A 53,783-nucleotide genomic window follows, 5' to 3' on the forward strand; every position below is an offset into this window, starting at 1 on the left:
CCTGAACCTGCTCGTCGTAGGCCCGTTCCCGTGCGTCGGCCACGACCGCCTGCCCGTCGAGGTCGGTCTCGCCGTCGAGGAACGTCGCCGTCCGATCGAGAACGTTGTCCGTCGAGAACGCCGACTGGGTCTCGAAGTAGTGAGCCAGCAGCGACCAGAACGCGTCGGCGTCACGGGCGAACGTCGCCTCCAGGGCCTGTGTCGCCGGCGCTCCCCACGGGTAGATGACGGGGTAGGTCCGGACGACGTAGGCGCCCTTGCCCGGTTCGACGATCTCCGACTGGATCTGTGGGACCGTCCCTTCGTGGAAGTCACGACAGGTCGGACAGGAAGGGTCCTCGAAGGTCAACACGACGTGGCCGTCGAGCGAGCCCAGGTGTGGCTGGGCATCGAGGTCGGCAGCAGCGGGGTGATCCCTGATCGACTCACCGCTCGCTTCGCTACCACCACAGCCCGCAACTCCGGTGACGACACTCGCTGTCGCGAGTCCGAGAAAGCGTCGTCGGTTCATATCGGCGCTGACGCCTCCCGGGTGTTTATCAGTTTGCTACTGTGCGCGCCGATGGAGAACGGTCTTGGCTCCCGAGGCTGTAGGCCCGTCTGGCCGATGACGATATCGTACGGGTCCGAGTCCGGGTGACTCCCCGACGACGACGATCCCTATGAGTGCTGAGGCCGCTATTTTTGACGGTAGAAACCTTCTCTGAGGGGAATCTGTTGTGGCCACGGTAGACATAGGCCCCGGTCAGATTCTCGCCGAGTAGGCAGACACGGATTTAAGAACGTTGCCGAGCAATCATACGGTATGGCCGCCGAAATCTCCGACCGGGTTCGAGAAATCGCTGAAGCCCGTGGCCTTCCGGAGTCCGAAGTATTTGAGCGGGCACTCGAACGCGGTCTTGAAGACCTTTGGGAGAACCTCGTTCTCGCTCGGTACCTCGACGGCGAACTCGACCGCGAGGAAGCAATCGAACGTGTCGGTCGGACGAAAGTCGAGCGAGCGGAGCGAGAGCGGGAGGTCGTCGAGGAAGACGTCGACTGGGGTTTGAACGCGTGACGCTTGCGGCTGTCTCGGACGCAGGACCGCTCATTCACCTCGCCGAAATCGACTCGCTTGAACTGCTCGCGACGTTTGACACACTCTTCGTTCCAGAGACGGTTTACAAGGAGGTCGATGCCGGAGGTGTTCCGGACGGGCTGGCCGACCTCTCGTACGAACTCGTCGAAGCCGATGAAAGCCGAGTCGGAACTGAAGAACTGGATGCCGGAGAACGCGCCGCGATTGCGGTAGCTGAAGAGCGGGGAGTCGTTCTCCTAACCGATGACCTCGCTGCCCGAGAGACAGCATCCGACGCTGGCGTCGAAGTGCACGGCTCTATCGGCGTAATTGCGCTCGGTCACGCTCGGAGATTACTCGAGAGGGACGAGGCGGCATCACTCATGCGTGCACTCCAACGTGAGACGAGTCTCTTCGTGACCGAGGCGGTCGTGGAGCATGGCATCCAGATGCTGGACGAACAGTAACGGAACGAGCGGACACTATAGGCGCGCTAAAACAGTCACTATGGATAGATTGTGAGTCGTGAGTGCCGAGGCCAGCCTTCTCTCCCCACATGTGCGAAGAGAAGTGAACGGATTACGAATCGAGCGCCGTCTATAGGTGCGTTAGGTACATCGATTCGGCGGCGACGGACTCCAGAAACGGTGTCGTTTCGCGCCGGTAGCCGTACAGCGACCAGTTGCGTGCTCGGACGGAGTCGATCACCACGAGCAGGACGTTCGGGGCCGCCTGGACGCCAGCCATACCGTCGTCTGTGTACTGTCCCAGTTAGTCGTCGCTAATTGGGACCTGTGTGTGGACGGTCTATTGACTGCTCGTGAGCACTTCTGAACGCCGGGTCGAAGTCAGCCCGAACCCGTCGAGGACCCGCACCTCTCCGATCTCTGGAGAGTGTGCCAACAGCGTCAGAAACCCGGGTCCATCCCCAGAGTCGACGCGGACAGTTGCTCTGCTCTGTTCTATCGGCAACGGGAGTACCGACCGATAGTACCGCTCACCAACCTCGCGGCGTCACTCGATGTGGCCTTCCGCCCGGAGCTGGTCGGCGTCCTTACTGTCGTAGCGCCACTCGATGTTGGCCTTCTCGTCCTGCCAGTCCCACGGTTCGGCCAGGACCACGTCGCCCTCGTTGATCCACGTTCGGTACTTCATCCGGCCGGGAATCCGGCCCATCCGGTTCTTTCCGTCCTCACACTGAAGACGGACGTGGTTCCCGCCGTTGTGTTCCGTGACGACCGCGAACAGTTCGTCGTCGGTTGGCATCCGGAGATTCCGGCGCCCTGTATCATCGCTCACACGGAGTCTCCGCCCCCGCCACGGGAAAGCGATTCGATGGTCGTGTGAACGTTCGGCATGAGACAACCTCACGCCCGCAAGGGGTCACAGAGTATCCAACAGTTAAGACAGTGACGCTCGAACGATCCGACTATGTCGAGCAGCCCAGACGATACCGTAGAGGGCCGGTTGGCCCAGGTGGGCGAACAGTTGCAGATCCCCAACAACACACTCCAGATCACCCAGGTCCGGCTGAACCAGTTGAGCAACGAGCCCGATGTCGACGCGGACAGCCTCGACAACGTCGCAGCGGCGGCGCTTGCCCTCTCCTCGCGCGAAGACGGGCTGCCGGTCAGCGAACACGACATCGCAAAGGCCTGGTCCGAGTTGCTCGAATCGGACGGCGATATCGCGATCTCACACCAGCAACTCGAAGCCGTCGGCTCCTATCTCGATATCGACGACGTCCCACCCCACCCGGACGCACTCGTCCAGGGGTTCAGTGAGGCCGTCGACATGCCCGAGGAACTCGTCAACGTCGGGCACCGGATCCTCCACGACGCGTTCGAAGCCGACCCGACAGTCGTCTCGGGTGGTCCCTCGCCCGCGGCGACGGCAGGTGCGGTCCTCTCGCTGGCGGCGATCGTCAACGGCGAGGGCGAGAACTACGACCAGGACACGCTCGGACAGGCGTCCGGAACGAACGAAGTGACCGTGCGGAACCGCGCCCACGAACTCAAAGACCTCCTGGGCGAGGACCGACTCCAGAGAGACCGGTACCGGGTCGCTCCGGAGACCGACGCCCCAGACGAGGCGGCCGCTACGGAAGCAAGCGCCGACGAACCGGACCCAACCGACAGCGAGAGCGACGAGCAGTCGACAGCCGCCGACGGTGCCGGTACTGCCGAAGGCGGGACGGAGGCCTCGCCCGACACGGAGACGGCAGCAGACGATGACGGTGGAGCCGTCGCTGACACGGAGAAGTACGTCGAGACGGTCACGTCGATGTACCCGGACGAACTACCGACCACTACCGGTGTCGCCGACGCCCACGAGGAGAGCGAGGAGACCGTCGGGGACGCGCTCGAACACCTAGCCGACAACGGAACGCTCCAGCGCAAGCGAGCCGGCTCCGTCGTCGTCTGGATCCCCGCCGAACAGGACGGTGTCGGAACGGATCTGACCGTCGACGCCGTCGAGACCGAAGTCGACGCGCTCGTCGAGGAACTCGGAATCGGAGCCTCGACGCGACTGCTGGCCCGTGGGATGGTCAGCGACGCGGTCGACGACGTCGACGTCGAGGACGCCGCCCAGTTGGCCGGCGCGACGGTCGTCGCCGCCTCCCGGATGGAGGACGGCGACGTCGACGCCGTCGAGGTCGCCGACCGCCGGGAGTTCCCGCCGCGAGTCCTCGCACAGTGGCTCGACACGCTCGACGAGGCGGTCGACGTCGAGATCCCGCGACGGGAGCCCGGCGAGATCGTCGACGATCTCGCCAGCGAACTGGGGATCTCCGAGGAGATCCGCGAGGAGAGTCGCCGCTCGCTGGAGCGATACGATCCCACCGAAAGCGGGACGGGGTACACGGCGGCCGAGTTAGGTGCCGGCGCGGTCGTCTTCGCCGCGACCGTCAACGGAACACAGTTGGACATCGCCTCGTTGGGAGAGGTCAGCGGCGCCGACCCGAACTACATCACCGACGCGATGAACAGTATCGTCGTCTCGTTGTGTCTCGGACTCGTCCGCGGTGACATCGACTACGCGGACTGTGCGTGGACGACGGACCTCCTGGAGTCGGAGCTGTCGCCGGACATCGGCGACTCCTACACGGGCCGTGTCATCGCACTCGCCAAGACCTACACCGCGGGCCGGGAAGGGCGTCACATCGACGACTCGACCCTCGACGTCGTGCTCGGCGAGGAGTGAAACGACCACTCAGGTGAGCAACAAGCTACTTGTGTCGTGGTGTCGACATTCCACCCAGAACGGACATGAGCGACGACAACGACCCACAGGACGATCTCCCGTTCGATGCCGGCGGCGGGACCGAAGAGACCGACCAGCTGGCCGACGATCCCGATACAGGTGGCGGCCAGAGCATCGAGCGGGAGGAACGCCTCAACGAGTGGGAACAGCGCCTCGAACAGCGTGAACGCGAACTCGACCAGCGGGCACAGGAACTCGATCAGCGCGAGCGCGAACTCGACCAGCAAGAAGAGGAGACGCTCAAGCGACGCGAGCAGACCGTCGATCTCCGCGAAGAACTCGAAGACAAGGAAGCCGAACTCGCCGAGTTCGAGTCGAACCTCGAAGACCGGCGGACGGCCCTCAACGAGCGCGAGCGCGAACTCGACGAGCGGGCAGCGGAACTCGACCGGGAGGCCCAGACACTCGAAGCGTACGTCGGCGATCAGCTCGGCGAACTCGAAGAACAGTTGGGGGAACAGGTCGAATCGTCGGTTACGGCCGCACTCGAAGCACAGGAGTTCGGTTCCAGTGGTGGCCGCCTGGGCGCGCTTCGTGGCGTGTCGCTGGGCCTGATCGGTCTCGTACTCGTCGTGGGTGCCGTCGCCAACGTCATCGCGATGCAGACCGGGGCGCTTCCGACGTTGTTCGCCCCGGCGGCCGCGACCCTGAACTACGCCGCCATCACGGTGTTGCTCCTGTTTGGCCTCTCGGTGAACCTCGCCGCCGCTGCCGGACGGGTGTAACTCAGGGCTGTCGTTCTTCGAAGGGCTGGACGACGACGAACCCGTCCGTTCCCTCGAAGGCCAGTTGATAGGTCTCGCCGGAGGACTGCCCGACCATATCCGAGAGGCTCCGGTTGACGCTACTGCTGGGAGCGGCCGTCCCGCTCCAGGCGACGGTCGCCGCCGGGTCCGTCGTCACCGGCGGTTCCAGGACGATCGGGTCACCGTGGGTGGTGATCGCGATCTGGCCCGGCCCCTCCAGGAAGACGTTCGTGAGCCCGCCCGTCGAGGAGCCGGCGAGGCTGTCGATGGTACTGATCTCGTAGTCGACGCGGTCCTCGAAGGCGAGGACGTCGTCGCCGTTGACCGAGATCGTCTCGCCCTCGTCGAGATCGAGTACCTGGATCTCCTTCGCACCGTCGGCCACGTAGAGCGTCCCGCTCCCCTCGGCCTGCATCACGTCGGTCCCTTCGCTCGTCGCCGCGTCCTTCAGGAAGCCGGTTATCCCGCCTTCGGCCGACGACTTCCCGGTAAACGATAGTTCTCCAGTGTAGGCGACCATCGCGCCGACCTTCGCGAACACCGGCTCGTCGACCTCGATGGCGAGGAGTTTGCTGTTTTCGAGACTGAACCGGTCGGTACCTGCTGCGGGGTCGTTCGCGTCGATGAAGTCCTCGGATTCCATGGTACACACAGAGCCGATCGGCTCCGGACGGTCGGTACACCCCGGCAGGACATACCAGTGACGATATGTTACGTTACTGATAGTATCGCGACGGTCCCACCTGTCGAAGAGGAACTACTTTACTCCGGTCGCGCGTACGGACAGGTATGGGACTCGAAGCGTATTTCGACGACATCGGTCCGGCGACGATGGGACTCATCGGCGCCGTCCTGTTCGTGATTCCGGAGCCGGCGACCTCGGCGCTCGGTGCCGGACTCCTGTTGCTCGGAGGATCGTGGTGGTTCTACGAGTGGAAACGGTGAGCTACCAGTCGTAGCGCTCGTGGATCTCCCGCCCGGCGGCGTTGCTGTGTGGGCCGACGACCTCGGTGACACCGTCGAGGATGGCCGCCGAGCGGACGGGCGCATCCTGGTCGGTGAACTCGCCGATCTCGTCGCCACCCACGCTGTAGACGACCCGGCCGAGCCCCGCGTGTCTGATACCGCCGGCACACATCGGACACGGCTCCGTGCTCGTGTACATCACCGTCTCGGCGCGTTCCTCAACGGTCAACTCCTGGAGCGCACGTTTTGCGAGATCTAACTCGGGATGACGCCGAACGTCGTCCTCGGTGACGACACGGTTCGACGCCTCCATGACGATCTCGTCGTCCCGGACGAGGACCGACCCGAAGGGCCGATCACCGCGTTCGGCTGCGACGCGGGCACGGACGAACGCTTTGGCCATGTGTGCGTCGTGGTCGAACGCATCGAAGTCGACGGGCATACCGGGACCTCGGGCGGGACGGGCAAACGTCTCACGGTCCCCACGCCCGCAGACACGACAGCGTCCCCGGCCGTCCTGGAGTCGACACAGCGTTTTTGCACGTTCACACCCTGGCACAGACGATGACGGGTCCCCCATCGGACGACAGCGGGTCGCTGTTCACGCTCCGGCGGGAACGGCGGATGACCCGAACCCACACGGTTCTGTGGGGAGTGATCCTCGCCGCGACGACTGCGGATATCCTATTGACGATGATCGGGCTGGCCAGTGGGTTCGAGGAAGGGAACCTCGTCGTGGCGACGCTGCTCGCGGAGTTCGGGCTCGCCGGCCTGTGGCTCGTGAAGTTCGGGGCGATGGTGTGGCTCGTCGGCGGGTGGGCGCTGCTCTCAGACCGGAACGCGGCCGTCTTCCTGGGGTTGTTCGCGCTCGTCACGGTCACCGTCGTCGTCCACAACGCCGCACTACTGTTGGGCGTCTGATCGGCGAACAGCAAGACGGTAGACGCATCGCGTGGCGAACTGCCGCCGTCGCTACGGGACTCCCGGCGGTCCGCCCGAAGTTACTATGGCGACCGTCGGTCGAAATCGGGGACGGCTTCGGGATACTGCGCGCGGTTCTGCTCGTAGTAGCGCGCCACCGACGCGACGAAAGCGAACTTCAGCACCATCGAGAGGACCGTCGCGAGGGCCGTCCGTAGCGGCTGTCGTCGAAAGGCAGCGTACACCGCGTAGGCACTGACCGGCCCGTTCACGTAGTTGAGGAGGTCGACGGGTCGACGGCCCTCGCGGTGGCGGTAGTACATCCGTTCGCCGAGGACGACCCGCGTCATCCAGGCGTCGGCGTCTTCCGGCGGCGGGAACAGGACCGGATTGACGACGGTAAAGGTCAACGCGGCGACGACCAGCCGTGGCCGGCGAGTGTAGATACCGTACAGCAGGACCGGGAGGATGACAACCCGGGACCACCCACTCAGCGGGTTCGCGTGTCGCCGCCAGAGCGCGTCGGCGAATCGTCGGCGAACGCCGTGCTCCGACCGGATGCTGTCGGACATACGCGTCATTTCTCTCTGTAGTGACAATACTGTTGTCCCGTAGTCATTGGCAGGGGAACGCGGGAGCTAAGTACCACTGGGTGTGACCACCGGGTGATGGGAGAACCGGGGCTCCGGCAGGCGATCCGGCGACAGTTCGACCGACGGGCGCTGCCTGCGCTGGCCGCCGGAACCCTGCTCGTCCTCGTCGTCCTGTTCTACTACCCGATCTCGACGGTCTTCGTCGACAGTATCTTCGTGGATGGCCGGCTGACGCTGTCGGTGTTCTGGACGATGCTGTCGGACCCGTTTTACTTCGGCGAGCCCGCGCGGTTGCTGACCGGGGACTCGCCGGCGGCGGTCGCCCGCGCCACGCTCTCGCCGGACCGGCGGCTCGGCATCGTCGGCTTCACCGCCTACCAGGCCGCGGTCTCGTCGGTCGCGAGCGTGGCGCTCGGTCTGCCGGCGGCCTATCTGCTCGCTCGCTACGAGTTCCCCGGCCGGCGGACGCTGCGGTCGCTGACGATCCTCCCGTTCGTCCTGCCGTCGATGATGGTCGCGGTCGGCTTCGTCGCCACCTTCGGCCGGAACGGAACGCTGAACGGCGTCCTGACGGCGGCGGGATTCCAGCGGGTCGAGTTGCTGTTCACCCTGGAGGCGGTGATCATCGCCCACGCGTTCTACAACGCGCCGCTCGTGGCCCGCGTGACAACGGCCGCCTGGGAATCGGTCGACGCCAGCGCCGTCGAGACGGCCCGCAGCCTCGGTGCGAGCCCGCTGCGAGCGTTCCGGGACGTCGTCGCGCCACAACTGTATCCGGCGGTCCTGATGGGGGCCGCGCTGACGTTCGTGTTCACCTTCAGTACGTTCCCGATCGTGCTCGCGCTCGGCGGCTACCAACTGGCGACCGTCGAGGTGTTCGTCTATCGGCTCGTCGGCGAGTTCGACTACGCGGAGGCGGCGGCGCTCGCGCTGATCGAACTGGGCATCTCGCTGGGGCTGTTGTACGCCTATCTCCGGTACGAAGCGCGAAACACCGTCCAGCGCAGCGGCGGCGACCCGCTCCCGCGGAAGCCGCTGCTCCCCGACCGCTGGTCCCTCCGGGAGTCGGTTCCCCGGCTGGGACTCGCCGTCTACGCCGTGCTCGCGCTGGCGGTGTTCGTCGGCCCCATCGCGAGCATGCTGCTGGCGAGTGTCACCGGGCCGGACGGGCTGACGCTGGCTCACTATCAGTTCCTCCTGCGCCGGCAGGCGACCGGAGCGGCGTTCCAGGTCAAGCCCTGGGATGCCGTGCGCAACTCCGTGCTGTTCGCCGCCGCGGCGCTCCTGATCGCGCTGCCGATGGGCGTGGTCGTGGCCGTGCTGACGACCAGAGACTACCGGGGCCGGAAACTCGTCGACGCGCTGGCGATGGCCCCGCTGTCGGTCTCGGGGATCGTCGTCGGCCTCGGCCTGCTCCGTGGGCTGGTCTTCGGCGTCGAGGTCGGCGACACGCGCCTGGCGGTCGGCGGGGCGCTGGCCATCGTCGGCGCACACGCCGTCGGCGGCTACCCCTTCGTCGTCCGGACCGTCGGGCCGGAACTGGACAGCGTAGACCAGTCCCTCGTCGAGTCCGCACGCGCACTGGGGGCACCCCGAGCACGGACGCTGGTCGACATCGAACTACCGCTGGTCTGGCCGGCCGTCGTCGCCGGGGCGGCCTTCGCCGTCGCGCTCTCGATCGGCGAGTTCTCCGCGACGGTCGTATTGGCGACCGGGACGAGCCAGTTCACGATGCCCATCGCCATCGAGCGGTTCATCGGCCGGCGGCTGGGGCCGGCGACGGCGATGGGCGTGGTCTTGCTCGTGGTCACGAGCGTGAGTTTCTTCGTCATCGACCGCCTGGGAGGTGAAGACGTTGGCTTCTGACCCGGCCGTGGAACTCGACAGCGTGACGAAGCGGTACGGCGAGACGACTGCGGTCTCGGGGCTCTCGCTGTCGGTCCGGGAGGGGGAGTTCTTCACGCTCGTCGGCCCCTCGGGCTGTGGGAAGACGACGACGCTTCGCCTGCTGGCGGGGTTCGAGCGGCCGACCGACGGCGTCGTCCGCTTCGACGGGACGTCGGTGACCGGCGTCCCGCCCGAGGAGCGCAACGTCGGCGTCGTCTTCCAGAGCTACGCGCTGTTTCCACACATGAGCGTCGGCGAGAACGTCGCCTACGGGCTCAACTTCGCCGAGCCGCCGGGCGGGGTCAGCGACGACGAGCGCGTCCGGCAGCTCCTGGAGTTGGTCGACCTGCCGGGGATGGCCGATCGGAACCCCGACACGCTCTCGGGCGGGCAACAACAGCGTGTCGCTATCGCCCGTGCGCTGGCACCGGGTCCGGAGGTCCTGCTGTTGGACGAGCCGATGAGCGCACTGGACGCGAAACTCCGCGAACGGCTCCGGGTCCAGGTCCGGGAGATCCAACAGGAGCTGGGGATCACGACCGTCTACGTCACCCACGACCAGGAGGAGGCGCTAGCGATCTCCGATCGGGTCGCGGTGATGCGGGACGGAACCCCCGAGCAGGTCGGCCCGCCCCGCGAGATCTATCGGCGCCCCACGACGCCGTTCGTCGCGGACTTTATCGGCGACAACAACGTCTTCGAAGGAACGGTCACCGATATCCGCGAGACCACCGACGGGCGGGTCGCGGACGTGTCGGTCGGCGAGGAGACGCTGACGGTCGGAATGGAGGCGGCGGCTACTCGCGGTGACGAGATCACGTTCTGTGTCCGGCCGGAGCGACTCGCCGTCGGCGACGGACCGAACACGCTGTCGACGACGGTGACCAGCGCGGAGTTCCTCGGCGAGACGACCCGCGTCCACCTCGACTGGGGCGGCCGCCCGCTCAGAATCCGGACTCGATCACCGCCCACGGGGACGGCGACCGTCACGTTCGCACCCGAGGACGCACACGTCATCACAGTCAGGTAGGCACGGCTCCGCCGGACGGTCAGTATCCCTCGCCGAACCCACCACGGTCCGGTTGGCTGACGACATCACCGTCGAGGGCGATCGTTCCGTCACCGTCGAGCGTGACCTCGTGGCCGGGGACCGAGAACGTCAGTTCCCATTCGTGGTTGTCCATCTGTGCCAACCGCTCGATGGCGTCGGTGTCGACGTAGTTCGCCAGTGAGTAGCCCAGTCGGTGTGGCGCTCGTCCCTCGCTCTCGGCGATCGCGTGTGCGATCGCGACGGTCACGTGCTGTTCGAGGCTCATCGAGCGGCAGTTCCTCCCGGCCGGCGACTGACAGCCCTCGACCAGTCCTGGCGGACCGTGTTCGATACACCCTTCGAACGGATGGATAGCAGTGTTCCATCGCTCGATCGCCCCCAATCCGTGCTGCCCCCGTGTTGTTTCACACGTGGAGACGTGCTGGGAGAACCATAACAGTTTGTACCGAATCATCGCCCGAAAGCGGCGTCGGGGTTGTCCACTGGGTTCAAGACCGACGGCGGCAAAAGACGCCTGTGCAGCCGACCCGTCGTGCGTTCCTGGCGTCGGTGCTGTCCGGAACCGGGATCGCTGGCTGTCTCGGCCGCGTTCCCGAGCCCGCGTGCCCGCCGTCCGTCGAGAGCGACGGCCCGGTCCGGATCGGGTTCGCCGGGGACGTGATGCTCGGCCGGAACGTAACCGAGACGTGGCGCGACGGCGATCCGGCCGGCGTCTGGGGACCGACGATCGACCGCCTGCGCGCGCTCGACGGCCTCGTCCTGAACCTGGAGTGTTGTGTCTCCGACCGAGGGCAGCGCACGCCCGGCCGAGGGTTCTACTTCCGTGCTGAGCCGGAGTGGGCCGTCCCGGCACTCGACGCGGCGGGGACAACTGTCGCGGGCGTGGCGAACAACCACCTGCTCGATTTCGGGCCGCAAGCGCTCCGCGATACCGTCACGCACCTCGAAGCCGCCGGGATCGCGACGGCCGGCGCGGGCAGCGACCGGACCGCCGCGTTCGCACCGGCGACGGTGACCGTCGGTGGAATCGAGATCGCGGTCGTCGCGTTGACCGACCAGGCGCCGCTGTACGCCGCTCGCGGGAACAGTCCCGGAACGGCGTTCACGACGCTGTCGACGGACGACCCGCTGTCGAAACGGCGGGTCGACGCCGCGCTCGCCCGAGCCAGGGATCGGGACCCGGACCTGCTCGTGGCGACGCTTCACTGGGGGCCGAACTGGGAGGTCAGGCCCTCGGAGGGACAACAGCGGGTCGCCCGCTGGCTGATCGACCGCGGCGTGGACGTGGTCCACGGTCACAGCGCCCACGTGATCCAGGGGATCGAGACCTACCGCGGTCGGCCGATCATCTACGACGCCGGGGACTACGTCGACGACTACCTCGTCAAGGAGGGACTCCACAACGACCGGAGCTTCCTGTTCGAACTGGTCGTCGCCGACGGAACCCTCCGGGCGCTGCGCCTGGTACCGGTCGAGATCGACGACTCGGCGGTCGGTACGGCGAGTGAGACGGCCGCCGAGTGGCTCCGCGAGCGGATGCGGACGCTCTCGGAACCGTTCGGTACGACCCTCGAGCGGGCCGGCGACGGCCTCCGGGTTCCGCTGGGGGAGTGTTGAAACCCGGACAGCGTTGCTCGCCGTTCAGAAGGGTTGAGGGGCATGGGGACGGTTCGATAGACCATGGACGCTATCGAAGTGACCGAGTTCGGCGGCCGCGAGGGACTGTCGGTGACAGAGCGGGCCGTTCCCGAGCCGGGGCCGGGCCAGCTCCGGATCGAGGTCGAAGCGGCGGGCATCAACTTCGCGGACATCATGCAGCGGCGGGGCCACTACGAGGGCGGACCGGAACCGCCCTACGTCCCCGGGATGGAGGTCGCCGGTCGGATCGACGCCGTCGGCGAGGACGTGGGGCTCGACGAGGGGGACCGCGTCGTCGCGCTGGTCGACGAGGGCGGTTACGCCGAGTACGCGCTGGCCGATCCACAGCTCACGTTCCCCATCCCCGGCGAGATGAGTCTGACCGAGGCCGCGGGCTTTCCCGTCCAGTTCCTGACCGCCCACAACTGCCTGTTCGAGTGGGGCGAGCTAGAGGCGGAGGAGTCGGTGCTAATCCACGCAGCCGCCGGCGGCGTCGGGACGGCCGCGGTCCAACTGGCCAGTCGAGCGGGCGCAGAGGTGTTCGGGACCGCCAGCACGGCCGAGAAACTCGGGCTCGCGGAGCGGTTGGGCTGTGACCACCCGATCAACTACACCGAGGACGACTTCGTCGAGGCGGTTCACGCCGAGACCGACCAGGGCGTCGATCTGGTGTTAGACGGCGTCGGCGGCGACACGTCGAGCGAGTCGCTGGACGCACTGCGGCAGTTCGGCCGGATGGTCGTCTACGGAGCAGCGAGCGGTCGCCCGGGATCGCTCTCGACCAGCGACCTCCTGTTCGCCAACCAGCGAGCCATCGGCTACCACCTCGGTCGCGGCCTCGTCCACGAGCCACAACGGGTGATGGCGGCGGTTCCGGACCTCCAGGAGGGGCTGGCAAGCGGCGATCTGGAAGTGATCGTCGGCGAGACGTTCGCGTTGACCGACGCCGCCGCGGCCCACGAGCACATCGAGAGCCGCGCCTCCAGCGGGAAGGTCGTCCTAGAACCGTAACGCCAGGCGTCTGTCACCACTCCTCACAGAGACGCTTTACGTCTGTGGCCACAGGATTCCGTATGAACTACGAGCAGGCACTCGACCGAGCGTACGACGTACTGCCGGACCAGCCCAGAGAGGCCGGCGAACGGCTCTCGGTCCCCGACCCCGAGGGACAGACAGACGGGGCGTTCACACGACTGACGAACCTCGGCGCCATCGCCGACGCCCTCTCCCGGGAGTCCCGGCATCTCCACCGCGCGATCCAGCGGGAGTTCGGGACCAACGGCCAGTTCGACGGCAACGAGGCCCGCTACAACGGCTCGTTCGATATCGCTGACTTCCAGGCCGCCATCGACGCCTACGTCGCCGAGTACGTCACCTGTTCGGAGTGTGGCCTTCCCGACACCGTCCTCAAGACCGAGGACGGCGTCGACATGCTCCGCTGTCAGGCCTGTGGTGCCTTCCGCCCGGTCGCGAAAGGCGGGAGTTCCACCCAACAACACGACCGTCCGACCCTCGAAGAGGGCGAAACCTACGAGGTCAAGATCACCGGTACCGGCCGCGAGGGCGACGGCGTCGCCGAGAAGGGCAAGTACACCATCTTCGTCTCCGGTGCCCGTGAGGGCCAGGTCGTCACCGCCTACATCGAGTCCATCAGCGGGACGCTCGCGTTCGGCCGCGTCCAGTAACCCCGCTCGTTTTCCCGGTCGTTCGTGACAAGACACTTACCGACCGGTGTGTGAGACGGGCGTATGGCACGTCCAGGTACCGATCCAGGGCTGTACGTCGTGGGCGCACTCGCCGTCGGTCTCGGGTTCCTCCAGGCCGTATCCGGCGTGACAGCGCTCCTCTTTGCCCTGGGATCGCTCCCGGCAGTGGTGTTCGCCGCCGTCCAGACTGTCGCGGGTGTCGTCCTCCTCCCGGCGGGCGTCGGGATCGTGCTCCGGAAAGGATGGGGTCGGACTCTCGGTATCGTCGCGTTCGCCGGCGTTGCCGTCCTCCAAATTACGCCGCTTCTGGGCGGGACTGCCGTCGGCGTCCCGCTGGTGGGGCTGGCCGTCTCCGTCGGCAGTACGATCTATCTCCTGTTGGCGGGCGAGGCCTTCGCCGACGGCGACGACACCCGACCCCTCTCGAAGGACGAGAGCGCACACGACTTCGTCCGCTGAGGGGGTCTCAGGCCCACAGCCCCGTCGAGAGGTACCGTTCGCCGGTATCCGGCAGGACGGCGACGACCGTCTCTCCGGGGTTGTCCTCGGCGTAGGCCGTCGCGGCGTGTAGCGCCGCCCCGGCGGAGATACCGACCATCAGCCCTTCCTCGCTGGCCAGTCGCCGGGCCGCCGTCCGGGACTGCTCGGCACTCGCGGTCCTGACCTCGTCTAGTAGCTCCGTCCGGAGGATATCCGGGACGAAGCCGGGGCCGATCCCCTGGATGTCGTGGCTGTCGGGGTCGTCGTTCGAGAGCAACTGCGAGGACTCGGGTTCGACGGCGACCGACGTGAGAGCGGCGCCCTGTTGCTCTTTGATATACTCCGAGATGCCGGTGATCGTCCCGCCGGTACCGACGCCGGCGACGACGGCGTCGACCTCGCCGTCGGTATCACGCCAGATCTCCGGGCCGGTCGTCTCCCGATGGGCGTGCGGGTTCGCCGCGTTCTCGAACTGACGGGCGCGGACGGCGTCGTCGGCTCGGGCCAGTTCGTCGGCCCGGTCGATCGCGCCGCCCATCCCGTCGTCGGCGGGAGTGAGTTCGAGGTCGGTCCCCAGCCCCGACAGCAGGCGCCGGCGCTCCTCGCTCATCGACTCGGGCATCGTCAACACGCAGTCGTAGCCCCGCGCGGCCGCGACCATCGCCAGCCCGATCCCGGTGTTGCCGCTCGTCGCCTCGACGACGGTGCCGTCCGGCGGGAGCGCGCCCGACTCGGCGGCGGCCTCGATCATGTACAGCGCGATCCGGTCTTTGACCGAGTAGGGGTTTGCCGCCTCGTACTTCCCGTAGAGGTTCTCCGAGAATGCGTCGAGACGGACCAACGGCGTCCCGCCGACGAGATCTGTCACGCTTGCGGCGACTGGCCGCTCTGGCTCTGGCTCGACCGATGTCTGCATACACTGCCGTAGCCCGGTCGGACCGGTAAGCAGCCCACCAGAATACTGTGGGTCCCTACGCTTCGACTTCCTCGATCAGTCCCGGGTGGTCGTTGCCGGGACTGTTGACCGCCGTCGAGACCGGGTAGCTCCGCATCGGGCCGTCGTAGGGGTCGAGCACGGCCGCGCGGTCGTCGGCATCGCCCGCGAGCCACGTCGACTCCTCCTCGGGTGCCAGGACGACGGCCATCCGGTGGTGGAGCCGTGCGACCACGTCGTTTGGCTCGGTCGTCAGGATCGTGAACGTCTCGACGACATCGTCCTCGCCGCCCTCGCCGCTCGCACCGAACTCGCCGAGCCCGGTCTGTCGCTGTGGCGGGCGCCAGCGCTCGTAGAGGCCGGCCATCGCGAAGAGTTCGTCCGCCGGCAGTGTGACCCGGTACGGTTGTTTGCCGCCCTCGCGGTCGACCCACTCGTAGAAGCCGTCTGCGGGGACCAGACACCGGCGCGCCTCGTAGGCGTCCGCGAACGACGCCCGATCCTCGACTGTCTCGGCGCGGGCGTTGATGTAGCCGTGTTCGGAGCGGTCCTCGGCCCACGAGGGGATCAGTCCCCACTCCATCCGCTGGATGGTCTCGGGGGCCTCGCTGGTGACGACCGGGAGCGACTGGCTCGGCGCGGCGTTGTAGGTCGACTCGAACGGTGCCTCGAAGGTCGCTCCGAACCGACGCTCGATCTCGTCGGGCGGCGTGAACAGGCTGTACCGGCCACACATACCCGGTTCCAGGGGCTGATCGGACAAAAACACGGCCCATCGCCGAGCCAGGAAAAATATATCCGTGGCGCTCGCAGTCGAGAGCGAGACAATGGTCCCTCCAACGCGACGGCGTTTCCTCCACGGAGCCGCAGGCATCGCAGCCGCCCTGGCCGGGTGTAGCGGGCTGACGGGCGGTTCGGCGAGTAGCACAGCGACGGCCGGCGAGCGCGACGACACCCCGCCCGATAGCGGCCGCGCGACCGACCCCGACAGCGTGGTCCTCCGGACCAACAGCGAACGGCCGCCGATCTGGCTCACCGACCCGAACGGAGACGGCGAACGGCCCGACCCCGACGACCGACGGCTCCACATCGCGTCGACGCTGGTCGATTCGCCCGGACGCGCGGACCGCGTCGCGGTGGCCGACATCGACGGGAAGGAGCGAGTCACTGCGTTTCTCGACGCCACCGACTTCGCGAGCGAGACGCTGTACTTAGAGACCAACCGCGTCGAGGAGTGTTTCGAGCTGACGCTGTGTAGCGTCTCCTGGTCGCCCGACGACATCGAAACCGACTACGCCCGGACGATCCGCCCGTACAACGAGGCCTGTGCGGTCGAGAACCGAGTCTTCGAGGCACGACTCATCCGCATCCCGGCCGCCCTCGACGAGGGCGAGGTCCACAGCCACGGCTCGTCGATCGGGTCGGGGACGTGCAACAGGGGACCGGGGATGGCCGCGGAGCGCAGCGGGGACGAGTCGGACGCTGGGACCGCCGAAAGCGGTGACGGCGAGGCGACGACCGTCGCCGAATCCGGCTCCGGAGCTACCGAGAGCACGTCGGGAGGTGACGCCTGATGCGGGACGGCGCGACCCGCCGCGGGTTCCTCTCGCTCGTCGGCGCCGGCGCGCTCGCCGGCTGTTCGGCACTCGACAGCGTCACCGACAGCGAGGAGCCACGGATCAGTACCTACGGGTTCCCCGACGTCGAGGACGACGAGTATCCCGACCGGCCCGTCCCGCCGTCGGTGCCGGTCGACATCGGGACGGCACACCTCGAAGCGGAACGGTCCAGAACGACGTCACTGCTGGCGGAACTCCCGACACCGCTCGGTCCCGACGACATCCCAAACGGGCACATCCGGAGCCACATTACGACCGCCGCCGCCGACGCGCGAGCCAACCTGGACGAGGCCCTGCAGGCACCGACGGAGCTCACCGCGCTCACGTCCCTCCGACAGGCCCGCGAACGAGCCCGGTACGCGGCCGAGGGATGGGCGTTCGTCACTGATGGGCGGACCGTCCCGGAGCTACGCCAAGAGCGCAGTGAGGCCGCCTCGTCGGCCCGGTCGTTCCGCGAGCAGTACGAGTACGTCGGCGACGATCCGGTCAGGGCGGCGGTCGTCCACGGTGAGATCGAGGAGACACTGGAGCAGGCGACGGACGAAGACCGCGTCCACGTCTCCCACGGCGGGACGCTCCTGACGGTGGCCGAGTGGGGCGAAGAGACCGAGTCAACACAGGCCCGTCTCGACGGCGCCCGGCACCTCGCCGAACGGTTTACCGCGTCGCTCCCGGCTGACGTAGGAACGGTCGAGGCGGTGCTCCGGAGCGCACAGGAGACCCTGGCCGCCACCCTCGAAGAACGCCGATCCGACCTCCCGCCCGAGCAGACGGCCGACGAATGGGGGCCACGGGAGGAACTGCTCGATAGCCTCCGCTGGCGGGCCGAAGACAGCGCGGAGACCGTCAGAACCCGGCCCGGACCGGCAAGCGGCGTCGTCGACGGCGCACGCCTCCTGGCAGTCCACGGCGCAAGCGACCGCGTCCAGCAGCGCCTCGACGAGGGCGAGAGTTTCCAGGTCGAGAGTCGAGAGGCGGTCCAACACTACCGACAGACGGCCTACGAGGCGCTCCAGACGGCGCTGGAAGACAGTCAGTCGACACCCCTGGCCCGGGCAGTCGTCAGCGACGCCAGCAGGTCGGTCGCTTCTGCCGACTGGGAACTGGGCCGACTGGACGGCGACGTCAGAGCGTCACGCGTCGAGGACGCCGTCGTCGGCTACGTCATCGCGACGGCGATGGCGCGGGCCACACCCACAGCCGTCGACCGGGCCGTCGAGACGCTCGAATCGGCCTGAGACGGGGCATATTTTTAATCCCACAGGCGCCCAAGCCCGGTACAGAGCCGATGAGCACCGATCCGTCCTTCGACATCCCCGCTCGGCCACAGCGGCGCTTCCCCCACGACAGCGGGGTCGAGTACGAGGGCGGGACGGAGTTCCGGTTGCTCCCCGACCGGTCGTTCGACGACGGCGCGCTCGCGACGGTCGTCCTCGATATCCTCACGGCAGGCCCGTACCGCTACGGTGATTTCCACGACCTGCCGATGCCGCTATGGCTGGTCCGCGACGAGGGGACAGCCGACGTGTTCCGTGTCGCCGTCCGTGACGGCAGCGTCCGGCTTCACATCCTCCCGACGACCGAGTCCGAAGGACTGCGACGGTTCTACGATCGGCTTCGGGACAGCGACGACACGGCCTGGACCGTCGAACGGCGCGTCGACGGGCACTGACGCGGCTGGTGTGGTCGGGGTGGACGGGAGAGTCGGAGGCCGGGACCCGGCAGATCACGCTGGCCAGCCGTCACGCGTGAACGCGACAGTCCCGTCGACGATCGTCGCACCGGCGGGAGAGCTATTCGCCGACCGGAACCGCGTCGGTCCACAGCGCCTGAAACTGGCGGTCGAACTCCTCGACAATATCGCTGTCCTGGATCGCGAGGACACCGATCCGATCGGCACCGTCCTGTGGATGTGGGAGATCGATCGTCGTCACCGTCTGGTCGACGACATCGAACGACACCGGTAGTTCCGGAACTGCCCTGATATCGATCTCGGTCGGTTGGGCATCGACAGTGTCGAAGAACGCTGCCGGGAGTGTTTCCAGAACCGTCTCGCTGACCACCAGCGAGACGACGACATCCGATCCGACCCCGTCGAGAAACGCCGCCACTTCCCGATGGAGTGTCTCCCACGGAGCCGACTCGTACGGTGGGCCGACCACAGCCTGGACAGACGAAGTGGCCGTCCGTCCGTGCTCCCCCAGCGCCGTCTGCATCTCGTCGCCGCCGAGCCTGCCGAGCCAGACATCCGCGTCCGCCGGGACGGTCGGGAGCAGGTTCGATCGTACCGTCTCCGCAACGTCCCGGTACCGGAGCCATTCGGTACGGAGTTCGGCTGCTCGCTCGGCGAGGAGTTGCTCGACGGCGTCGTCAGGCGCCACTGCGAGGTACTCGGTCGGTTCCGTGGGCCGCGTCCGGACCAGTTGCCTGGATTCGAGGCTGTTGAGGACATCGTAGATTCGGCCTCGCGGCACGTCACTCGCTTCGGAGATCGCCGCTGCCGTCCCGGTACCCGTGACCAGCAGCGTCCGATAGACCTGCTCTTCGTAACTCGAAAGGCCGAGTTCGCCGAGGTCGGTCATCGCTAGCCGGTAGCGACCGCCCGGGAGTAGAATCTACGGGGTCCAGTCCACGCCTGCCAGGTCACCGGGCGCGGCCGGCCGGGAAACCGATCGCAAGTGGCAGCGTATTCCACAACCACCAACGTCGACTGCCGACCACAACCGGGCGTGAATCCGTACGTACTACTCGGCGGCGCGATCGTCTCCGAACTCGTCGGGACGACCGCGCTCAAACTCTCGGATGGCTTTACGAACCCGGTCCCGACGCTCGGGGTGGTGATCGGCTACGGGCTTGCCTTCTACCTCGTCTCGCTTACCCTGGAGGAACTCCCGGTCGGCGTCGTCTATGGAACCTGGGCCGCACTCGGTGTCGTCGGCGTCGCAGCGATCGGTGTGGTCGTCTTCGAGGAGTCCGTCGACGCGGCCGGCCTCGTCGGGATCGGTCTCATCGTCGCGGGCGTGTACTGTCTGAACGTCCTCTCCGGGATGTCTGCCCACTGATCGTTTCGGGGGAACGACGCGTCTCCGACCCACCCAAACCGACTTACTCGCTTGCCCTCTCAGTTCCCCCATGACCGTCTCCCGCGTCGTCGAACTGGAGGGACACATCATCGACTCCGGAACGATGCAGTCCTGTTTCGGCCTCATCATGGACCTGGGTGGCTCCTTTACCGTCGAGGCGTTCGACATCGGCCGGCGGAAAGAGGAGGAGTCCTACGCCCGCCTGCTGGTCGAGGCCGACGACGAGGACGCCCTTCAGACGATCGTCCACGAACTCCATCAGATCGGCGCGAACCCCGCCGACCCCAAGGACGCGACGTTCGAACCCGCGCCCGCTGACAGAGTGGTGCCACACGGCTTCTACTCGACGACGAACCACCCGACGGATATCCGCTACGAGGGCGAGTGGCTCACGGTCGACCACATCGAGATGGACTGTGCCGTGGTCGTCGAGGACGGGGATCGGAGCCCGACAGGCGAACCCCGAGCGTACACGAAGGTCCTCAACGCCGTCGAAGCGGGCGACCTGATCGTCACCGGCGACACCGGCATCCGAGTCCGGCCCCCGGACCGGCCGCGGGACACCGGCGGCGCCTTCGGCTTCATGAAAGGCGGCGTCTCCTCGGAACGGCCCTCGGAGTCGACGATCCGGAAGGTCGCGACGGCGATCGAGGAGACGAAAAACGAGGGCGGAACCGTACTCGCGGTCTGTGGCCCCGCGCTCATCCACTCGGGCGCCCGCGAGGACCTCGCTCGCCTGGTCCGGGAGGGGTACGTCGACATGCTCTCGGCCGGCAACGGCTTCGCCGTCCACGACATCGAGCGGGACCTCTACGGGACCTCGCTGGGAATGAACACCGAAACGCTCGACCACCCCCGCCACGGCCACAAACACCACATTTACACGATCAGCGAGGTGATCCGCGAGGGTTCTATCGAGGCAGCCGTCGAATCCGGAACCATCGAGTCCGGCGTCATGTACGAGTGTGTCGAGCACGACCGGCCGTTCGTGCTTGCCGGGTCGATCCGCGACGACGGCCCGCTGCCCGATACGATCACCGACGCCATCGAGGCACAGAACGCCATCCGCGAGCAGGCCCACGAGGCCGACATGGTGTTGCTGCTCTCGACGCTGTTGCACTCCGTCGCCGTCGGGAACTGTCTGCCCTCGACGACGCGGGTGGTCTGTGTCGATATCAACCCCGCGACGGTCACGCAGTTGCTCGATCGTGGCTCGGCCCAGGCCGTCGGGATGGTCACCGACATCGGGACCTTCGTGCCGATTCTGGCCGACGAGTTGATCGGCGGGGAGTAGCGCCGCGAACGGAGTGAGCGGCTTTTTCGCCCACGTTTTTGCGCGAGTGGTGGCCGAGCATAGCGAGGCCACCCGACTCGGAAAAAGGTGGATCGCGGACCTTCGTGCCGATTCTGGCCGACGAGTTGATCGGCGGGGAGTAGCGCCGCGAACGGAGTGAGCGGCTTTTTCGCCCACGTTTTTGCGCGAGTGGTGGCCGAGCATAGCGAGGCCACCCGACTCGGAAAAAGGTGGATCGCGGACCTTCGTGCCGATTCTGGCCGACGAGTTGATCGGCGGGGAGTAGGACCGCGAACGGAGTGGACAATGGAGACAAGCTTATGTCGCCAGTTAGAAAAATCGAGGGTGTGTTCCGACGAACGTTCGTCACCGCGGCCGCGACCGCCCTGGCCGGCTGTGGCCTCGCCCCCTCGGAGCCCTCCACGGAGGGGTATCCGCAGTCCCCACCCAACGCCCTGTTCTCCTTCGAGTGGCGGCCCGAGGAGTCCGGCTACGAGGTGCGATTCGACCGCGGGAACGCCCTGACAGCAACGAACACGAGCGCCCTCTACGTCGTTTCCGACGACACCGAGACGCTCTGGGCCGCAAGCGAGGACGCGGGGTACGACGAGATGGGACCGCCGGTCGACTCGTTCCCCGTCGAACCCGGCGCGTCACTGCTCCATCCCTGTGACCGGCCCACGGACGTGCGTATCATCTGGGAGGGGGCCGACGAGGACACCTCGGTCGCACTCGACGAGCACCAGTCCCGACCGACAGCGACCGAGGAGGGAGCGGGATGAACCGACGGAGCTACCTCGCGGCCGCGGGGACCGCGGCGGCGGGGCTGTTCGGCTACGCCGGCGTCCGCGTCGCCGACCTCCGGCCGTACGACCCCGGCCTCCCCGGCGGCGAGACGCCAAACGAGCGGATCGTCGACGCGGCCCGGCACCGCTACGCGGCCGACCACCGGGCGATCACGACGGTGACCGTGACACGCGACAGTGCCGGCGAGAGCGGCTACCGGGTCGGCCGCGTCCGCGAGCACCACGAGCACTCCCGCCGGAAACACTGCTACGTTCTCACGACCGAGCGGGCACCACCACAGCCGAGCCCACAGCCGTATCAGGGGCTGCTCGGCCTGTTCCACTGGACGAACGTGACAGCGGGGTCGCTCCCGACGAGTTCGGTCGTCTACATGACCGACAGCGAGAGCCTCCAGAGCTGGACCGCACCGGCACCCGAAAGCGTCACAGCACGGCCGGAGTTGGGTGCCGAGCCACGCCACTCCCAGCAGGCCATCGAGGATTCGGGGATGTTCAGGAACGTTCTCCGTCCCCACGACGCGGCGTGGACCACCGTCAACAGCGGGACCTACGAACTCACCGACCTCGACGCCTACGCCAAGGCGGTAGTGCTACCCCGACAGATCGAACGGCTGGGCGAGGGCTGTGGGGTCCGTGTCACGCTCGACGAGGACGGGCGCCTCAGTCGGATCGTCGACGACTGTGCCGTGATCTTCGATCCGAGAGCACTGGCAGACGACGACGAGCGGGGCGACCTGGCCACCTCCCGGACGATCACCTTCCGCCGGGTGACCGCGTTCGATCGGTACGGGACCGCGACCGCGCCGCGTCCGACCGGCAGCGTCGACGTCGATCCGAGCGACCGCCTTCGGACGCTGCTCACCGACCTCACGATCTACTGACCGCGAACGGGCCGGTATCGGCGGCCCCGGCGGACGAGAAACAGTATCGGGACGGTCCGCCTCAGACGCCGTCGAGGTCCGAGCGGTAGTCGTTGATGTAGTCGTCGGCCTCCGAGAGCGCCGCTGCCACGTCGCTGCCGTCGCCGCTACCGAGGTCGTCGAGCGCCGACTGAATCCGGGCGAGTCGCCCGTGGTCGGGACCACGGTCCGCCGTCGAGAGCCGGTCTAGCTGTGCAGCCAGCTCCGAGAGGCGTTCGCGGGCGTCATCGCTGTCTGTCGATTCGGCGGCCGATTCGAGTGCTTCGCTCGCTGCACCGAGTTCCTCGCGAGTCATACTCGGCCGTTCGACCAAGGGGGGTAAAACCGTTCCGACGGCGCGGAGCTATTTACCGCCCCGGGAAGATGTCACGGTATGGATACCCGGAACTTCCTCTTCTGTTCGCTGGACGCCGCGCTGATCACGGATCTCGCCTGGCAGGTCCATCGTGAGGGCCACGACGTGAAATACTACATCGAAGCCGAGAGCGACGGGGAGATCGGCGACGGGTTCGTCCCGAAGACCGACGACTGGCGCACAGAAGTCGAATGGGCCGACGTGATCGTCTTCGACGACATCTGGGTCGGCTCGGAGATCGGGACCGGCGAACTCGCACAGGAGTTACGCGAGCAGGGGAAGGCCGTCGTCGGCGGGACACCGAACACCGACCACCTCGAAGAGGACCGCGGATACGCGATGGAGATTCTCGAAGAGCACGGCGTGAATACCGTCGAACACCACGTCTTCGACGACTTCGATGCCGGCATCCAGCACGTCCAAGAGCACCCTGCCCCGTACGTCATCAAACCGCTGGGCGAAGTCCAGAACGTCAAGCGCTTGCTGTACGTCGGCAACGAAGACGACGGGAGTGACGTCGTGGACGTGCTGAAGGCGTACAAGAAGGCGTGGGGCCACCGGATGAAAGGGTTCCAACTACAGCGGAAAGTCGACGGCGTCGAAGTCGCGATCTGTGGGTTCTTCGACGGTGAGGAGTTCATCGACCAGGTCAACTTCAACTTCGAACACAAGAAGCTGTTTCCGGGAAACATCGGTCCCTCGACCGGCGAGATGGGAACGTCGATGTTCTGGGCCGGACAGAACAGATTGTTCGAAGAGACCTTCGGCAAACTCGAAGGTTGGCTCGCCGAGGAGGGGTACGTCGGGAGCATCGACCTGAACTGTATCGTGAACGACAACGGGATCTATCCCCTGGAGTTCACGCCGCGGTTCGGCTACCCGACGATCGCACTCCAGGAGGAATCGATCGAGTCCTCGACCGCCGAGTTCTTCTACGACCTCGCACACGGCAACGACCCCGAGCTGGCGGTCCACAGCGGCTACCAGGTCGCGGTGCGGGTCGTCCTGCCGCCGTTCCCGTTCGACGACGGGAAGACCTACGACGAGAACTCCCGGAACGCCGCGGTCGTCTTCGAGACCGATCACCGCGACGGCGTCCACATCGAGGACGCGAAACGGGTCGACGGCCAGTGGCGGGTCGCGGGCGACAACGGCATGCCGATCGTCGTCACGGGGATGGGGGAGACGATGCAACAGGCCCGCGAGCAGTGTTACGACCGGCTCGACGACATCGTGATGCCGAACATGTACTACCGGGACGACATCGGCGAGCGCTGGATCGACGGTGACGGCGACCGGCTCCAGGCGTGGGGGTATCTGGGGCCGTAAGGTGACAGCGTGTCTCTCGGGACGAACCGTGAGGCGACACCCCGGAGTCGGGACTTCACAAGAGACTTCACCACCATCGGAGAAATGACCGGCAATGACGACCGTGCCCGAGGAGGTGCCGACGCTGCGTAGTTCGGTGCCGTCGGCCCGCGAGTGGCTCCGGACCTTCGTAATCGGAATCTGCATGGGCAGTGCCGACGCCGTTCCGGGCGTCTCCGGGGGGACGATCGCGCTCATCGCCGGCATCTACGAGCGGCTCATCGGCGCGGTCAACGCCATCACACCCGAACGCGTCGTCCGGTTCCTGCGCGCGCTGACGCCCCTCGACGGGGGAATTTCGCCAGGAGGGGCACTCGCCGTCTTCGAGGAGGCCGACGGCTGGTTCGTCGTCGGTCTCTGTACGGGGATCGCTATCGCCGTCGTTCTCGTCACGCGGCTCATTCACATCCTCGATCAGACGGTCCCGACGCTGCTGTTCGGGTTCTTTTTCGGGCTCATCGCCGCGTCCGCACTCGTCCTGGTCCGGGACCTCTCGGTCGAGACGCGGTTTCAGGCCGTCGCCGGCGTCACCGGCTTCCTGCTGGCGTTCCTGCTGTCGGGGGAGGCCGAGTTTCTGGAGGGTGGCGGGCTCCTGTTAGTCTTCGTCGCCGGCGCCATCGCCGTCAGTGCGATGATCCTCCCGGGGATCTCCGGCTCGCTGTTGCTCGTCATCCTCGGCCAGTACACGCGGATGTCCGAAACCCTCAGTGACTTCATCGACTCGCTGATCGGCCTCGTCACCGGCGGTGGCCTCGGCGACGTGCTCGCCCACGGTACCGTGGTCGGGACGTTCATGCTGGGCGGGCTGGTCGGGCTGTTCACCATCTCGCGTGCCGTTCGGCGTGCGCTGGACCGCAACCGGCGGGCGACGCTCGCGTTCCTCGTCGCGCTCGTCGTCGGCGCGCTGCGAGCGCCCGTCCAAGAGGTTCACGACGAGGTGGGGTTCACCCCGGAGGTCGCCGCGGCGTTCCTGGCGGCGGGCGTCGTCGGCGCGGCCCTGCTGCTCGTGCTCGACTGGTACGCCGTCGATCTGGACCTGGACTCGGTCTGAGCCGACGCGGCGTCAGAACCCGATCGCGCGGCGGTACTGAGGCGGTCCCTCGATCTCGTCGGTCGCGTCCAGCGCGTCGGCGGCGTGGAGCGCGAAGTACGGGTCCCGGAGGTGTTCACGGCCGACGATCGCCAGATCGGCCCGCTCGTTGGCGATCACGGCTTCGGCCTGTTCGGGGGTGGTGATCCCGCCGACCGCACCGACCGCGATGTCGCTGTCCGTCTCGGCGCGGATGCGTTCGGCGTACCGCAGTTGGTAGTTCGGACCGGCGTACTCCGGCCGGGACTGTGGGTGGATGCCGCCGCCGCTGACGTCGATCAGATCCGCGCCGACATCGGCCAGTTGGTCGGCCAGCCGGACCGAGTCCTCGACCGTCCAGGCGTCCCGGTCGGGGAGCCAGTCCGTCGCGGAGATCCGCACGAAGACCGGCTTGTCGTCGGGCCAGACCTCGCGGACGGCCCCCGTCACCTCGCGGGTCAGGCGGGTCCGACCGTCGAAGTCGCCGCCGTAGTCGTCCTCGCGGTGGTTGGTCACGGGCGAGAGGAACTCGTGGAGCAGATAGCCGTGGGCAGCGTGGACCTCGGCGACTTCGAAGCCCGCGGCGAGTGCCCGCTCGGCCCCGCTTCGGAAAGAATCGATCACCTGCTCGATGCCCTGCTGATCCAGTCGCTCGGTCCGCGGGGCCTCGCCGTCGTAGGGCCAGGGCTCGCCGCTGGGGCCGACCACGTCCCAGCCGCCGTCCTCGGGGGCGACCGGTTCGTGTCCCTCCCAGGGCCGACTCGTCGAGGCTTTCCGCCCGGCGTGTGCCAACTGGATCGCCGGGACGCTCCCCTGTGCGCTGACGAACTCGGTGATCGGTTCCAGTGCGGCCCGGTGGTCGTCGCTCCAGATCCCCAGATCTTCCGGGGAGATGCGCCCGCGCGGCTCGACGGCGGTGGCTTCGGTCATCACAAGACCCGCCCCGCCGACGGCACGCGAGCCCAGGTGGACGCGGTGCCAGTCGGTCGCCAGGCCGTCCCGGTCGTCACAGGAGTACTGACACATCGGCGAGACCATCACGCGGTTCGGGACCGTCGTCTCGCGGAGTTCGAGTGGTGAGAACAGCGCTGTCATCGTTCGGGGAAGGGGATCGACGCTGAAAGACCCGCCGACGGCCGTCGATCCTGCCGGTTTCTCAGCGCCGGACCGCCCGGCCCAGTCGCGTCTCCGAGAGGTCGAAGTCGAAGCGGTCGGTCCAGAGCAGACTGCCGCCCAGCAGCGCCGCCAGCCCGACGGGAACCCAGTTCGCGTAGAAGAGGTTGATCCCGCCCCACAACAGGACGAAGCTCACCAGGTCGTCGAGCATGAACTCGCAGGACTCCAGCCGGCGACGGAGGCCTGCCCGGTCGAACCCCAGATCGAACAGCAACACGGCGATCGACCCCGACAGGAGCCATCCCTGGTAGTTCTGCCAGGGGACGCCGTAGAACTGCCCCAGTTCGTACTCCCAGAAGCCGATCGCCACTGCCCCGGGGTCCAGTACCAGGTCGACGAGCAGTACCGTCGCCAGCGTCGCCAGGAGCCGTGGAAGCATCGACTCGGCGCGTCGGCCGAGCAGGAGCAACACGAGCAGGTAGCTGTTCAACACCAGCGGGAAGAAGAAGACCGGCAGTCCAAGCGGGACCTCCCCGAGCAACATCGGCCCCAGGTCGACGCCGTACGTGAACTCGCCGTAGGGCCAACCGGTGCGGACGCCGTAGAGTTCGATGCCGTACGAATAGGCCGTCAACAGCCCCAGTGCGGCGACGGCCTTCCGATCGAGCAGGGGAGCTATCCCGGCGACCAGCGGCAGGCGCATCACGAGCGTCCCGAAGAGGACGAAGAAGGGGTTGAACGCCAGCGGCGGCGGGAGCAGGTTCTCGGCGCTGGCGAGCAGCGTCACCGCACCGACCAGCGGGAAGACGACGGCGATGGTAAACCGATGTTCACGGACGAGCGCGTCCAGCCGCCGGGTCGCTGCTCTCCGGTCCTCCGGGACCTGCCAGCCCAGTAGCTCAGCCATACAGCATCACCCACAGGCCGAGCATCGTGAACGCCATCCCGACGACGGTGTTGATCGCCGGATACCACCAGTAGGCCTCGTCGATGTCGACGCCGATGCCGAGGATGCCGAAGACGAGTCCGGGGTAGATCAACAGGAGCAACCCGAACACCCAGTGGGTGTAGGTGAACACGAACGCGGCGGTGAGCCAGCACATCACGCAGTAGTAGTAGGTGTTGGACTCCCCCAGGAACGTCGCGGTCGTCTCAATGCCGGCCTCGCGGTCGGGTTCGATATCGGGGATCGCCGAGAAGGTGTGCATCCCCATCGTCCAGAGCCAGGCGCCGGCGACGGCCGTGGCCGGCGGCGCGACCCCCTCGATGGCGGCGTAGGCGACGACGCCAGGGAGGATATACAGCCCGTTCGAGATCGAATCGAGGAACGGCGTGGTCTTGAACCGCAGCGGCGGCGCCGAGTACTCCACGGAGAGGACCGCCCAGGCGCCGAGCGCGAGCACGCCCAGCGGCGGCAGCCACGGGACGAAGGCCAGCGCGAGGAGGCCGGAGAGGACGATCGTCGCGGTGACGGCGGTGTCCTCGCTCCGGAAACTCACCTCGCGGCCCTCGTCTTTCTTCGGGTTGTGTTCGTCGACGTCGGCGTCGAAGACGTCGTTGACGCCGTAGAGGAAGACGTTGGCCGGTAGCGTGAAATACAGGAACAGCGCGATCGACAGCGGCGAGAACAGTTCGGCCGGTCCGTCGGCCGCGTAGGTCGCCGCGACGATGACCGGTCCGCCCTGGTAGAGCCAGAACCGGGGACGGGAGAGCCGCAGCAGGTAGCCGATACGGCTCTCCTCCGAGGGGACGACCTCGGCGAGACGGTCCGTGACGGTGCTCATTGGGCGTCGTCGATCAGTGCCTGTGCCGTGTGTTCGCCGCTGATGAGACACATCGGGACCCCGATGCCGGGCGTCGTAAACGAACCCGTGAAGTAGAGCCCGTCGACGGCCGAGGAGCGGTTGTTCGGCCGGAGCAGCGCCGTCTGGCGCAGCGTGTGGGCCAGGCCGAGCGCGGTGCCCTCCGTGGCGTTGTACCGCTCGCCGAAGTCCGAGACGGCGAACTGTTTCTCGTAGACGATGCGGTCCCGCAGGTCCACGCCCGTGTTCTCGGCGATGTCGGCCAGGATCTTCTCGCGGTACTCCTCACGGATCGCCTCGCCGTCGTGGAGCCCCGGCGCGACGGGGACCAGGACGAACAGGTTCGAGTGTCCGTCGGGAGCCACCGTGTCGTCGGTCTTCGAGGGGACACAGAGGTAGTAGGCCGGGTCGTCGGGCCAGTCAGGTTCCTCGAAGATGTCGTCGAAGTGGGGCTCCCAGTCGGTCGGGAGCACGAGCGTGTGGTGTTCCAGGGGCTCGACGTCGCCCTCGACGCCCATGTACATGAGAAACGCCGAGGGGGCGTAGGTCCGGTCGTCCCAGTAGTCGTCGTCGTACTGGCGTTCGTGGTCGGGCAACAGCTCCCGCTCGGCGTGGGCGTAGTCGGCGTTGACGACCACGCGGTCGGGGTGTGACACGTCGCCCGCCTTGGTCTGGACGAGGAACCCGTCCTTCCGGCGGGTGATCTCGTCGACTTCCGCGCTGGTCTCGTAGGTGACTCCGAGGTCGGTTCCCAGTTCCACGAGCCCGTCGACGACGCTGTAGATGCCACCCTCGGGGTAGTAGACGCCGAGGTTGAAATCGACGTGGCTCATCATGTTGTACAGCGCCGGCGTGTTCTTCGGCGAGCCGCCGAGGAACACCAGCGTGTACTGCATGATCTGCTGGAGCTTCGGGTGTTCGAAGTAGTCCTCGACGTGGCCCTGCATCGAGCCGATGAGCTGGAGGCCGACCGGTGCGGCGGTCAGCACGTCCAGATCGATCCAGTCACGCAGGCGCGAGCGGTCCTCGTAGACGAACTTGTTCATCGCCGTCTCGTAGTGGGACTCGCTGGTCTCCAGGTAGTCGTCGAACGCCTCGCCGGCCCCGGGTTCGTAGGACTCGAACAGGTCACGCATCTCCTCGTGGTCGCCGGTCACGTCGAGTCGGTCGCCGTCCTTGAAGAAGATCCGATAGTGGGGGTCGAGAGGCTCCAGGTCGTAGAAGTCGCTCGGCTCGCGCCCGAAGTACGCGAAAAAGCGCTCGAAGACATCGGGCATCAGATACCAGGAGGGACCCATATCGAAGCGGAACCCCTCGGCCTCCAGTTGGGAGGCGCGGCCGCCGACATGGTCGTTCTTTTCCAACACACGGACGTCAGCACCGGCATCGGCCAGATAGCAGGCCGCTGAAAGCCCGCCGAAGCCGCCCCCGACGACCGTAACTGCCGTTCCGGAGAGGGAACTCATTGTCTCTACACCCGAGCGGAACGACCATAAAACGGTTGCCCAACAGCGTTGTGTGTGATATACGTCACTCTCCCGGACACTGCTGTCGGCCCCACTACCCGATGGATTTATTAGTAACTATGCGTTGTTAGTAGTTAATGGCTATTAACGAAGTTAGAATTTTTAATAACTCCGACCGCCCGTCCCTCGTCGGTGTTGCCAGCGTCGTCGTACTGATCGCGCTCTCGGCACTGGCCGTCACCGGCGGGCTCGTCAAAGTACTCGTCATCTCGTGGGTCGCGTTCGCGGCGATGGTCGCGGGTGCGTGGCTGAGCGTGCGGGCTGAACGGACCAACCCGCATCGGCTCGTCTGGGGGTACGGACTCGCCAGCGGGGCGATGGTCACCTCGGCAGCGATGTTCCTGGTCCCCCAGGCGATGGGGCTAGGCGGACAGGCCGGTTCACCCCGCATCGGCGGCATCGGCATCGCGCTGGGACTTGTCGTCGGCTACGCCAGCCACACCATCGGCCACCGTCTCACCCACGTCGAGACGAGTTTCGACACGACGACGGCGGCCATCGCCGCCCACGCGCTCTCGGCCGGGCTCATCATCGGGCTGGTCTACGGTTCGATGCCGACGCTGGGCCTCCTGCTCGGACTGGCGATCGTCTCACACAAGGGGCCTGCCGGCTACGCGGCCGCCCGACGGCTGAGTCGGAACGGGAAGTCCGCGACGGCGCTCCTGTTGCCCGCGGCCGGCGTCGGACTGACCGCGATCCCTGCGGCGCTGCTTGCCGTCCCGCGGGCACCGGCACTCAACGCCGTCGTCTTCGGGTTCGCCGCGGGCATCTTCCTCCACGTCGCGATGGACTTCCTGCCCAACTGCGAGGCCGGCAGCGAGATCGACGAGGTCTGTTCGCTGCACGAACACTCCCACGATCTGCTCGACGAGTTGCGAACCCACGCGGTCGGCTCGACCGTCGTCGGGGCGACGGCAGTCGTCCTCGCCTGGCTCGCGCTGCCGGCCTGAATCGGGGGAGCGTTTTTTTACTCTCGGCTCGGTTGTCGGTGCTGTTCCGGTATGAGCGACGAAAGTGATTCGAACAGCCGTTCCGATCTGACCCCGCGATCCCTCGATTACACCCACCTCCCCGACCAGACGATGTACAAGGTGTCCCTCGACGACGCGAGTTGTGTCCAACAGGGTGGCGAGGACATCCGGACGTACCCGGTCTGTGTCACGAACGAGTTCAAACAGCTGTACTTCGAGATGGAGCCCGGCGCGACGATCGACTGGCACACTCACACCCCGAGCTTCGACGAGTTCTGCCTGTGTCTGGCCGGGAAAGCCCGCTACACGCTAGCACAAGAAGACGGCACTGAGCAGATCATCGAAGTACAACCGCGCGAGTTCGTCTACCTCCCGGGCGGCGCTCGTCACACGATCGAGGCGATCGGTGACGAGCGACACGAGGGCCTCGTGACGATGCCGCCCGAGCCGGTCGGCCGGATGGAACTGCTAGAAGGCGCCGCCCCGTACGATCCCGACGACTGGCCCATCGCCCTCTGGGTCGACCGCAAACGCGACGAACTCGTCCGCAAGGACGCCGCGGCCGTCTCCGAGTGAATCAGTCACTCCGCACCGCTCGCGGTCGCGGTTCCCTCGTCGGTCCACCCTGGCGTCTTCGTCCGTTCTGTCGGCTCGATCGTGTGTGAGAGCGCCGGGTCATCGCCGGGGGTATCGAGACGATAGGTCACCGCGTGCGGGTCGGCATCCGGCGAGAACGGACTCCGGGCGTCGTGGGTGATCGTCCGCTCCTGGCCGGGATCGAGCGTCCCCGCGATGCGCCGGAGCGGCGCCGAAGCGATCAGCGGCCCGGAGCGGTTGAGCGCGAGCGTATACCACCCCGAGCGGTCGCCCTCGTTTGTCACCGTCACCAGCAGTACCGGGTCCCTGTTCGGCCCGGCCCGGTCGGGGCCGCGCATCGTCACGTCGAACGTCGGCAGCGGTGCTTCGAGTCGATCGCGCACCGGCTGTGGCGGTTCCCACGTTCGCTCGCCGAACTGTAGCCGCGCGTCGCTGGCGTCGCCGGTCTCCGGCAGCCCGAACAGCACCGGTCCGGAGCCGTCACTGTATCTGACTCCCCACTCCTCGTCCCGGTAGAGCCCGTTCTGGAGCGTGGTCGGCGAGAACCGCTGGCCGTCGAACCGAAACTCGAAGGCGTCGTACGCAGGACCCGCTCCCGAGACCTGGACGACGAGGTACTGCCCGAACTCGTCGAAGACGCCGATCGAATCTGGCGTGTTCGGGCCGACGACCCCCGGCTGGACGGCTGCGCTCGTGATCTCGACAGCCGAAGAGCCCGTGGCAGGTGCTGTCGTCGGTGTCGTCGACGAGCGATCCGTCCGACGCTCCGGCGAATCGGCGGGTCCGTCGGTTCCCTGGAGACAGCCGGCGGTCCCGGCGACCAGCGAGCCACAGAGCCCGAGGAAGTGGCGGCGGCGCATACGAGACGCTTCCACCCGTCGGTGTAAGTGTCTTCAGTAGGCTTCGAGCGGGTTTTGACCGATATCACTCGGCTTCCTCGGACTTCCGTTGTGGGATCTCGTGAAGACGTTCGGGGAGGTTCTGGAACCACGTCGCCGCCAGCACGCCGTGGTCGGCCTCGCCCTCGACGATGTCGGTCGAGACAGCCGTTCCCTCGAACACCACGCTGAGCATGTGGAGCCGGTCGTCGGCGTCGGCCTCGTTGACGACCGTCTGCCAGCGGACGTAGTACAGCGAGCCCAGGTCGGCCTCGACACCGGTTTGTTCGGTCAGCGTCCGCAGGGCCGTCCCGTCGAGACCGTCGTCGGTCGCCGGTTCGTGACCGCCACCGGGTGTCCCCCAGGTGTCGGGCGCGCCCTCGTGTCGAATGAGCAGGACACGTCCCGCATCGTCAGTGACCCAGGTCCCCGCGTCGCCCAGCCACCCCTCCTGGGCGAGGTCTCGTCCCGCCTCGAACAGGTCGGGATCGTTGGTTACGGTCTGGCGGTCCACCTCGACCTCGCCGTAGCGGTCGAGGAGTCGCTGTAGTTCCGTCCGGACCGCCTCCCGGGTCCGTTCTTCCAGTGTCATACGGAGACGGCGTCGGGCAGCGGGTTAATTGTACTCCCGCCAGCGGTGGCCACAGTCCTGGCATTTGAAGAACCTCGTCGGCGGTTCGTCGGCCGAGCCGGTCTGTTTGATCGTATACCAGGCCTTCCCGTGGCCACACTCGTCGCAGGTGACATCGTTGGCCGTCGGTTTCCCCTCGAAGTTCGCGCCCTCCTCGGTCTCGATGACGTCGTCGTCGCTCTGTTCGTCCGTCGTGACGAACTCGGCGGCGCGGTCCGTGTCTTTCGCCGCCCGTGTGCCACAGGACTGACAGACCATCTCGTCGCCATCGGCGTGCATCATCGAACCGCAGTCGTCGCAGAACTGCATGTGTAGCGGTCGTCGGCCCGCGAAGAAAACCGTTACTCCTCGTTCTCTAGAGCCCGTTGCTCGGCGACGATCGGACAGTCCGCCAGCCGGACCGTCTCCATGTCGATGAACTCCAGAATCTGCGCCTCGTCGTGAGAGCAGTTCACCGCCGGCGGCCCGGAGAAGAACTCACACTGCTCGCAGTACCGGTGTTTGGACACCTCGGCGTAGCCCACGTCCGGCACCTCCGTGACCGACTCGCCTGCCGGCCCATCGTCGTCCTCGGCGGTGATCTCCTCCCAGACCGAGTCGGCGTCGATACTGCCGACGTCGACACGTTCGAAGGCACTCTCGCCCCCCTCGAAGGGGTCGCCTTCTCGGTCGTCCATCCCGGCGAAGGGGTCGTCGGCCGACCCCGGGGCCGGCCCGTCGTCGGCTGCTGGACCGGTCGGTTGTGCCCCCTGGGGCTCCGAGTGGCTCTGGGTTGCACCGTCGTCTGTGGCCTCATCCGTACCCGCTCGCTCGAAGACGTTGTCCCCGTCCTCCTCGTCGGACCATGCCTGCTCGAAGCGGTCCGCTCCGTCGTCGTTGGAGGCTGGAGGGGTGTCCTCGAAGACATCGGTAACTTCCGGCACCGTGTCGTCGGTCGACTCCTCGTCGTCCCCAGTTAGCCGTTCGAACGGGTCCCCCTCCCGGTCGTCGGTGTCGAGGTCCGCAAACGGGTCCTCCGGATCGTCGTCACTCATTCGTCTCGCCCGCTTCGAGTTGCGAAGCAGTCACCAATCGTGCCTTCTTGCGGAGGAAACCGCCATCGGGGCGAACGTCGGTAACCGTCGTCTCACAGTGGGGACACTGGGGATCGGTCAGCAACCCGATGTCGACCTGTTCGTCACAGCTCTCACAACTGGCTGTCGAGATCCCTTCCTGGGCAGCGGCGCGTTTGATCCGGTCGACCGCCCGCTTGTGGTTGCTCTGGCCGCCCTGTTCCTCGCGGAGATCGGTGACAACCCAGGCGACCCGCTTGAGTTTGTCTTCCACGTCGTCGAGGCGGTCGGCGAGGTCCGCGATCTCCTCGTCCTGGTCGGCGAGCGACGCGTCGACCTCGTCGCGAAACGACGCCAGGTCGTCGGTCAGCAACTCCAGTTCACGATCGAGTTGGTCGATCTCCTCGAATGCCTCGTGATCGTGTCTCTTCGGTGCCTTCTGGTCGAGTTCGCGTTTGAGCTGGATGACTCGATCGCGAACGTCGTCGATCTTTTCGTCGAACTCCGACTCGACCTCGGAGAGATCGGCGTCGATCCGACCCTCGACCGCGTCGGCGATGTCCGGCAGTCGATCGCCGATAATCCGTTCCGCCTGTTCGTTGACGCGGTCATCGACGGTCGCAGTGATCTCTTCTCGAACCACGTCGTCGCCATCGCCGGCCGGGGACAACGCGATGTCGTCACCCAGGTCGTCGGCGGCCCGATACGACGACAGGAGCTGGCGGACCACTTCGTCTCGGGAGACTCCGAGCCGGGCAGCTCGGTCGTCGAGCCACTCGTCGAGTTCCCCCGAAAGCTCGACGGTGATACTCACGTCCTCCGTCGACTCACTGGCCATTACGTACCGGTATTTGAACCAGACAGTTAAGCGTTTGCCGCTGATTTCAGCCGTCGAAAGTCGCACCTACCGGATTTTCCGGACATCGCTGATGTCGAAACCTGCGTCGCCGATCTCGGTCTCGAACTGGACGATGTTCTCGTCCTCGATCTCGGAGAGGACCCCGCGGAACTGTTTGATGACGAGCGTCCGGGCTCGCGTGGAGCCACCGGACTCCCAGGCGAAACTCATCGTCCCGTGGGCGGCGTCGCTGAGCTGGCCGTGTCTGACATCCGAGAGTGTGTCGTGGTTGACGTACAACAGGATGAGTCCGCCCCATTCGTGGGCCGCCTTCTGGAGCCCCGAGACGAGGAAGCTGATGTCGGCCCAGTTGATCTCCTCACCCATCGCACTGACCAGGTCCGACAGCGAGTCGATAACTACGAGGTTGCCGCTGGCGACATCGTTCAGCAGGATCCCCAGCGCGCCCAGCAGGTCGTCGCGTTCGTGACGAGCCCGGAGGTCTTTGATGCTGTCCGTCCGCTCGGCGTACCACTCCCGCGGGACCGGACTGATGTGGAAGTACCGCTCCGAGAGGTCGTGGAACTCGACGCCCTCGGTCCCGGCGTCGACGATATCGTCGTCCATCGCGATACGCATCTCTTCGGTGAGCTGTGAGCCACTGGCAGTAAAGGAGATGTAGTGGACCTCGTCGGGCAGGACGGCGTCGGCCGACGGCGTTCCGTAGTAGAGATCGAACAGTTCGTCGTCGACCTCGGCCAACCCGTTGATGAGGGCGCTGGTGTGCATGAACTCACGTGCACCGGCACCTGCTTCGCCCGACAAGAGGACCACGCTACCGGTCGGCGCCCCACCGTTGACGATGGAGTCCAGTTGCCCGACACCGAACGGAATCCGCTCCATACACTCAGTCACTACCATACTCGCTTAAACCTGTGGGGACTGGACTCCCGGCATCCCCGCCGCCCCCTCGGACACGGAGCCTAGTCCCGGCGGCCCTCCGGATCGGCCGTGAGTGTCCCGTCGGGGAGCACCCACAGAAGCAGCAGCGTCAGGTAGCCGAGCGTGTAGCCGGCACCGCCGGCCACGAAGACGCTGATGTCGCCACCGATCGACGAGAGATTGACGACCTCCGCACCGCTCAGGACGAGTACCGTCCCGTAGAGCAGATAGGCCGGGAGATCGACCGTCGAGACCTTCCAGAACAACCCGAAAAGCGAGATGGCGAACGTGAGGACGGTCCAAACCACGACGAGCAGGTTCCCGGCCGGCACCGAGAGACCGTTCACGTAGAGGAGCGCCCCGATAAAGGCGTAGAACGCGATCATCCCGAGGAGAAACAGCACGAGCCCCCGGAGAAGCTTCTGTGTCATCGTCGTCTGCCCCGGCGTCGACCACGTCCTGCGGACCTCCGAGAAGTTGCGGACGACGTAGGCGAGCTTCGGGTAGATGATGACCGCCGAAGCCCCCTCGATCCACTTGGCGCTGAAGGCGAACAGAATCGCGTACGTCGTCGGATTGCGGACGACGAACCCCGGTAGTGCGAGCAGGTTGGTCATCGCCCACACGTAGACGAGTCCGGCCAGCCCGGGGACCAGGTACTCGAAGTTCGAGCTTACACCCGTGAACAGTTGTCGCAATCCGCTCCGGAACAGCCCGATCGAGCAGACGAACAACCCGAGGACGATCACTGTCGGACCGAGCCATCCCGGTACGAACTCGACGACCCATTCAAGAACCATACGTATGCTCGGCTTTCCGGAGGAACTCTCTCGTGACCGCCCCGACGACCAGCAACAGGAGGAAGATCGGCGCAGCGAGGACCGTGAAGTTACCGGTCAGCTCCACGGGAGCGTTCGGTGGGATGACCGTCACCCCGAAGATCGTGAGGCCGAACACCGAGAGGACGACGGCCGGGAGGATGACGATCTGTGCGCCAGCGCCCGTGACGAGATAGCTGTACTTCATCTGCCGCGGGCCGATGTCCCGCCCCAGCGGGAACATGGCCAACAGCGTGATCAGACCGATCACCAGATACAGATCGAGCCGGACGACCTTGAGCAGTTGTACCACGAACTCGTAATCGTCGTGGAACAGTTCGGACTGGTAGACAGCGACTTCCGGCGCCGAGAGCAGGGACGCACCGGAAGACGGGATCGGCGGGAACACAACAGCGACCAGACGGGCGAGAACGAGCGAACAGAGGAAAAGCACGACGATAGTTTCCCCGCGGACGCGGGCGGAGCGGCCCGGATTCGGACTGGTAGTCCCTCGACCACTGTCCGTGCTATCGCCCCGGAGGCGATCAATCCACGAGTCGCTCCGGGCGTGCCGATCGGGATTCGAGCCGATTTCGTCCCTCACCCAGAACACGATCCCACAGATACCGACGACGACGAGGAAGATCGCCTCCTGGAAGAGCGCCAGGTACGCACGGATCGCGAGCGCTACCGACGTAACCGACGAGAAGATCATATCGAGGACGACGCCGGTCGCGACAAGCTGGCCCAGCAGATACGCCTTCACTCCGACCGGCAGCGAGGTGTAGACGTTCGCCACGATGAACCCGAACGGGAGGAGATGGAGCAGCGCCATCGTCTTCAGTAAGTTCGCGAACCCTGTCACAAACCATTCTGGAGACCGTCACAGAATATGTTCTTCGGTCCCGTCTGTTTTTCCCGGAGCCGCGATGCCCGAGCCGACACTGACTACTGTACTTTTATACTCGTCCCTACCGGCCATCTACCACATGCTGGACAGGGTGTTGGGTCGGGCCTCGCTGAAAGAGCGCATCGCCGACCTCGAAGAGGAGAATCACCACCTCGAACGGCAACTTGAGGCCGAAGAGGAGCGGCGGGCCGAAGCAGCGACCGCCCGACAACGCGCCGAAGAGCGCGAGAACAAGCTCGAAGATCGGGTCGAGGAACTGGAAGACCGCGTCGAACGTCACCGGAGCGGGGAGCGGGAGATGGGGTTTCGGGCCGAGGAACGACTCCGGCGAGACCGACTCGCCGAGGTGCTCGACCGACTGTCGAGCGTCGAGAGTGGTCCGGAAGGTGTTCTCACGGCATACGTCGACGACGAAGGGCGGGTCCCCGGTTCCGTCTCGACGGCGTTCGGCGACCGTGCAGAACTGGTCTCACGGGCCGCGCCCTGTCTTGCGGTCGCCGACGACACGGGGCTACTCTCGGCCTGCCTCTCAGTGCCGAACCCGCCGGAGCCGTTCGCCGAGTGGGGCGACCGCGTCAGCCTGGAGCGGTCGTGGTTCGAACCGTCCGGGAGCTACAGCGTGGCGCTGGTCCGGTCGGACCTGTTCGCGCTGGGCGAGTACGAGGGCCGCGAACGGACGGCGTTCCACGGGTTCGACTCCGAACTCAAGAGCCAACACTCGAAGGGCGGGTTCTCGCAGTCCCGGTTCGAGCGGTTGCGCGACCAGCAGATCGACAGCCACCTCGACCGCTGTCGAGCGGCCATCGAAACCGTCGATCCCGACTGGCTCTACGTCGTCGGCGAGCGGTCGGTCATCCACGAGTTCGAGACCCTCGCGACCGTGACCAGCGCCGTCGACGCGACCGGCGATCCGGAACCCGCACTCGACGACGCCGTCGAGTCGTTCTGGACGGTGCAGTTACGGGTCCCGTAGCAACCGTAGCTTTACCCACGCCGGCAGCGAAGGCCGCGACATGCGAGTGGCCCTGCTCACACACGAGGCGTTCCCCGACGAGGCGAAGACCGCCGTCGGGCTGCTCAGGTACGGCGATCACGAGGTCCGTGCCGTCGTCGACCGGGAGTTCGCCGGTCGGCGCGTCGCGGACGTGCTGGACGGCGTCCAGGACGCCCCAATCGTCGCGTCGATGGACGACGTTCCCGAGGTCGACGCGCTGATCATCGGCATTGCACCGATCGGCGGCCGTTTCGAGGAGTCCTGGCGGCCAGATGTCCGGACCGCGCTCGAACGCGGCTGTGACGTGGTGTCGGGACTGCACGACTTCCTGGCCGACGATCCCGAGTTCGCCGACCTGGCGGCCGAACACGGCGGACAGCTCCGGGACCTCCGCAGACCGCCCGACGATCTGACCGTCGCCGAGGGGACCGCAGGCGAGGTCGACGCCACGGTCGTCACGACGGTCGGGACCGACTGCTCGACGGGGAAGATGACCGTCTCCTTCGAGTTGCGCGACGCCGCCCGCGAGCGCGGGCTGGACGCCGCCGTCGTCCCGACGGGCCAGACCGGCGTCGCCATCACCGGCTGGGGGCTGTCGGTCGACCGCGTCGTCGCCGACTACGCCGCCGGCGCCGTCGAGCGACTGGTCCAGACCCCCGAGGAGAAGGACCTGCTGATCGTCGAAGGGCAAGGATCGATCGTCCACCCCGCCTATTCGGGCGTGACCACGAGCATCCTCCACGGCTCGGCACCGGACGCGCTGGTCCTCTGTCACGAGGCCGGCCGCGAGACCATCAACGGCTACGAATCGTTTTCGATCCCGCCGCTGCCCTCCGTCGTCGATCTCTACGACCGCCTGGCCGCGCCGGTCTCGGACGGCAGCGTGGCCGCCGGAGCGGTGAACACCCGACATCTCGACGACGGGGCCGCTACCCAGGCCGTCAGGGAGTACGCCGAGGCCATCGACGCGCCGGCGTGTGACCCCGTTCGGGACGGCGTCGCCGACGAGGTGCTGGACGCGGTGGTATGAACTGGACGGTCCGTCGGTACGACCTCCCGCTTGCGACGCCGTTTGGCATCGCCCGCAGCACCAGCGCGACCAGCGAGACGGTCGTCGTCGAACTCGAACGGGACGACGTGACCGGCGTCGGCGGGGTGGCTCCCTCGCCGTACTACGACGAGACGGCCGCGAGCGTCGCCGAACTGTTGCCCGATATGCTCGCGGTCGTTGCCGACCTCGACGATCCGCACAACGGCCAGCGACTCGACCGCCGCCTCCACGAGCAGTGGCCCGCCCAGCCGGCCGCACGCGCCGCCGTCTCCATCGCGCGCACGGATCTGGCCGCCCGGGAACTCGGGACGCCGCTGTACCGCCAGTTGGGACTGGACCCCGAGGCAGTCCCGACGACGACTTATACTGTCGGGATCGATCCACCCGAGCGGATGGCCGAGAAGGCCCGCGCCGCGGTCGACGCCGGCTTCTCGCATCTGAAAGTGAAACTCGGGACCGACGACGACCGGACGCGTCTGGAAGCGGTCCGCGAGGCGGTCCCCGACGCTGACCTTCGGGTCGACGCCAACGCCGCCTGGACCCCCGCAGAGGCCGTCGACGCGCTCGGCTGGCTGGAGACCGCCGACGTATCGCTGCTCGAACAGCCCGTCGGCGCGGGCGACCGCGAGGGACTACGCCGCGTCACCGAAGCGACGCCGATCCCGGTCTGTGCCGACGAGTCCTGTGTCACCCCGCGGGACGTCCCACGAGTCGCTGACGCCTGCGACGTGGTCAATGTCAAACTCGTCAAGTGTGGGGGGATTCGGCCCGCCCTCCGGCTGTTACATACTGCCGACGCACACGGGCTGTCGACGATGCTGGGCTGTATGGTCGCCTCAAACGCCGCTATCGCCGCGGCGGTCCACCTCGCGCCCCTGGTCGATTACGTCGATCTGGACGGCGCGTTGTTGCTCGATGCGGACCCCTACGATGGGGTAAGGATGGACGGCGACGTGTTCGACCTACAGACAGTTGAGCGTGGAACGGGTGTCCAGCGGAACGAGGGGTTCACCGACTGAGCCAGGTCGTTCAGGGAGGGGTTCGGTCGTGTCGTCGTTGAGGGCAGTCGATACGCCTCCCGCCATCGATCGGATCACCACGTCCAGTGCCAGTGATACGCAGGCATTCGGAGCCGGGAGACGACGTGGTTATCACTGTCCAGGGAGTAGATCGGGAAATGACGCCCTCCACCGAGCCCCAGCCGACTGACAAGGCGACCCTCTATTGTCCCGAATGCGGCTACGAGAGTCGTATCAACGGCGACTGGACCATCCACGTACTCGCCGATTCGACGATCTACGAGTGTCCAGGCTGTAAGACGACGATCGATTCCCGCCGTAATCGGGCGGCACTGACTGCCGGGAGCAGTGGCTCGCTTCAGTTCGCGACCGAAGACTGAATCCTCCGCTGGATTCCCTCCTCACGGCGCTCACGTACGACTCGGTCTCCGTCTTCGAGCGAACGGCGAACGGATAGCACCACCGTGACACCCTCCGCGGTCGTCGAAGCTGAGTCAGCCCGTGAGTTCGGCACCCTGGAAAGCTCCGGTGAACAGCAGGTTCGGGGAGGCGGTCCTGGTCGACGCGACGGGCGCGACCGGCGTGGTCCGTTCGCCGCTGCTACGGGGAGCCGACACCGCGTACGTCTCCTAATAAGAAAGTCGGGCTACCGGGAGTTCAGGCGTTCTGGACCGCGTCGATCAGTTCCTCGTAGTCGGGTTCGACGGTCGGGTCGTCGGTCGTCCAGGTGTAGCTCACCGTCCCGTCGTCGTCGAGGACGAAGACGGCGCGGTTGGCGACGCCGAGCAGGCCGAGGTCCTCGATGTCGATCTCCAGGCCGTAGTCCTGGATCGCTTGGCGGCCCATATCGCTGACCAGGTCGAACTCCAGGCCGTGTTCGTCGCGGAAGGCGTTCAGCGAGAACGCCGAGTCGGCGCTGACACCGAGCACCGTCGCACCGGCGTCCTCGAAGTCGCCGATGTGGTTCTGCAGTGCGACCATCTCGTTGGAACACGGCGGTGTGAACGCGCCGGGGAAGAAGGCGAGCACGACCGGGCCATCGCCCAGGTGCTCCGAGAGGTCGAACGCCTCGACCTCGCCGTTTGCGATCGTTGCCGTGATGTTCGGAGCGGAATCACCAGTTTCTACCATCGAATGCTCGTAGGGCTGTCGACAGGATAAAAGTACCCACGTCGGCCGATGCAGCCGCGGGCCGCCGTCAGAGCCACTCCTCGAAGGCGTGGTGCTTGCGGCTGTGCTCGAAGTAGTCCCGTTGCATCTCACAGATCGCGTCGTCCAGCGAGTGCCCGTCGGCGGCGTACTCGCGGACCCGATCGATCTTCCAGGAACTGGGCGTCTCGCCGGCCTCCCAGCGGCACTCGATGGGACCGAGGTACTCGTCGATGCGGGCCTCGGGGATCTCCTGTGTTTCGAGACCGAGACGAGCGTAGCGGAACACCTCGTCGTAGACGACCTCGGGATCGGTCGTCCGTTCGCCGTGGACGGTGACCCAGGCCAGATCGGCGTCGAGCCCGTTTCTCGCGGCGTCGTAGAAGCTCCGGCGGGCCTCCTGCCAGGGCAACTCTTCGAGGGGGTGGCCCTCGACGACGAGGCCGCGGATGAGCCCGACGGTCAGGGCCTGGAGACCGATCATGTCGTTCGCGTGTGGCTGGGTCGGCAGCGGCCGGTACTCGATACGCAGCGACTCCTCGGTGCTCGCGCCGGCCACCTCGTCGCCGCCGATCACACAGCGGAGCCAGCGCCAGTAGGTGCCGCGTTTGTGGTCGAACTCCCAGATGTCGTCGGCCAGGGACTCGCGGTCGGTCTCGTCGAGCCACTCCCGGAGGAACGGGGCGAAGCAGTCGTCTTCGACGACGCGGTCGACCACGTCGGTCGTGGCGTCGAGGTCCCGAGGGACCTTGACTTTCGGGTTCTCGCTGGTGTTGACCGACTGCTCGAAGGCGGCGATGCGCAGTTCGTGGTGGGTCTCCCGGCAGAGCCGTTCGGGATCGACCCCGTCGTAGCAGTCCGCCGGCAGGAACGGCGAGTTCGTCGATAGCGCCAGCAGCGGCCCCAGCGTCCGGATCGCCGCGTTGTAGTAGTCCGGGAACGCCTCGGTGTCGGGGATCTGGAGGTGCGGTTGGATCGAGGTCGCCAGCGACTCGAAGAGGATCGTCGGGAACGCCCCCGAGTAGCCCGGCACGTCGAACTCGATCTCGCCGCCGGCGTGGTTCAGGGCCTCGTTGTCGAGTGCGACGTAGCGAGGGGCTGGTCGCATGTTGTCCGCGATCACCACGTCGTCGTGTCGCTCGTGCGCCGAGAGGTACGGCTCGCTGCCCTCCTCGGGCGGGATCGTCCACATGGCGTCTGGGATCAGCTCACAGTGCTGGTTCGATGCCTGCTGGCGGGCCTGCTTGGTCTGCATCTCGACGGCGGTCGTCTGGACCTCCATCCCGCTCTGGTCGAAGCTGTTGGGCTCGGTGTTGACCTCGGCGTTGTGCAGCCCCAGTTCCTTGTTGGCTTCGCCCTCGAAGACCACGTCGGGGAGCCGCGTCAGCCGCCCCTCCCACTCCTCGGGGTCCATGTACGGTTCGTCGTCCTCGTCGGTCTCCTCGACGGCGGGTTCCCCGTCGTCGACCTCGGTGTTGTCGGGTTCGTCGGGGGCGAGCGGGCTGTCGGGGTCGACGTCGAGGGACGGCCCTTCGCCGGGACCGAACCCGTCGTCGCCGGCGTTGCCGGTGTCGGTACCCGGGTCAGCCTCGTCCTCGTCGGGTGGGTCGCCGAGCAGCGAATCGCCGGCGTCACCTTCGGGTTCCAGCGAAGCGCCGCTACCACCCCCGGAACTGCTGGGCTCCAGCGAACTGTCCCAGGCACCGCCCCCGCCACCGCCGCCGAGGTCGGCCTCGGCATCGCCGGCTGGCTCCCTGGATTCGTCCCCCTCGTCGTCCGCTGTGTCGGGTTCGGGTTCTTCGGGGACGCTGTTGATCGCGTACAGTTCGACCTCCAGGCCGACGGAGAACTCCTCGTTGTCGAAGGTTCCGGCCCGGATCGCCTGCTTGAGCGTCTCCGCTTGCTCAGCGACCCGCTGTTCGAAGGTCTCGTCGGTGGCGTCCGACAGCGACCGCCGGACGAGTTCAACAATGTCGTCGGTAGTATCGTTTGTCATGTTCTGGCCGTCGTCACTCGAAGAGGTCCTCGTGGCGAGCTGCGAGATTAGCGTAATCACCCGAGGAATATGCCTCGAACACTTCGTCGGGGTCGATCGTCGTCTCGGATAGCGGTGTCACCTGTGCCGGACTCCCCCGGACGAACGACTCGGAGGGAACCTCGTAGCCCGGCGGAACCACCGTCCCCATGGCGACGATCGATCGATCGCCGATGTCGGCGTCGCTAACGGTCGAGTTGAATCCGACGAGTGCGCCGTCGGCGACGTGTGCGTCGTTCAGCGCCGCCCCGTGGCCGACCATCACTTTCTCCCCAGCCGTCGAGGCGTGAAGGATCGCCCCGTCACCGATCGCCGTCTGGCGGCCGACCTCGACAGGGCCGACGTCACCGCGCAGAACCGCCCCGGGCCAGACGTTTGCGTTCGGGCCGATCGTGACATCGCCGACGAGCGTCGCCTCGCGGCTGACGTGTGCGTATCCATGGATGTCCGGTTTCGCCCCTTCGAACTCGTACTCGCGACTGTCCATACACGTAGGGCGGTACGACCCTCCGAAAAGTTACCGGTCGGTTACGTGTGGTCGATCGCGTCGTCGAAGACGGGCTTGAGCCGGCTGATGACCTGGTCGTCGTGGGCACCCGGGTCGAGGTGGAAGTGACCGACAGCGTCGACCTGTCTGAGTTGTCCGGCGAACATATGCAGGAACTTGAACGCCGACTGGACGTCGGCGAACTGGAGCAGTTCCGTCAGCGAGTCGAAACAGACCACCAACTGGCTCTCCTCGGGGACATCGTTGAGATAGTTGTTCAGCCGCATCCCGAGACCGGTGATGTCGTTGGGGTTGGCCTCGGTGACGAAGACGCCCTCCGGGAAGTCGGTATCGCCGGCGCTGCCCACGCCGGCCCGGTCGCCGACATCGATAATCCCCATCCGTCCCGGCAGTTCCTCGTGGTCGGCCAGCCACTCGTCGATCAGTTCCCGGGGCGATGACGAGTAGGTGATACGGAGGACATCCAGCGTGTCGAGGTCGCCCGGTGCGAGGAGGTTCAGGCAGGCCGCACGTTTCGCCTCACCGAGTGACGGGGCAAGTACCAGGACGTTCGTTCCGGGTCGGGGGCCGGTCATCTACGAGTTGCCCCCCTCGTCCGGGACACGGCTCGCGCCGGCTCCCGGCGGCCGCTGGACGCGCATGTACGGTTCGTCGGTGACGTACTCGACGAGTCGGGTCGATCCCATGTACCCGCTGGGGGACTTCTTGAGTTCGATATACTGGAGCCCCTTCTCGTTGACCCACGTCCGGAGGTTCTGCCAGGCACCGTTCCGGTAGAAGGCCCCGAGTTCGTCGTCCAGCGACGCCGGGTTGTAGAGGTACATCGTCGTATCGTCCGGTCGATACAGGTTCTCCTCCTCCCAGAAGCGCATCTGTCGGAGTTCGTCGTCGGTCAGGACGGGGATCTGTGCCTCGACGTTGAGCGCCGTGAACATCGGCTGTTCTCCCCGCCGGTCGTCGATCGTCCGCAACACCGCGGCGGGGTTGTCGGTGTCGTGTTCCTGGGGCTTGAACACGTTGCGCTTGGTGTTCTCCCAGATGTTCGCGAAGTCGACGAGAAAGAGCTGATCGTCCGCCAGCAGCTCCTCCATGTCGCCGATCCGCTCGTCGATGATGGTTCGTAGTCGCTTGGGTGGCAACTCCACCGGCGGGACGATCGTGATCGCCATGTCGTCCTCGGTGGCCTGGGCCAGTAGGTTCGTCAGGATCGAGTGGGGGCTAGCCTGTCCGTCGTGTTCCAGCAGGAGCGTTCCGCCGCGGACGATCCCCCCGCCCATGAGTTGGTCCAGCCCGGGGATGCCCGTCGACATGTGGTCCGACGGGACGAACTCGCCGGGGTGGGTCCGGAGGCGAGGCGAGACACGCAGTCCCGTCTCGGTGAACGACACCTCGTGGACGCGCGTGTCGTGGTCGACGCCGCGCATCTTGACGACCTCCAGGAACCGGTGGTAGTCGCCGCTGACGTTCTCACGCCAGAGGCGGACGACGCCGTGGGTGTTGAACTGGACGGCGTCGCTCGCGGCGACGGTCTTTACGTCTTCCTGGGAGGCGCTGGGCTGGGACTCCTCGGCGGTGAAGATCGCGGTCGCGCCGAACTCGTCGTTGAGCAGGCGGATGAAATCCAGCAGCGTCCGCCGGAACACGTCCGGGTCCTCGCCGATGGCTGACAGCCCCGAGACGGAGTCAAGCACCACCCGATCCGCCGGCGCGAACCGCGTGAGATACTGCGTGATGTATTTACTCTCGAACGGCGCCGAATAGTCGCCGCCGAGCATCTTCCCGCCTTCGAGGGTCTGGAGGGTCAGTTCCCGGTCGTCGCCGCCCTCGACGGTCTGGCCCGGCGTCGCGTGCAGGGACGTGATCGTGAGGTTCTCGTGGTCGAGTTCGAACGGGTACGAATCGAAGGTATCGACCAGTTCGTCGAACGTCTGTTCCGTGCTGATGTAGAGACAGTCCTCGCCCCGATCCAGCCCCTCCTGGAGGAACTGCATCGCGAGCGTGGACTTCCCCGTCCCCGGACCGCCGGTGACCAGAACGGTCCGGTTCTCGGGGAGTCCGCCGTCGAGGATCTCGTCGAGCGTCTCTGTACCTGTGGGGACCGGCATAGTTGATACGCATCTATTGGCACGCCAGCGGAAATGTGTACCGTCCGACTATCGGATCTGAGTCCCGGACGGTCTCCGGGCCATGGCCGAGAGCTGGGTGTCGGCAGCGCGGCTCACTCGATGTGAACCACGAGCACCGGAACGGGCGCGCTCTCGGTGACCCGCTCGGTGACGCTTCCCAGCGTCGAGACGCGGTGGCGACCGGTCCGCCCGTGGGTCCCCATCACGATCAGGTCGACCCCCTCCCGCTCGGCGTACTCGACGATAGCCTTGTCCGGGATCCCCTCCTCCATCGACGCCGACACTTCCAGGCCCGCCTCTTCGGCCCGAACGGTGACGTCGTCGAGGGCGACCTGTCCCTCCTCTTCGAGGGACTGGCGGACCGTCTCTTTCGCGTCCGCGTCGGCCGCCCGATACTGGCGCTTGTCGACGACGTAGAAGCCGTGTACCACGGCGTCGTTGTCGCGTGCGATCGAGACCGCGTGCTCGACCGTCTCCATCGTCCCGGAACTCCCGTCGGTGGCGACGAGGATGTCGTCGTACATACAGTTGAGCATGGACGCCGGCGGTACATAGTTGTCCGTGCCAACTCCCAGTCGTCGGCGACGTTACCACTGTTCAGTCAGCCGCCCCGATCGGTTAATCCTGTCAGCAGAAATATTTTAGTTAACTCATTTGAATTGGTTGTACAACGATGGAATCAACACAGTCCGACGACCGGCGGGCAGAACTGTTCGTCCGGTCCCTGCTGCCCGAGGCGTCACGGACACACCAGCAGTCGGTCGTCGATCGCGTGCGTGCGCTCGTCGACGACGGACGACTCTTGGATCATTCGGTGACGGTCTGGGGAAAACAACTCCCAGCGGCGCCCACCGAGACGGAGACGGCCGTGGGCCGACTCGTCCACGAACGGGTCAGGACGTTCAAGCGGTGGGCGACAGCAAACGACCGGTCGCTCTCGCCGGCGTTTTCGATCCGTACTGTCGACGGACAGGTACTCGACGAACAGTACCGTGCGCTGGTGTTGCCACAACTGCTGCTCGTCGAGTACGACGGGGAGTCCGTCCAGTGTGTCACACCACACGCGACCGAGGACTGCGTCGTCTCGGTCACCAACCGGCTCGAACGGCTCGAAACGGGCACAGCGGCGACGTTTACCCACGTCGAACAGTCCGGCGTCGAGTCGTCCGCCGACCGTATCGAAGTGCTGGGTGGGACGATCGGCGACCACGACCCCGTCGTCTCGGAGTGACGCGGCCGTCTCAATACACTTATCCCCGGGGACTATCCTAATCACGGATATGAGTACGGTCACGGTTACGCTGCCGGACGGCTCCACGCTAGAGATGGCCGCCGGCAGCACGGTCGAGGATGTCGCCTACGAAATCGGGCCTGGGCTCGGAGACGACACCGTCGCCGGCGTCGTCGACGGCGAACTCGTGGACAAACACGACCCCATCGAGAACGACGTGGAACTGGAGATCGTCACACCGAGCAGCGACGAGTACCTCGACGTCCTGCGTCACTCGGCCGCCCACGTCTTCGCGCAGGCGCTCCAGCGGTGCTACCCCGAGGCGACACTGACCATCGGACCGTGGACCGACGACGGCTTCTACTACGACGTCACCGGCGTCGACATCGACGAGGACGACCTCGAAGCGATCACCGAGGAGGCCCAGGAGATCATCGAGGCCGACTACGAGATCGAGCGCGAGCTAGTCGACCGCGAAGAGGCCTTCGAGCGCTACGAGGACAACCCGTTCAAACAGGACATCTTGGAGACCGAAGCCGCCGGCGAGGACCCCGTCTCCTTCTACGAACAGGCCGACTTCTACGACCTCTGTCAGGGACCCCACGTCGAGTCGACCGGCGAGATCGGCGGCTTCGCGCTGCTGGAGATCTCGGCGGCGTTCTGGCGCGGCGAGGAGGACAACGAGACGCTCACGCGGGTGTACGGCACCGCCTTCCCGACCGAGGACGAACTCGACGAGTACCTCGAACGGCGCCGCAAGGCCCAGGAGCGGGACCACCGCAAGATCGGTCAGGAGATGGACCTGTTCTCGATCGCCGAGACGACGGGACCGGGGCTCCCGCTGTACGAGCCAAACGGCAAGAAGATCCTCAACGAACTCTCCGACTACGTCGCCAAACTCAACCGTGACGCCGGCTACGACGAGATCGAGACCCCACACGTCTTCCGGACCGAACTCTGGAAGAAGTCGGGCCACTACGAGAACTACGTCGACGACATGTTCCTGCTGGATGTCAACGACGAGGAGTACGGCCTCAAGCCGATGAACTGCCCGGGCCACGCGACGATCTTCGAGCAGAACTCCTGGTCGTACCGTGACCTCCCGGTCCGGTACTTCGAGGACGGGAAGGTCTACCGGAAAGAGCAACGCGGCGAACTCTCGGGGCTCTCCCGGACCTGGGCCTTTACGATCGACGACGGCCACCTGTTCGTCCGCCCCGACCAGATCGAGGAGGAGGTACTGGCGACCGTCGACATCATCCTCGATACGCTGGATACGTTCAACCTCGATTACACCGTCCAGTTCGCTACCCGCCCGGAGAAGTCCGTCGGCGGCGACGAGATCTGGGAGAAAGCCGAGAGCCAACTGGCGTCGGTGCTGGACGAGCAGGACATCGACTACGTCGTCGAGGACGGCGACGGAGCCTTCTACGGCCCGAAGATCGACTTCGCCTTCGAGGACGCGCTGGGCCGACACTGGGACGGCCCGACGGTCCAACTGGATTTCAACATGCCCGAACGGTTCGACCTCTCGTACACCGGCGAGGACAACGAGGAACACCGCCCGGTGATGATCCACCGCGCGCTGTATGGCTCCTACGAGCGGTTCTTTATGGTGTTGACCGAACACTACAACGGGAAGTTCCCGCCGTGGCTCGCCCCCGAGCAGGTCCGTATCCTCCCGGTGTCCGACGACAACATTCCCTACTGTGAGGACCTCGCAGAAGCACTCGACGACTTCCGCGTCGAGATCGAGGACCGCTCCTGGACGGTCGGCCGGAAGATCCAGCAGGGCCACGACGACCGGGTCCCGTACATGTTCATCATCGGCGACAACGAGGAAGACGCCGGAACGATCTCGGTCCGGGACCGCAAGGAAAACGAGGAGAAAGACATCGACCTCGCGGAGTTCCGTGACCACCTGACGACCGAGGTCGACCAGAAGCGCACCGACGTGACCTTCTTCGCCGGGCGGTAGACCCCCCGACTTTTCCCGCCGGCCCACGACGGCGTTCGCATGGCAGACGACGAGGCCGACGAACGGTTCCGCGAGCGAGGCGACGAGCGGTCGAGCGTGTTGTGGTTCGTCCTCGACGCCGACCGCTGGCTCGTTAGCGGGCTGTTCTCGGCCCTCGTCCTGGTCGGGATCGTCACCATCGGGATCCTCCACCCGACACCGGCACAGACGCTCCTGACGAGAGGCGACTCCGTCGAGACGCTGTACCAGGCGCTTGTCACGGCGACGATCACGGGTGTCACCTTGGTGTTGACCCTGAGCCAACTCGTCCTCTCGCAAGAACTGGGGGCGGTCGGCGATCAGCGCGAGCGCATGGAGGGGTCACTGTCGTTCCGTGAGGACGTGGCCGACGCCGTCGGCGCGGCGGCGAGTCCCGCCGAACCGTCCGCTTTCCTCCGGTCGCTCGTCCGCGCGACGGCCGAACAGGCCCACGCGATCGAGGACGCGGCCGACGAAGAATCCCTCGACCCGGAACTCGACGAGCTGCTGTCGACGTATCTCGATTCAGTGATCGGGAACGCCGAATCGGTCGCCAGCCAGCTAGAGGGGGCCGCATTCGGCGAGTTCGACGTCGTCAGGGCGGCACTGAACTACAACTACTCCTGGAAGCTCTACGCCGGTCGGCGCATCCGGGAGACCTACGCCGGAGCGCTCCCCGAGGCGGTCGACGACGAACTCGCCGAACTGGTCGAGACGCTGGAACTGTTCGGTCCGGCACGAGAGCACTTCAAGACGCTGTACTTCCAGTGGGAGCTATCGACGCTCTCCCGGACGCTGCTGTACGTCGCCGTCCCGGCCCTGGGAGTCGCTATCTCCGCGTTGCTCTTTCTGGACCCGCAGGACATCACTGGGACGACGCTCGGGATCGCTGACTCCCTACTGCTCGTCGCGGTGACGACGACGGTCGCACTCCTGCCGTTTACGATCCTGCTGGCGTACATCCTCCGGATCGTCACCGTCACCAAGCGGACCCTCTCGATCGGGCCGTTCATCCTCCGTGAGACGGACCGGTCGGTCGACGTCAGCTGGGACTAGCCTTTTCTACCCGTCGCGTGTCACGGGCGGTATGCCGCCGCTCTCGATGGATACGCTGGTCGTCTTCGCGCTCGTCGCCGTCGCCCTGGTGCTGTTCGTCACCGAGTGGCTCCCACCGGATATCACCGCTATCGGCGTGCTGGTCGCACTGGTCGCTCTGGAACCCTACACCCACGTCCCTCCCCGGGAAGCGATCCTCGGGTTCGCGAGCCCCGCGGTCGTCACCATCCTCGCGATGTACATCCTCAGTGCCGGTGTCGAGCAGGCCGGCGTCGTCGACTGGCTCGGGGCGAAACTCGCCGACCTCACCGGTGGCGACGAGGGACGGCTGCTGGCCGCGATCGTCGGGACGACATCCGTCAGCGCCGGGTTCGTGAACAACACGCCCATCGTCGCGGTCTTCATCCCGCTCGTGACCGGCCTCTCGGATCGGTACGGGATCTCGCCCTCGACGCTACTGATGCCGCTGTCCTTCGCAGCGATGCTCGGCGGCACGCTCACACTGATCGGGACGTCGACGAACCTGCTGGCGAGTGATCTCTCCGCGGAACTGCTCGGTGAGCCGTTCTCGATGTTCACGCTGACTCCCGTCGGCATCGTCGTGCTGATCGTCGGTGTCGGCTACCTGTTGACCGTCGGTCGCGCGCTGGTCCCCGAACGTATCCACCCCGCAGCGGACTTCACCGAGGAGTTCGACATGGATCGGTACCTGGCACAACTCCAGATCCGCGAGGAGTCGCCGCTGGTCGGGTTGACGGTCACCGAAGCCCTCGAACAGTCGGTCACCGATCCGGTTGCGGCGGCGGCCACGGAGACGCTCGGCCAACCCATCGATCCCGACGCCGGGGTCGAGGAGATCGCCGCCGTCGGGACCGTACTCGACATCGACGTCCTCCAGATCGATCGTAACGGGGAGTCGTTCTTCGCGACGGCGACCGACCGAACGCTGGAACCCGACGACGTGCTGACCGTCCGTGGGAACCGCCAGGCCGTCAACCGGTTCGCCGAGACGCTCGGCCTCCGACAGCTCGCCCGCGAGTCCGTCACCGAAGCACTCCTGGCCGAGAGCGGCCACGCTGGCGTCCTCGCCGAGGCCGTCGTCGATCAGGAGTCACGCCTCCGGGGACGGACCCTGGCTGATGTCCAGTTGCGTGCCCGGTTCGACGTGACGGTTCTGGCGATCCGTCGGGGCGACGAGATATTCCGCGACGGACTGGCCGACCTGGAGTTTGCGGCCGGTGACACACTCCTGCTCCAGACGCCACCCGAGGAGATCGCTCACCTCCAGGAGGAGGGATACCTCGTGTTGACCGAGGGGCCACCGGAGCTGTTCGACGGTATCCACGACGACGAGGCGCCCCCGCTGGCGCCGGAAGCGCTGCTTCCCTTGGGTCTCCTCCTGGCAGTGATCGTCGTGGCGGCACTCGACTTGCTGCCGATCTACATCGCCGCGCTGGGCGGGGTCGTCACGATGGTCGCCACGGGGACGCTGAGCGCTTCGAAGGCCTACGACGCGGTAAGCTGGAACGTCGTCTTCCTGCTCGCGGGACTGCTCCCGCTCGGACTGGCGATGCAGGAGACCGGCGGCGCCGCCTTCCTCGGTGGCCTCCTCTCGACCGCGGGTGGGGTACTCCCGCCACTGGCGTTGCTGGCCCTGTTCTACCTCCTGACCGCGGTGCTGTCAAGCGTCATCACGCCCGTCGCGACAGTGGTCCTGATGATCCCCGTCGCCGTCGCGACCGCTCAGGACATCGGGATCAACGCGCTCCCGTTCCTGCTGATCGTCACCTTCGCCGTCGCCACCGCCTTCCTGACACCGGTCGGGTACCAGACGAACCTCATGGTGTACGGCCCCGGCGGGTACCGGTTCACGGATTACACCCGGGTCGGCCTCCCGCTCCAGTTGCTGCTCTGTGTCGTGACGACGCTCTCGGTCGCCGCGCTCTGGCCGCTGTGAACCGGGACAGAACCACCCTTTCGTAGGATCGCGGTCGCCGTCCTGCCGGGCGTAGACACTGGCGGTCGAAAACTAACGCGGACAGAGATTCCGCCTGCCCGGCCGCTCAGTTCGTCTTCTCGTCGTCTTTCAGCTCTTCGAGTTCCGCGTCGACCTCGCCGTCGGAGACCTCCGGTGTCTCGACGTCGACATCACCATCGCCCGCTAGTTCCTGTTCGAGATTGCTCTCGGAGAGGTCCTCGGTGTCGGCGGGTTCGGCCTCCTGGTCGGACTCGTCGGCCTTGCCCATCTCGGCTTTCAGCGTGTCCAGTTCGGCGTCGACCGCACCCTGCTGTTGGACATCGTCGAGCTCCCGTTCAAGCGAACTCTTGTCCGACAGCTGGTCTTCGAGGACGCCGTCGTCCCGGAGTTCGTCCATCGCCTGTGCGCGGGCCTCCATGTCCTCGGTGCGCTCCTCGGCGCGTTCGATCGCGCGGTTGACATCCTCCATCTCGTCGCCGGCGCCGGTCATCGCCTCGTTGACCCGCTTTGACGCTTTGGCCGCCTCGTGGCGGGCCTTCATCGTCTCCTTTTTCGTCCGGAACTGCTCGATCTGCTTCTGGAGCTCGTTTTTCTGCTCGACGAGCTGGTCCTGCTGGGACTGGAGCTGACTGATCTGGGACTCCAGTTCCTCGATCTGTGTCATCTTCTGCTTTTTCTTCTCCAGGGCCTGGCGCGCGAGGTCCTCGCGGTCCTGTTTGACGGCTTGGCGGGCCTGTTCGTTGTGTTTCTCGACGTTCTCTTCGAGCCGTCGTTTCTGGATCTCTAAGCGTTTCTTCTGGGT

The 53,783-nt window shown here is 66.3% G+C and carries 60 protein-coding genes and 1 pseudogene (2 of these 61 running past the window's edge); 31 read left to right on the plus strand and 30 right to left on the minus strand.

What is annotated here, in order from left to right:
• Positions 1-511 carry the 5' portion of a DsbA family protein gene (locus tag VJ109_RS02655; RefSeq protein ID WP_324758801.1) on the minus strand. The gene continues 143 nt to the left of window position 1, outside the view, so 511 of the gene's 654 nt are visible here — the first part of the coding sequence; its start codon is at positions 509-511; its stop codon lies off the left edge, out of view.
• Positions 512-805: 294 nt separating this feature from the next.
• Here VJ109_RS02655 and VJ109_RS02660 point away from each other — a divergent pair, with 294 nt between their 5' ends.
• Positions 806-1,057, plus strand: a complete 252-nt coding sequence (locus tag VJ109_RS02660; protein WP_324758802.1) for a hypothetical protein — start codon at positions 806-808, stop codon at positions 1,055-1,057.
• Positions 1,054-1,524, plus strand: a complete 471-nt coding sequence (locus VJ109_RS02665; protein WP_324758804.1) for a PIN domain-containing protein — start codon at positions 1,054-1,056, stop codon at positions 1,522-1,524. The genes VJ109_RS02660 and VJ109_RS02665 overlap by 4 nt, the downstream gene beginning before the upstream one ends.
• Before the next feature lie 139 nt (positions 1,525-1,663).
• Here the strand turns inward: VJ109_RS02665 and VJ109_RS02670 are convergent.
• Positions 1,664-1,804: pseudogene (locus VJ109_RS02670) on the minus strand (sulfatase-like hydrolase/transferase); the annotation flags it as partial.
• A 267-nt stretch (positions 1,805-2,071) separates the two neighbouring features.
• Positions 2,072-2,356, minus strand: coding sequence for a translation initiation factor eIF-1A (locus tag VJ109_RS02675; protein WP_324758806.1), 285 nt, complete (start codon positions 2,354-2,356; stop codon positions 2,072-2,074).
• Positions 2,357-2,488: 132 nt separating this feature from the next.
• Here VJ109_RS02675 and VJ109_RS02680 point away from each other — a divergent pair, with 132 nt between their 5' ends.
• Together VJ109_RS02680 and VJ109_RS02685 are read left to right on the plus strand one after the other, a co-directional pair.
• Positions 2,489-4,261: a hypothetical protein gene (locus VJ109_RS02680; protein ID WP_324758807.1), complete on the plus strand. Its 1,773-nt coding sequence runs from the start codon at positions 2,489-2,491 to the stop codon at positions 4,259-4,261.
• A 65-nt stretch (positions 4,262-4,326) separates the two neighbouring features.
• Positions 4,327-5,046 (plus strand): AAA family ATPase, encoded by a 720-nt coding sequence (locus VJ109_RS02685; RefSeq protein WP_324758808.1) that lies wholly within the window; start codon positions 4,327-4,329, stop codon positions 5,044-5,046.
• 1 nt (position 5,047) lies between these two features.
• On the opposite strand, the gene VJ109_RS02690 is transcribed toward VJ109_RS02685, so the two are convergent.
• Entirely contained in the window at positions 5,048-5,710 is a 663-nt protein-coding gene (locus VJ109_RS02690; RefSeq protein WP_324758810.1) for an AIM24 family protein, read from the minus strand.
• A gap of 146 nt (positions 5,711-5,856) precedes the next feature.
• Here VJ109_RS02690 and VJ109_RS02695 point away from each other — a divergent pair, with 146 nt between their 5' ends.
• Complete coding sequence (locus VJ109_RS02695; RefSeq protein ID WP_276180696.1) at positions 5,857-6,012, plus strand: hypothetical protein; 156 nt, start codon at positions 5,857-5,859, stop codon at positions 6,010-6,012.
• Position 6,013: 1 nt separating this feature from the next.
• Here the strand turns inward: VJ109_RS02695 and VJ109_RS02700 are convergent, their stop codons facing one another.
• Positions 6,014-6,475, minus strand: coding sequence for a nucleoside deaminase (locus VJ109_RS02700; RefSeq protein ID WP_324758811.1), 462 nt, complete (start codon positions 6,473-6,475; stop codon positions 6,014-6,016).
• A 122-nt stretch (positions 6,476-6,597) separates the two neighbouring features.
• Here VJ109_RS02700 and VJ109_RS02705 point away from each other — a divergent pair, with 122 nt between their 5' ends.
• Complete coding sequence (locus tag VJ109_RS02705; RefSeq protein ID WP_324758812.1) at positions 6,598-6,954, plus strand: DUF5658 family protein; 357 nt, start codon at positions 6,598-6,600, stop codon at positions 6,952-6,954.
• Between the two features lie 83 nt (positions 6,955-7,037).
• Here the strand turns inward: VJ109_RS02705 and VJ109_RS02710 are convergent, their stop codons facing one another.
• Positions 7,038-7,526 (minus strand): DUF6653 family protein, encoded by a 489-nt coding sequence (locus VJ109_RS02710; protein WP_324758813.1) that lies wholly within the window; start codon positions 7,524-7,526, stop codon positions 7,038-7,040.
• A gap of 96 nt (positions 7,527-7,622) precedes the next feature.
• On the opposite strand from VJ109_RS02710, the gene VJ109_RS02715 reads away from it, so the two are divergent.
• The gene (locus tag VJ109_RS02715) at positions 7,623-9,413 is read left to right on the plus strand and encodes an ABC transporter permease (RefSeq protein ID WP_324758814.1); all 1,791 of its coding nucleotides are present in this window, start codon (positions 7,623-7,625) and stop codon (positions 9,411-9,413) included.
• Complete coding sequence (locus VJ109_RS02720) at positions 9,394-10,464, plus strand: ABC transporter ATP-binding protein (RefSeq protein WP_434737268.1); 1,071 nt, start codon at positions 9,394-9,396, stop codon at positions 10,462-10,464. Before VJ109_RS02715 ends, VJ109_RS02720 begins: the two co-directional genes overlap by 20 nt.
• Positions 10,465-10,483: 19 nt before the next feature.
• Here the strand turns inward: VJ109_RS02720 and VJ109_RS02725 are convergent, their stop codons facing one another.
• Complete coding sequence (locus tag VJ109_RS02725) at positions 10,484-10,750, minus strand: HalOD1 output domain-containing protein (protein WP_324758817.1); 267 nt, start codon at positions 10,748-10,750, stop codon at positions 10,484-10,486.
• A 251-nt stretch (positions 10,751-11,001) separates the two neighbouring features.
• Here VJ109_RS02725 and VJ109_RS02730 point away from each other — a divergent pair, with 251 nt between their 5' ends.
• From VJ109_RS02730 to VJ109_RS02745, 4 genes are all read left to right on the plus strand, one after another.
• Entirely contained in the window at positions 11,002-12,102 is a 1,101-nt protein-coding gene (locus VJ109_RS02730; RefSeq protein ID WP_324758819.1) for a CapA family protein, read from the plus strand.
• A 63-nt stretch (positions 12,103-12,165) separates the two neighbouring features.
• On the plus strand, positions 12,166-13,134 hold the full coding sequence (locus VJ109_RS02735) for a quinone oxidoreductase family protein (RefSeq protein WP_324758820.1): 969 nt from the start codon (positions 12,166-12,168) through the stop codon (positions 13,132-13,134).
• 62 nt (positions 13,135-13,196) lie between these two features.
• Positions 13,197-13,808 carry a translation initiation factor IF-2 subunit beta gene (locus VJ109_RS02740; RefSeq protein ID WP_276180677.1) on the plus strand — a complete coding sequence of 204 codons (612 nt, stop codon included), beginning with the start codon at positions 13,197-13,199 and terminating at the stop codon, positions 13,806-13,808.
• A 63-nt stretch (positions 13,809-13,871) separates the two neighbouring features.
• Entirely contained in the window at positions 13,872-14,288 is a 417-nt protein-coding gene (locus VJ109_RS02745) for a hypothetical protein (RefSeq protein WP_324758823.1), read from the plus strand.
• Between the two features lie 7 nt (positions 14,289-14,295).
• Here VJ109_RS02745 and cysK read toward each other — a convergent pair whose 3' ends face one another.
• Together cysK and VJ109_RS02755 are read right to left on the minus strand one after the other, a co-directional pair.
• Positions 14,296-15,225: a cysteine synthase A gene (gene cysK, locus VJ109_RS02750; RefSeq protein ID WP_324758825.1), complete on the minus strand. Its 930-nt coding sequence runs from the start codon at positions 15,223-15,225 to the stop codon at positions 14,296-14,298.
• A gap of 55 nt (positions 15,226-15,280) precedes the next feature.
• On the minus strand, positions 15,281-15,979 hold the full coding sequence (locus tag VJ109_RS02755; protein ID WP_324758827.1) for an SOS response-associated peptidase: 699 nt from the start codon (positions 15,977-15,979) through the stop codon (positions 15,281-15,283).
• Positions 15,980-16,070: 91 nt separating this feature from the next.
• On the opposite strand from VJ109_RS02755, the gene VJ109_RS02760 reads away from it, so the two are divergent.
• The 3 genes from VJ109_RS02760 to VJ109_RS02770 are packed head-to-tail and all read left to right on the plus strand — an operon-like array spanning position 16,071 to position 18,534.
• On the plus strand, positions 16,071-16,817 hold the full coding sequence (locus VJ109_RS02760; RefSeq protein WP_324758829.1) for a hypothetical protein: 747 nt from the start codon (positions 16,071-16,073) through the stop codon (positions 16,815-16,817).
• Positions 16,817-18,100 carry a hypothetical protein gene (locus VJ109_RS02765; RefSeq protein ID WP_324758830.1) on the plus strand — a complete coding sequence of 428 codons (1,284 nt, stop codon included), beginning with the start codon at positions 16,817-16,819 and terminating at the stop codon, positions 18,098-18,100. Before VJ109_RS02760 ends, VJ109_RS02765 begins: the two co-directional genes overlap by 1 nt.
• A gap of 50 nt (positions 18,101-18,150) precedes the next feature.
• Entirely contained in the window at positions 18,151-18,534 is a 384-nt protein-coding gene (locus VJ109_RS02770; protein ID WP_324758831.1) for a hypothetical protein, read from the plus strand.
• 121 nt (positions 18,535-18,655) lie between these two features.
• Here the strand turns inward: VJ109_RS02770 and VJ109_RS02775 are convergent, their stop codons facing one another.
• A complete protein-coding gene (locus tag VJ109_RS02775; protein ID WP_324758832.1) occupies positions 18,656-19,444 on the minus strand; it encodes a TrmB family transcriptional regulator in 789 nt (262 codons plus the stop codon).
• A gap of 147 nt (positions 19,445-19,591) precedes the next feature.
• Here VJ109_RS02775 and VJ109_RS02780 point away from each other — a divergent pair, with 147 nt between their 5' ends.
• From VJ109_RS02780 to VJ109_RS02795, 4 genes are all read left to right on the plus strand, one after another.
• Entirely contained in the window at positions 19,592-19,924 is a 333-nt protein-coding gene (locus VJ109_RS02780; RefSeq protein ID WP_276180661.1) for a DMT family transporter, read from the plus strand.
• Between the two features lie 70 nt (positions 19,925-19,994).
• A complete protein-coding gene (locus VJ109_RS02785; protein WP_324758833.1) occupies positions 19,995-21,239 on the plus strand; it encodes an ornithine cyclodeaminase, nickel-pincer nucleotide-dependent in 1,245 nt (414 codons plus the stop codon).
• A gap of 347 nt (positions 21,240-21,586) precedes the next feature.
• A complete protein-coding gene (locus VJ109_RS02790) occupies positions 21,587-22,021 on the plus strand; it encodes a hypothetical protein (RefSeq protein ID WP_324758835.1) in 435 nt (144 codons plus the stop codon).
• On the plus strand, positions 22,018-22,926 hold the full coding sequence (locus tag VJ109_RS02795) for a hypothetical protein (RefSeq protein ID WP_324758836.1): 909 nt from the start codon (positions 22,018-22,020) through the stop codon (positions 22,924-22,926). The genes VJ109_RS02790 and VJ109_RS02795 overlap by 4 nt, the downstream gene beginning before the upstream one ends.
• 61 nt (positions 22,927-22,987) lie before the next feature.
• On the opposite strand, the gene VJ109_RS02800 is transcribed toward VJ109_RS02795, so the two are convergent.
• Positions 22,988-23,260 carry a DUF7553 family protein gene (locus tag VJ109_RS02800; RefSeq protein ID WP_324758838.1) on the minus strand — a complete coding sequence of 91 codons (273 nt, stop codon included), beginning with the start codon at positions 23,258-23,260 and terminating at the stop codon, positions 22,988-22,990.
• Between the two features lie 78 nt (positions 23,261-23,338).
• Here VJ109_RS02800 and VJ109_RS02805 point away from each other — a divergent pair, with 78 nt between their 5' ends.
• Entirely contained in the window at positions 23,339-24,649 is a 1,311-nt protein-coding gene (locus VJ109_RS02805; RefSeq protein WP_324758840.1) for a phosphoribosylamine--glycine ligase, read from the plus strand.
• Between the two features lie 94 nt (positions 24,650-24,743).
• The gene (locus VJ109_RS02810; protein WP_324758842.1) at positions 24,744-25,739 is read left to right on the plus strand and encodes a DUF368 domain-containing protein; all 996 of its coding nucleotides are present in this window, start codon (positions 24,744-24,746) and stop codon (positions 25,737-25,739) included.
• 12 nt (positions 25,740-25,751) lie between these two features.
• On the opposite strand, the gene VJ109_RS02815 is transcribed toward VJ109_RS02810, so the two are convergent.
• From VJ109_RS02815 to crtID, 4 genes are all read right to left on the minus strand, one after another.
• Positions 25,752-26,852: an NADH:flavin oxidoreductase/NADH oxidase gene (locus VJ109_RS02815; protein WP_324758844.1), complete on the minus strand. Its 1,101-nt coding sequence runs from the start codon at positions 26,850-26,852 to the stop codon at positions 25,752-25,754.
• 61 nt (positions 26,853-26,913) lie between these two features.
• Positions 26,914-27,780 (minus strand): bisanhydrobacterioruberin hydratase, encoded by an 867-nt coding sequence (cruF, locus tag VJ109_RS02820; protein ID WP_324758846.1) that lies wholly within the window; start codon positions 27,778-27,780, stop codon positions 26,914-26,916.
• Complete coding sequence (locus tag VJ109_RS02825; RefSeq protein ID WP_324758848.1) at positions 27,773-28,657, minus strand: prenyltransferase; 885 nt, start codon at positions 28,655-28,657, stop codon at positions 27,773-27,775. The genes cruF and VJ109_RS02825 overlap by 8 nt, the downstream gene beginning before the upstream one ends.
• Positions 28,654-30,141, minus strand: a complete 1,488-nt coding sequence (gene crtID / locus VJ109_RS02830; protein WP_324758850.1) for a bifunctional phytoene desaturase/3,4-desaturase — start codon at positions 30,139-30,141, stop codon at positions 28,654-28,656. The genes VJ109_RS02825 and crtID overlap by 4 nt, the downstream gene beginning before the upstream one ends.
• A 137-nt stretch (positions 30,142-30,278) precedes the next feature.
• Here crtID and VJ109_RS02835 point away from each other — a divergent pair, with 137 nt between their 5' ends.
• Entirely contained in the window at positions 30,279-31,151 is an 873-nt protein-coding gene (locus tag VJ109_RS02835; protein WP_324758852.1) for a ZIP family metal transporter, read from the plus strand.
• Between the two features lie 51 nt (positions 31,152-31,202).
• Positions 31,203-31,748 carry a cupin domain-containing protein gene (locus VJ109_RS02840; RefSeq protein WP_324758853.1) on the plus strand — a complete coding sequence of 182 codons (546 nt, stop codon included), beginning with the start codon at positions 31,203-31,205 and terminating at the stop codon, positions 31,746-31,748.
• Positions 31,749-31,753: 5 nt separating this feature from the next.
• Here VJ109_RS02840 and VJ109_RS02845 read toward each other — a convergent pair whose 3' ends face one another.
• The 8 genes from VJ109_RS02845 to VJ109_RS02880 form a co-directional block, all read right to left on the minus strand.
• On the minus strand, positions 31,754-32,629 hold the full coding sequence (locus VJ109_RS02845; protein ID WP_324758854.1) for a hypothetical protein: 876 nt from the start codon (positions 32,627-32,629) through the stop codon (positions 31,754-31,756).
• A gap of 64 nt (positions 32,630-32,693) precedes the next feature.
• Entirely contained in the window at positions 32,694-33,239 is a 546-nt protein-coding gene (locus VJ109_RS02850) for an NUDIX hydrolase (protein WP_324758856.1), read from the minus strand.
• Positions 33,240-33,263: 24 nt separating this feature from the next.
• Positions 33,264-33,587 carry a transcription factor S gene (locus tag VJ109_RS02855; RefSeq protein WP_324758858.1) on the minus strand — a complete coding sequence of 108 codons (324 nt, stop codon included), beginning with the start codon at positions 33,585-33,587 and terminating at the stop codon, positions 33,264-33,266.
• Positions 33,588-33,619: 32 nt separating this feature from the next.
• Positions 33,620-34,312, minus strand: a complete 693-nt coding sequence (locus VJ109_RS02860) for a DUF8135 domain-containing protein (RefSeq protein WP_324758860.1) — start codon at positions 34,310-34,312, stop codon at positions 33,620-33,622.
• On the minus strand, positions 34,305-35,168 hold the full coding sequence (locus VJ109_RS02865; RefSeq protein ID WP_324758862.1) for a ribbon-helix-helix protein, CopG family: 864 nt from the start codon (positions 35,166-35,168) through the stop codon (positions 34,305-34,307). Before VJ109_RS02865 ends, VJ109_RS02860 begins: the two co-directional genes overlap by 8 nt.
• 66 nt (positions 35,169-35,234) lie before the next feature.
• Entirely contained in the window at positions 35,235-36,071 is an 837-nt protein-coding gene (locus tag VJ109_RS02870; protein ID WP_324758863.1) for an RAD55 family ATPase, read from the minus strand.
• A gap of 80 nt (positions 36,072-36,151) precedes the next feature.
• On the minus strand, positions 36,152-36,910 hold the full coding sequence (locus VJ109_RS02875) for a hypothetical protein (RefSeq protein WP_324758864.1): 759 nt from the start codon (positions 36,908-36,910) through the stop codon (positions 36,152-36,154).
• Complete coding sequence (locus tag VJ109_RS02880; protein ID WP_324758865.1) at positions 36,900-37,793, minus strand: hypothetical protein; 894 nt, start codon at positions 37,791-37,793, stop codon at positions 36,900-36,902. The genes VJ109_RS02875 and VJ109_RS02880 overlap by 11 nt, the downstream gene beginning before the upstream one ends.
• Before the next feature lie 124 nt (positions 37,794-37,917).
• On the opposite strand from VJ109_RS02880, the gene VJ109_RS02885 reads away from it, so the two are divergent.
• The 4 genes from VJ109_RS02885 to VJ109_RS02900 all read left to right on the plus strand — a co-directional run bounded on the left by VJ109_RS02885 (position 37,918) and on the right by VJ109_RS02900 (position 41,282).
• Entirely contained in the window at positions 37,918-38,811 is an 894-nt protein-coding gene (locus tag VJ109_RS02885; protein ID WP_324758866.1) for a Vms1/Ankzf1 family peptidyl-tRNA hydrolase, read from the plus strand.
• A gap of 40 nt (positions 38,812-38,851) precedes the next feature.
• Positions 38,852-39,862, plus strand: a complete 1,011-nt coding sequence (locus VJ109_RS02890; protein ID WP_324758867.1) for an N-acetyltransferase DgcN family protein — start codon at positions 38,852-38,854, stop codon at positions 39,860-39,862.
• A complete protein-coding gene (locus tag VJ109_RS02895) occupies positions 39,859-40,902 on the plus strand; it encodes a dipeptide epimerase (protein ID WP_324758868.1) in 1,044 nt (347 codons plus the stop codon). The genes VJ109_RS02890 and VJ109_RS02895 overlap by 4 nt, the downstream gene beginning before the upstream one ends.
• Positions 40,903-41,060: 158 nt before the next feature.
• Positions 41,061-41,282 (plus strand): DUF8106 domain-containing protein, encoded by a 222-nt coding sequence (locus tag VJ109_RS02900; protein WP_324758869.1) that lies wholly within the window; start codon positions 41,061-41,063, stop codon positions 41,280-41,282.
• A gap of 277 nt (positions 41,283-41,559) precedes the next feature.
• Here the strand turns inward: VJ109_RS02900 and VJ109_RS02905 are convergent, their stop codons facing one another.
• The 6 genes from VJ109_RS02905 to VJ109_RS02930 form a co-directional block, all read right to left on the minus strand.
• On the minus strand, positions 41,560-42,033 hold the full coding sequence (locus VJ109_RS02905) for a redoxin domain-containing protein (RefSeq protein WP_324758870.1): 474 nt from the start codon (positions 42,031-42,033) through the stop codon (positions 41,560-41,562).
• Positions 42,034-42,100: 67 nt separating this feature from the next.
• Complete coding sequence (locus VJ109_RS02910) at positions 42,101-44,047, minus strand: glutamate-cysteine ligase family protein (protein WP_324758871.1); 1,947 nt, start codon at positions 44,045-44,047, stop codon at positions 42,101-42,103.
• Between the two features lie 13 nt (positions 44,048-44,060).
• A complete protein-coding gene (locus VJ109_RS02915) occupies positions 44,061-44,573 on the minus strand; it encodes a gamma carbonic anhydrase family protein (RefSeq protein ID WP_324758873.1) in 513 nt (170 codons plus the stop codon).
• Between the two features lie 41 nt (positions 44,574-44,614).
• Positions 44,615-45,169 (minus strand): DUF7504 family protein, encoded by a 555-nt coding sequence (locus VJ109_RS02920; protein WP_324758875.1) that lies wholly within the window; start codon positions 45,167-45,169, stop codon positions 44,615-44,617.
• Positions 45,170-46,699, minus strand: coding sequence for an ATPase domain-containing protein (locus VJ109_RS02925; RefSeq protein ID WP_324758876.1), 1,530 nt, complete (start codon positions 46,697-46,699; stop codon positions 45,170-45,172).
• Between the two features lie 113 nt (positions 46,700-46,812).
• Positions 46,813-47,244 carry a universal stress protein gene (locus tag VJ109_RS02930; RefSeq protein ID WP_324758877.1) on the minus strand — a complete coding sequence of 144 codons (432 nt, stop codon included), beginning with the start codon at positions 47,242-47,244 and terminating at the stop codon, positions 46,813-46,815.
• A gap of 149 nt (positions 47,245-47,393) precedes the next feature.
• Between VJ109_RS02930 and VJ109_RS02935 the strand changes: the two genes are divergently transcribed.
• From VJ109_RS02935 to VJ109_RS02950, 4 genes are read left to right on the plus strand one after another with little or no spacing between them, the layout of a single operon-like run.
• A complete protein-coding gene (locus VJ109_RS02935) occupies positions 47,394-47,951 on the plus strand; it encodes an HTH domain-containing protein (RefSeq protein ID WP_324758878.1) in 558 nt (185 codons plus the stop codon).
• A gap of 49 nt (positions 47,952-48,000) precedes the next feature.
• Positions 48,001-49,929 (plus strand): threonine--tRNA ligase, encoded by a 1,929-nt coding sequence (gene thrS / locus VJ109_RS02940; protein ID WP_324758879.1) that lies wholly within the window; start codon positions 48,001-48,003, stop codon positions 49,927-49,929.
• Between the two features lie 39 nt (positions 49,930-49,968).
• Positions 49,969-51,003 (plus strand): DUF7972 family membrane protein, encoded by a 1,035-nt coding sequence (locus VJ109_RS02945; protein ID WP_324758881.1) that lies wholly within the window; start codon positions 49,969-49,971, stop codon positions 51,001-51,003.
• Between the two features lie 31 nt (positions 51,004-51,034).
• Positions 51,035-52,960 (plus strand): SLC13 family permease, encoded by a 1,926-nt coding sequence (locus VJ109_RS02950; RefSeq protein WP_324758882.1) that lies wholly within the window; start codon positions 51,035-51,037, stop codon positions 52,958-52,960.
• 106 nt (positions 52,961-53,066) lie between these two features.
• On the opposite strand, the gene VJ109_RS02955 is transcribed toward VJ109_RS02950, so the two are convergent.
• A protein-coding gene (locus tag VJ109_RS02955; RefSeq protein ID WP_324758883.1) for a PspA/IM30 family protein crosses the window boundary here: on the minus strand, positions 53,067-53,783 show its 3' portion. Its footprint extends 153 nt past the window's final position; 717 of the gene's 870 nt are visible here — the last part of the coding sequence; its start codon lies beyond the right edge, outside the window; the stop codon is at positions 53,067-53,069.

The organism is Haloarcula montana (assembly GCF_035666295.1).
Classification (GTDB): domain Archaea; phylum Halobacteriota; class Halobacteria; order Halobacteriales; family Haloarculaceae; genus Haloarcula; species Haloarcula montana.

Excerpts from the sequence above, each read along its gene's own strand:
- VJ109_RS02860 (WP_324758860.1), bottom strand. The coding sequence starts at position 34,312 with ATGAGTGACGACGATCCGGAGGACCCGTTTGCGGACCTCGACACCGAC.
- VJ109_RS02715 (WP_324758814.1), top strand. The coding sequence starts at position 7,623 with ATGGGAGAACCGGGGCTCCGGCAGGCGATCCGGCGACAGTTCGACCGA.
- VJ109_RS02785 (WP_324758833.1), top strand. The coding sequence starts at position 19,995 with ATGACCGTCTCCCGCGTCGTCGAACTGGAGGGACACATCATCGACTCC.
- crtID (WP_324758850.1), bottom strand. The coding sequence starts at position 30,141 with ATGAGTTCCCTCTCCGGAACGGCAGTTACGGTCGTCGGGGGCGGCTTC.
- VJ109_RS02815 (WP_324758844.1), bottom strand. The coding sequence starts at position 26,852 with ATGACAGCGCTGTTCTCACCACTCGAACTCCGCGAGACGACGGTCCCG.
- VJ109_RS02935 (WP_324758878.1), top strand. The coding sequence starts at position 47,394 with ATGGAATCAACACAGTCCGACGACCGGCGGGCAGAACTGTTCGTCCGG.
- VJ109_RS02855 (WP_324758858.1), bottom strand. The coding sequence starts at position 33,587 with ATGCAGTTCTGCGACGACTGCGGTTCGATGATGCACGCCGATGGCGAC.
- VJ109_RS02765 (WP_324758830.1), top strand. The coding sequence starts at position 16,817 with ATGCGGGACGGCGCGACCCGCCGCGGGTTCCTCTCGCTCGTCGGCGCC.
- VJ109_RS02795 (WP_324758836.1), top strand. The coding sequence starts at position 22,018 with ATGAACCGACGGAGCTACCTCGCGGCCGCGGGGACCGCGGCGGCGGGG.
- VJ109_RS02875 (WP_324758864.1), bottom strand. The coding sequence starts at position 36,910 with ATGGTTCTTGAATGGGTCGTCGAGTTCGTACCGGGATGGCTCGGTCCG.
- VJ109_RS02770 (WP_324758831.1), top strand. The coding sequence starts at position 18,151 with ATGAGCACCGATCCGTCCTTCGACATCCCCGCTCGGCCACAGCGGCGC.
- VJ109_RS02705 (WP_324758812.1), top strand. The coding sequence starts at position 6,598 with ATGACGGGTCCCCCATCGGACGACAGCGGGTCGCTGTTCACGCTCCGG.
- VJ109_RS02835 (WP_324758852.1), top strand. The coding sequence starts at position 30,279 with ATGGCTATTAACGAAGTTAGAATTTTTAATAACTCCGACCGCCCGTCC.
- VJ109_RS02920 (WP_324758875.1), bottom strand. The coding sequence starts at position 45,169 with ATGACCGGCCCCCGACCCGGAACGAACGTCCTGGTACTTGCCCCGTCA.
- VJ109_RS02800 (WP_324758838.1), bottom strand. The coding sequence starts at position 23,260 with ATGACTCGCGAGGAACTCGGTGCAGCGAGCGAAGCACTCGAATCGGCC.
- VJ109_RS02740 (WP_276180677.1), top strand. The coding sequence starts at position 13,197 with ATGAACTACGAGCAGGCACTCGACCGAGCGTACGACGTACTGCCGGAC.
- VJ109_RS02805 (WP_324758840.1), top strand. The coding sequence starts at position 23,339 with ATGGATACCCGGAACTTCCTCTTCTGTTCGCTGGACGCCGCGCTGATC.
- VJ109_RS02905 (WP_324758870.1), bottom strand. The coding sequence starts at position 42,033 with ATGGTAGAAACTGGTGATTCCGCTCCGAACATCACGGCAACGATCGCA.
- VJ109_RS02745 (WP_324758823.1), top strand. The coding sequence starts at position 13,872 with ATGGCACGTCCAGGTACCGATCCAGGGCTGTACGTCGTGGGCGCACTC.
- VJ109_RS02900 (WP_324758869.1), top strand. The coding sequence starts at position 41,061 with ATGACGCCCTCCACCGAGCCCCAGCCGACTGACAAGGCGACCCTCTAT.
- VJ109_RS02840 (WP_324758853.1), top strand. The coding sequence starts at position 31,203 with ATGAGCGACGAAAGTGATTCGAACAGCCGTTCCGATCTGACCCCGCGA.
- VJ109_RS02910 (WP_324758871.1), bottom strand. The coding sequence starts at position 44,047 with ATGACAAACGATACTACCGACGACATTGTTGAACTCGTCCGGCGGTCG.
- VJ109_RS02930 (WP_324758877.1), bottom strand. The coding sequence starts at position 47,244 with ATGTACGACGACATCCTCGTCGCCACCGACGGGAGTTCCGGGACGATG.
- VJ109_RS02850 (WP_324758856.1), bottom strand. The coding sequence starts at position 33,239 with ATGACACTGGAAGAACGGACCCGGGAGGCGGTCCGGACGGAACTACAG.
- thrS (WP_324758879.1), top strand. The coding sequence starts at position 48,001 with ATGAGTACGGTCACGGTTACGCTGCCGGACGGCTCCACGCTAGAGATG.
- cruF (WP_324758846.1), bottom strand. The coding sequence starts at position 27,780 with ATGGCTGAGCTACTGGGCTGGCAGGTCCCGGAGGACCGGAGAGCAGCG.
- cysK (WP_324758825.1), bottom strand. The coding sequence starts at position 15,225 with ATGCAGACATCGGTCGAGCCAGAGCCAGAGCGGCCAGTCGCCGCAAGC.
- VJ109_RS02680 (WP_324758807.1), top strand. The coding sequence starts at position 2,489 with ATGTCGAGCAGCCCAGACGATACCGTAGAGGGCCGGTTGGCCCAGGTG.
- VJ109_RS02950 (WP_324758882.1), top strand. The coding sequence starts at position 51,035 with ATGCCGCCGCTCTCGATGGATACGCTGGTCGTCTTCGCGCTCGTCGCC.
- VJ109_RS02810 (WP_324758842.1), top strand. The coding sequence starts at position 24,744 with ATGACGACCGTGCCCGAGGAGGTGCCGACGCTGCGTAGTTCGGTGCCG.
- VJ109_RS02660 (WP_324758802.1), top strand. The coding sequence starts at position 806 with ATGGCCGCCGAAATCTCCGACCGGGTTCGAGAAATCGCTGAAGCCCGT.
- VJ109_RS02755 (WP_324758827.1), bottom strand. The coding sequence starts at position 15,979 with ATGTGTGGCCGGTACAGCCTGTTCACGCCGCCCGACGAGATCGAGCGT.
- VJ109_RS02700 (WP_324758811.1), bottom strand. The coding sequence starts at position 6,475 with ATGCCCGTCGACTTCGATGCGTTCGACCACGACGCACACATGGCCAAA.
- VJ109_RS02890 (WP_324758867.1), top strand. The coding sequence starts at position 38,852 with ATGCGAGTGGCCCTGCTCACACACGAGGCGTTCCCCGACGAGGCGAAG.
- VJ109_RS02685 (WP_324758808.1), top strand. The coding sequence starts at position 4,327 with ATGAGCGACGACAACGACCCACAGGACGATCTCCCGTTCGATGCCGGC.
- VJ109_RS02695 (WP_276180696.1), top strand. The coding sequence starts at position 5,857 with ATGGGACTCGAAGCGTATTTCGACGACATCGGTCCGGCGACGATGGGA.
- VJ109_RS02925 (WP_324758876.1), bottom strand. The coding sequence starts at position 46,699 with ATGCCGGTCCCCACAGGTACAGAGACGCTCGACGAGATCCTCGACGGC.
- VJ109_RS02725 (WP_324758817.1), bottom strand. The coding sequence starts at position 10,750 with ATGAGCCTCGAACAGCACGTGACCGTCGCGATCGCACACGCGATCGCC.
- VJ109_RS02870 (WP_324758863.1), bottom strand. The coding sequence starts at position 36,071 with ATGGAGCGGATTCCGTTCGGTGTCGGGCAACTGGACTCCATCGTCAAC.
- VJ109_RS02775 (WP_324758832.1), bottom strand. The coding sequence starts at position 19,444 with ATGACCGACCTCGGCGAACTCGGCCTTTCGAGTTACGAAGAGCAGGTC.
- VJ109_RS02760 (WP_324758829.1), top strand. The coding sequence starts at position 16,071 with ATGGTCCCTCCAACGCGACGGCGTTTCCTCCACGGAGCCGCAGGCATC.
- VJ109_RS02865 (WP_324758862.1), bottom strand. The coding sequence starts at position 35,168 with ATGGCCAGTGAGTCGACGGAGGACGTGAGTATCACCGTCGAGCTTTCG.
- VJ109_RS02710 (WP_324758813.1), bottom strand. The coding sequence starts at position 7,526 with ATGTCCGACAGCATCCGGTCGGAGCACGGCGTTCGCCGACGATTCGCC.
- VJ109_RS02895 (WP_324758868.1), top strand. The coding sequence starts at position 39,859 with ATGAACTGGACGGTCCGTCGGTACGACCTCCCGCTTGCGACGCCGTTT.
- VJ109_RS02690 (WP_324758810.1), bottom strand. The coding sequence starts at position 5,710 with ATGGAATCCGAGGACTTCATCGACGCGAACGACCCCGCAGCAGGTACC.
- VJ109_RS02825 (WP_324758848.1), bottom strand. The coding sequence starts at position 28,657 with ATGAGCACCGTCACGGACCGTCTCGCCGAGGTCGTCCCCTCGGAGGAG.
- VJ109_RS02735 (WP_324758820.1), top strand. The coding sequence starts at position 12,166 with ATGGACGCTATCGAAGTGACCGAGTTCGGCGGCCGCGAGGGACTGTCG.
- VJ109_RS02915 (WP_324758873.1), bottom strand. The coding sequence starts at position 44,573 with ATGGACAGTCGCGAGTACGAGTTCGAAGGGGCGAAACCGGACATCCAT.
- VJ109_RS02845 (WP_324758854.1), bottom strand. The coding sequence starts at position 32,629 with ATGCGCCGCCGCCACTTCCTCGGGCTCTGTGGCTCGCTGGTCGCCGGG.
- VJ109_RS02945 (WP_324758881.1), top strand. The coding sequence starts at position 49,969 with ATGGCAGACGACGAGGCCGACGAACGGTTCCGCGAGCGAGGCGACGAG.
- VJ109_RS02885 (WP_324758866.1), top strand. The coding sequence starts at position 37,918 with ATGCTGGACAGGGTGTTGGGTCGGGCCTCGCTGAAAGAGCGCATCGCC.